This window comes from Bizionia sp. (genome assembly GCF_048259285.1).
Lineage (GTDB): Bacteria > Bacteroidota > Bacteroidia > Flavobacteriales > Flavobacteriaceae > Algorimicrobium > Algorimicrobium hallyeonense.
The window spans coordinates 1-57,450 of sequence record NZ_JBLXHU010000020.1 but is presented as its reverse complement, the minus strand read 5'-3'; the positions used below and the strand labels follow the sequence as shown (position 1 = coordinate 57,450).

Below are 57,450 nucleotides of genomic sequence, written 5' to 3'. Positions count from 1 at the left end.
ACGGAAAAGGTATCGCCTTGTTTGATGTCGCCTGTTTTAAATCCTTTCATAAACCAGAACATGCGTTGTTCTGAAGTTCCATGTGTAAAGGAATCTGGTGTAACATCGCCTTGGACTCTTCGTTGAATAGCATCATCTCCAACCGCATTGGCTGCGCTTAACGCTTCTTCGATATCGCCTTCCTCTAAATACTTTTTATTATGATGTGCCCAAACGCCTGCATAAAAATCGGCTTGTAATTCTTGAGCAACGGATAATTTATTGGCTTCCGTTTTATTTGTTTGTTGTTGTAACTGTCTTACCTTTTTTGAGGTTCCGAGTATGGTTTGAATATGGTGTCCAATTTCATGAGCGGTAACGTAGGCTGTAGCAAAATCACCTCCTTTGGCTCCAAAACGTGTTTTTAACTCATCAAAAAACACTAAATCCATATATAGTTTTTGATCCGCTGGACAATAAAAAGGTCCAGATGCTGAACTGGAATTTCCACAACCGCTAGTAACTGCATCTGTAAATAATACCATGGTAGGTTCTTGATAATTGCCAAGATTATTTTCTCTAAAAATTTGATTCCAGACATCTTCTGTATCTGCTAAAACGGTTGCAACAAAACTTCCGACTTCTTTTTCTTGAGCAGTTAATGCTCTTTGTTCCACTTGTTGTTTTGAACCACCTTGATTAATTTGCTCTAAAATAGGTGCAATTTGCTGTCCGGTTTCTCCTCCAAAAAGTTGTAAAAGAATAACTACAACAGCTACAATACCACCTCCAGCTACTAGTTTCCCTTTGGAACCCATACCTCTTCGATCTTCAACATTCCCGCTTTGTCTTCTACCTTTCCATTTCATATGGTTTTAGTTTTAGTGTTATTTTCTGTTTATTATTTTTACTCCCAATTTTTATTGGTGCGATATACAACGCCTTTAAAAAGTGCGACCAATTCTTCACCTCGTTTGACCTCAATTATATTAAAGCCTAGTTTGTTTTTAACACTCTCTATAACGGATTCTGCTACAATATAATCTCCTTCGTTTAAAGCTTCAATATGATTAATACTCGTTTCAATTGACACGGCATATTTTCCATGCGTGTTTGCTGAAAAACCAAAAGCAGTATCCGCTAAAGAATAACTGATTCCACCATGCGCTTTATTCATACTGTTGAGCATATCTTTTCTAATAGTCATACCCACTTTACAACGTCCAATTTCACATTCTAGAATTTCGATACCTAACCATTGGCTATAGGCATCTTGGGATAACATCTTTTTAGGTATGAGGTGGCCTTTAATCATAGTACAATTGTGGTGAGAGATGAGTGGTGAGTAAACAAATTATATTTTAAAACCATTATTTATTATTTAAATGTCTCCTTAAAGCTGATATCATTTTTGAAATTTCGGTAACCATTTTTCTGTTTTCTTCATCCTCCTCAAAAGTTATATAACCTCGCAATCTTGCTTTAGTAGATGCTGCTACACATTCGTGAGAACTATCCCAAGCCATCTTTAGATATCTATTAAAATTAGCATCCGTACTACCAGAACCTTCAGCTATATTAAAAGCTATTGAATCCGCAGCTCTAATAAATTGAGAAGATAATTTATAAACTTCATGTTTCGGAAACATTTCAATTTGTTTATTTACTAATTCCCCAAACACTATGGCTTTTTGGTAAACATGTAAATCCTCAAATTTAAAATAATAATTACTTTTCATTTTATTATAATAATTTCACTATATTCCTTTCTCAAAGTCTCATCTCTCATCTATCATCAATCATCTCTCATCTCTCATCTCTCATCTCGCCTAACGCCTCTATAATTAATTCTTATTTTCTTTTCTCAAAGCCTCACCTCTCACCTCTAATTTCTCCTCAAACTTAATTTACAAAAACCTCAAACCCTGAAGGTTCATTTTACGCAATAGCGGACTGCAGCGATAACGATCTTCATGATACTCATTGTATAATGCATCCATTTGATCCACACACCAATTTATTCCTTTTTCATCTGCCCAAGCCAATAACCCTTTTGGATAATTAACGCCTTTAGTCATCGCGTTGTCTATATCTTTTGCTGATGCAATATTTAAAAATAAGGCATCGGCCGCTTCGTTAATCAGCATAACAAGGATTCTGTTGAATATTTGTTGTTTAAGAGACGTTTCGACTGCGCTCAACGTGACATCCTCACTCTCGATTATTTTTCCGCTTTTATCATATTCATAATAACCAATACCTGATTTTCTTCCTAAATATCCAGCTTCTGCAAATCGTTTTTGAGTGAAAGAAGGCTTATATCTTGGATCGAAATAAAAGGCCGTAAACACGGTTTCCGTTACGGTATAATTAACATCATTTCCTATAAAATCCATAAGTTCAAATGGTCCCATTCGGAAACCTCCTATATCTTTCATGGCAGAATCGATGGTTGCAAAATTTGCAATCCCTTCTTCGTAAATCCGTAAAGCTTCACCATAAAATGGTCGTGCTACACGGTTAACAATAAATCCTGGTGTGTCTTTAGCAACGGCTGCGGTTTTATTCCAACTGGAAATGGTATCTATAGATTTTTCTAACGTTTCATAGGATGTTTGAATGGCAGGAATAACCTCAACCAATTTCATTAAAGGTGCTGGGTTAAAAAAATGAATTCCAACACAACGCTTTGGGTTTTTTAATGCGGATGCTATGGATGCAATGGATAAACTAGAGGTGTTAGATGCAATAATACAATCATTGGACACATAGCTTTCTAATTCTGAAAACACTTTTTTCTTAATGTCGATGTTTTCAATAATTGCTTCAATGGTTAGATTGGAATCTGCTAAATCTTTTAGATTATTAACGTAAGAAATATTGGATTGGATTCTGTTTTTTTCTTCGGAATCTATTCGTCCTTTTTCAATTAAACGGGATAGTATTTTTTCTAGAGCTAATTTGGCTTTATCTAAAACTGCTTGATTGGTATCGTATAATTTAACGGTGCAACCCGCAGTTGCAGCTACTTGTGCGATACCGCTTCCCATTGTTCCGCTTCCTATTACGCCTACAAATTTGATTGGAGATTGTGGATTAACGATTTTTGATTTTTGATTTTCACTCATATTTTTACATTGGAGATTGTGGATTAACGATTTTTGACGTGTCACTACTACTTCTGAAATGTCTTATTCATTATAAACAATCATTTATTCTTTGAGTTTAATTGAAGCTGTTTTAACACTAACTACAAAAATTGAAATTAACTCATTATTTTTCTTTAATAATTCTTCTAATGCATCTAAATCTAAAATAAGGTTTGCTCCCTTTTGAATTTTTAAATTGATATGGGATTCACGTAACTCTTTTAAACATATTTTCATTTTATGAAGAAAATCACGTGTCGATTCGCCACTTCTCGCTTCACCATAATTTAAAGCTGCTGATGTCGCTGATCTAATTAACTGTTTTGCTAAATGTTCAGAAGCAAAAGATTTATCAATTGTTTTACTAACTAAAATTATATCAATTGCAAATTGGATTAATCGATCTTCTAGTTGAATTGGTTTCATAGTTTATTTTTTGTTCTGAAATCAGCAATCGTTAATCCTCAATCGTTAATCTTTAATTATTTACCGTTAAAAACCGGTTTTCGCTTTTCCACAAATGCCGAAACACCTTCAGCATAATCGTCCGTGCTAGCTGCTTCTATTTGATATTTAGACTCTAAAGCTAATTGTTCTTCTAAATTATTTGTTAAGGATTGGTTTAAACTCTTCTTAATTAACCCTAAGGCTTTGGTCGGCATATTTGCCATTTTTAAAGCTAGCTTATCAACGTCTTTTTCAAACGTTTCTAATGGCAATACTTTATAAATCATTCCTAAACGTTCAGCTTCTTCAGCAGAAACTTTATCGCCCAACATAGCTAAAGCCGATGCTTTTTGAAATCCGATAAGTCGCGGTAAAAAGAAGGTTCCAGCACTATCTGGAATTAAACCTATTAAACTAAATGCTTGAATAAAACTCACTTTTTCGTGAGCAACAACCACATCACAAGCTAATGCAATATTAGCGCCCGCTCCTGCAGCAACACCATTGATAGCTCCTATAATTGGTTTCTCGATGTTTCTTATTTTTAGAATAATGGGATTATAATGTTCTTCCAGAATTTTTTTAAATCCAGGATTTAGCTCGGGGTTTGTAACTTCTTTTAAGTCCTGTCCTGCACAAAAAGCTTTTCCGTTTCCGGTTAAAACCATAGCGCGAACATCATTATTTTTTTCACAAGCATCTAATGTCTCTTGAAGTTGAAGCGCCATTTCGCGATTAAAACTATTAAACACTTCTGGTCTGTTTAGCGTGATGTACGCTATTTTATTTTCTATTTTAAGTTGTATGCTTTTGTTCATGTTTTTTCTTTTAATGAGATTGCCACGACCTTCGTCCTTGCAATGGCATCTATTTGAGACACTTGAAGTAATCAAACGGTTCTTGACAATCGTCACATTGAAATTGTGCTTTACATGCTGTTGAACCAAACTGACTAACCATTCGTGTATTTATGGATCCACATTGTGGACATGTTACTAAACGTTTCCCATGTAGCAAGACATCTTTATCTGCTTCCTCACTTAATGGCGCAGCAATACCGTAGTCTTCCAATGCTTTCCTACCTCTTGGTGTAATCCAATCGGTTGTCCAAGCTGGCGCTAAAATTAACTCTATTTCAGATTCGTATCCCGCAATTTTTAAGGCCGTTTTAATATCGTCTCCAATAACATCCATAGCAGGGCAACCACTATAGGTTGGTGTAATTTGAACTTTAACCATATTATTTTCTATGATTGCCATGCGAACGACGCCCATATCCATAATTGATAATACAGGTATTTCTGGATCGGAGACTTTTTCAAGAATCGGAACTAGTTTTTCATCTATATTTTGTTCTGTTGTTGTCATATTTTAATAAAATGAGATTCTTCGCTTTGCTCTGAATGACATTCGGTTTATTTAATGAGATTCCTTTTTCCAAGGAATTTGTTACCACTCCATATTAGGATACGCACGTTGCATATATTGTAATTCCGCTAAAATGTAGCCCATATGTTCCGAGTGAATACCCTGTTTTCCACCTTTTTGAAAATATTTAGATTCCGGAACCTCTAGCGTAGATTCTTCTAAAATATCGGATACATTTTTGTAATACGCTTCTTTTAATTTGGTTACGTCTACGCCAATTCCTTCTTTAACCATGGCTTTATCAGCTTCTGTTTGATGAAACAGCTCGTCTGTGTACGTCCATAAATCATTGATGGCCGTTTGCATACGCTTATGGCTTTCTTCGGTTCCATCACCTAAACGTTTAATCCAATCGGATGAAAAACGTTGATGATAACTCACTTCTTTAATTGATTTCTTGGCAATTGCTGACAAGGTTAAATCGGTACTTTTCTGTAATTCTGCTAAAAACAAAAAGTGATATACATCAAACAAAAATTGCCGTGCCATGGTGTAAGCGAAATCCGTATCTGGTTGTTCTACCAAAAGCACATTTAGGTATTCACGTTCTTGACGCAGCATAGCAATATCATCTTCCGTCCGTTTATCACCAGCTATTTTTGCTGCATATTGGTAATAACTACGTACTTGCCCGAATAAATCCAAAGAAATATTAGTACAAGCAATGTCGGTTTCCAAACTAGGACCATGACCTGTTAAGGCTCCCATTCTTTGGCCAAGAATTAAGGAGTTATCGGCTATGCCAAGGATGTATTTGTATAGGTTTTGTTTCATTAAATTGAAATTGAAATCGAAGTTGAAATCGAAATTGAATCCAAGTAACTTCAGTTAATGTTTTTTGATTCTTGTTACGATAATCCGAATTAAATAATCATTTAAAAAATGAATTTAGCTTCGAAATGGCATCTAGACTCCTTCCCGACAGCTATCGGGATTCACAGGAATGTTACATGTATTTCACCTCATCTGGTAATTCATAAAAAGTTGGATGACGATAGACTTTATCTTGAGCGGGCTCAAACATTTCACCATTATGCTCTGGATTGGATGCTGTGATATTTTTGGATTCTACAACCCAAATACTCACACCTTCATTGCGTCTTGTGTAGACATCGCGTGCATTTTCTAATGCCATTTCAGCATCTGCAGCGTGCAAACTTCCAAAATGACGATGTTCTAATCCGTTTTTACTTCTTACAAAGACTTCCCAAAGTGGCCAGTTTTTTTTATCAGACATAATTATTGTTGATTGTTGATTGTTGATTGTTGATTCTGAAATAAGAATTCCTCAATCATAAATTATTAAATTGCTTGTTTTTCTTTACGTTCCTGTTGTTTTTCTGCGTAAACCATAGCGGCATCACGAACCCATTCGCCTTTTTCCCAGGCTCCTACTCGTGCTTTCATGCGCTCCTTGTTCATTGGGCCATGCCCTTTAACAACTTGCCAAAATTCATCCCAATCAATTTCGCCAAAATCGTAAACTCCTTTTTCTTCATTCCATTTTAAATCGGGATCTGGAATGGTTAGCCCAATTAAATCCGCTTGAGGAACGGTTTGATCTATAAACTGCTGACGCAAATCGTCATTAGATTTTCGTTTTAATTTCCATTTCATGGATTGTTCGGTATGAATGGATTCAGCATCTGTTGGACCTAACATCATTAAACTTGGCCACCACCAACGATTTAGCGCATCTTGTGCCATTTCTTTTTGTTCTGGTGTTCCATTTGCCAGTTTAATCATGATTTCATAACCTTGACGCTGATGAAAACTTTCTTCTTTACAAACACGAACCATAGCACGCGCATAGGGCCCGAAAGACGTATTACATAAAGGCACTTGGTTAATTATAGCTGCTCCATCTACCAACCAACCAATGGCTCCCATATCTGCCCATGTAATGGTTGGGTAATTAAATATGGATGAATATTTGGCCTTTCCGGAGTGTAACTGCTCATATAATTCATCGCGTGAAACGCCTAAAGTTTCACAAGCGGAATACAAATACAATCCGTGACCAGCTTCATCTTGAACTTTGGCTAAAAGAGCTACTTTTCTGCGTAATGAAGGTGCTCTAGTAATCCAGTTTCCTTCCGGCAACATACCCACAATTTCAGAATGCGCGTGTTGAGACATTTGCCTAATATGCGTTTGTCTATACTTTTCTGGCATCCAATCTTTAGGCTCAATTTTTTCATCACGTGCAATCCGCGCTTCAAATTGTTTTTCTAAATTTTTGATTTGTTCTTCGCTCATAATTATTTGAGATTTTTGATTTGCGAAATCTAATTGTTAAAATTTATATTTTCACTCATGCAATCGCTAATCGTATTATTTTTTTAAACATCAAAATCAACTACCACTTTATCCGTAGTTGGAACTGCTTGGCAACTTAACACAAAGTTTTGTGCCACTTCTTTTTCTTCAAGTGCATAATTGACTTTCATTTTTACGGAACCTTCTACAACCTGACATTTACAGGTGCTACAAACGCCTCCTTTGCAAGCAAAGGGCAAATCAGCGCCAGCGGCTAATGCACCATCTAAAATATTATCGAAATCATCATCCATAACAAAATGAAATTCTTTTCCACCATCGATAATCGTAACTTGAGTACCATTAACTTTTTCATCTAGAACTTCTGCAATTTGTCTGCTTTCTTCTTCGGAACTTCCAGAGAAAAATAATTCAAAGTGAATATTCTCTTTCGGCATTCCAGCCGCTTGCAACTCATCGCGAATAAGGAAAATCATATCTTGAGGTCCGCAAATAAATGCATGATTGGTATCGGGAACATCAATAAACCGATTGGTTAAAATCGCTAATTTTTCTTTATCAAAACGACCATTTAAAAATGGAATATCCCGTTGTTCTTTTGTTAAGAAATAAAACACCTGAAAACGTCCAAAAAATTCATTTTTAAGTTGTTCAATTTCTTCTTTAAAGATAATGGATTTAACGGTTCTATTCAAATAAAACAATTTGAATGTGCTGTTAGGTTCCGACAGTAAATGTGTTTTAATAATGGACAACATAGGCGTTATACCACTTCCTGCAGCAAAAGCAATGTAATTTTTAGAACTTTCTGGTTCACAATCCACAAAAAACTCGCCATGAGGTGCCATAATTTGAAGTTCGTCACCTTTTTTTAGCGTATTAAAAGCGTAATTAGAAAAAACACCGCCTCTAATGGTTTTTACTGCTACCTTCCACTCATTGTCTAATGGACTTGAGCAAAGTGAGTAGTTCCGGCGTATGTCTTCGCCATTTATTTCCTTGCGCAACGTAAGATGTTGCCCTTGTTTAAATTGGAATTTGGTTTTTAAATCATCCGGAATATCAAAAGAAACAACAACCGTATCTTTTGTTTCTTTATATATATCTGCAACTTTTAAGTTGTAAAAATCTGCCATATTAAAATTCATATCATAAACTAACAACTGTTAGTTTGGGATACAAATTTACAAAATAAATTACTAACTATTTGTTAATTCCATTGATTAAGACCTGACTTAAACTTACTGCAAGTGTTTCTGGGGAAACATCTTCCTTTTTAGGAATCCAAAGGTAGAGTGAACGCAGTGTGGAGAGTATAGAAAACAACATAACTTCCACATTGGAATTTATAATTTCATTCTGTTTAATGCCTTCTAATAAAATACTTCTAAAATCAGCTTCATAACCATTTCTCAATGATAAGTAATAGTCTCTTTTTTCTTCTAAATGCATCCAGTCGTTATTTAAAGAAGCCATACCATAAGTATTTTGTGCTGTAATATCCACATGAAGTTTTACGACAGCCTGAACTTTCTGAATGGTTGAAATATCTGATGTTTTTATGTCTTGCATACCATTGGTAAACGCTTCCGCCAGCGAAATAATAATCACTTTTAGTAGTTCTTGTTTGGAACTAATATGATTGTACAAACTAGCCGCTTTCATTCCCATAGCGGTTGCAATATCTCTCATGGTCACAGCACTGTAGCCTTTTTCTTTAAATAGTTTGGCTGCTGTTTTTATAATTTCTTCTTTCCTGGTTTCTGACTTCAAATTGCGTTTGCATTTGATTTAACAATAAAAATTTCCTACCTTTTATGTGTAAATGTAAATAAAAAGATAGACTATGGGGGTTTTTGATTTTATATTTGGTGCTAAAAAACGCCAAGTTCAGATGTATTTAGATAATGGCGCAACGATATTAGATGTTAGGAATAAACATGAATGGGATCGTGGTCATATTGAACAAGCAGTACATATTCCATTAGATGAATTACGCAATAGAATAGCAGAAGTAAAACAATTAAAAAAACCTATTGTTGTTTGTTGTGAAAGTGGTGTTCGATCAGCGAAAGCAGCTAAATACTTAAACCTTCAGAATATTGATGCAACCAATGGTGGTGGTTGGGTAAGATTACAAAGCAGATTATAATTTTAAGGTGTTTAAAGCATCTTGATTTATAATTTCCACATTATTATATTCCAATGTCCAGCCTAATGAATTGGTTAGAATATAAAATTTTGCTAACTCACTTATTAATCTATTTTGTGCATTAGCTTTCATATCAGATTTCTCTAACTTTTTTAACAAGGATTTTTTTACCAACTCTTTAATGTTGTTATAATCTCTTGCCTCGAACGGATTGAAAAAATCGGCCTCTATATCATAATATTCCAAATCGGGACTTATTTTAATTTCCTCTTTAGGAATACTTAAGATGGTTAATGTTTTAGAGGATTCATCAATTTTATATTCAATTTTACTCAAATCATACGATATAAAAACATCCGCATTTACAACAACCAAGGCCTTTTTATTAGACGTGAAATAACTACCAAACAACTCTTTGGAATTGGTATAATTCAGTACCTGACTAAAATGTCCTTCGGTAACAATTAACTTCCCCACATTTTTAATTTGCTCTTGAATAAGCGCAGAGCTTTCTTTAAGTGTCGCTTGATTTTCTTTTTTATCGCCACAATACTTAAATGCAAAAAGCACGACTAGCGTAATAACAGCACCAAATAGAATTTTTCTCATACACGAATGTACGAAAAATCAATTTGCAAATATTTATTCCGATTAAAATGAATAGCTCTAAATCAAATTATTCTTCTTAGCCTTACTAACAGCTTCTAATTTGTTATGAACCTGTAATTTCTTGTAAATATTCTCGATGTGTTTTCTAACCGTTCCTGCAGAAAGGAATAAGTTTTCAGCAATTAAATTATAACTCAAGCCTTTACTTAACTGCTCTAACACCTCAACCTCACGCTGTGTTAATTTAATTACTTCTTGATCTTTTTTACTTTCAATATCAATGGGGTTCCGTAATAATTTGAGCGTTTTCATGGCAATGGACGGGTTCATGGCTGCGCCGCCATTCATGGTTTCCTGAATCCCATTGTATAATTCTTTGGCATTAATTTCTTTTAGCAAATAACCATCTGCACCCGCTTTAATAGCGTTGAAAATATTTTCATCATTATCAAAAACGGTAAGCATGATAATTTTTATATGAGGAAATTTTTGCTTGACAATTTCTGTAGATTCTATGCCATTTAAAATAGGCATTTCAATATCCATTAAAATTAAATCTAGATTGTGATTTTCACTTAATTTAAGCAATAAATCAGATCCATGACATGCTGTAAATTTTACATCTAAATCGTCAAAAAATGATAATTTTTCCTTGACCGCATTAATTAGAAATGAGTTATCATCTACAATCGCTATTTTAATATTCATGTTGGTTGGTTTTTATTAAAAATAGACATTTTATAAACTACGGACTATACGATGAATTACGTATTTTCAAATCTGTAAACATGAATCTTTGTTCCTTGATTTTCAGAGCTTATAATATCCAACTTTGCGTTTAAATCATGTGCACGTTTCTTAATATTTTGCAGGCCGTTTCCATCGGTTACATCCTTTATATTAAACCCCGTTCCGTTATCCGTAATGATTAATTCGAAGTCATCATTTTTAGAGAAAATTTGAACGTCAATAACCGTGGCATTGGCATATTTTAAGGCATTATTTACAGCTTCTTGGATTATTCTGTAAATATTCATGCCCTGAACAGAGGTGAATAATTTATTAGAATTGACCTCCTTATTTACTTGGAAATTGAAGTTAATTGCATCTGAAGAGGTATTCGCTTTTTCAATAAAATTTGAAATTCTAGATTGTAAATCTTCAATAGAAATTTCACTTTTATTCATAGCCCAAATCGTATCGCGCAGCTCGTAAATAGTGGATGTTGTAAATTGACTAATGGTTTCTAATTTAGCATTTAAATTATCTGGAAGTTTAAACCCATATTTTAAATTATCTAAAGAGGAAATTATAAACGTGAGTTGCGCACCAATGTTATCATGCAAGTCGCGACTTATGCGTAAGCGCTGTTCTTGCAAGTGATTTTGTGTTTCAATTTTAACCAAGGCTTCTTTGAGTTCGCCTTCTTTTTTAAGCTGTTTGTTTTTCAGTTTTTGCTGATTATAAACTAAAAAACCCAATAATGAAATTACCGCAGCCAAACCAGCCAAGCCTAAAATAAAACTATTTTTCTCACTAATATCGCGTTCTTTTTCCGCTAAATCAGCACGTTGAAGCAAGATTTCATTTTCTTTCTTTTCGGTTTCAAACTCTATTTTTAATTGCTCTACTTTATTGCTTGTTTCAGTATTGAGAACGCTATCTTTTAATGTTTGAAATTTTTTGCCAAATAAATATGCTTGTTTATAATCATTCATTTGCACATAAGCATTGGAAATAGATTCATAACAATACCTTTCCAACCCTTTATATTTCCCCTTTTTAGCTAAAGACGCACTTATTTGATAATTTTTTATAGCATCTGAAAATAAGTTTTGCTTAAGTAGCACATCGGCTAAATGGGTATAATTTACGGCAATGCCATAACTGTCCTTTATTTTAGTTCTTACTGCGCTTGAGCTATCAATATAAATTTTGGCTAGTTCCAGTTTATTGTCGTCAGCATAAACAGTGGCAACATTAGCATAGCCATAACCAAGTCCCACACTATCCTTTAATTTCTTCTTGAGATTTAAGGACTTTTTAGTATAAAATAAAGCGCTATCACGTTTTTTATTAATGGTAAGAACTATACCATAATTATCATAAAGCGGATCTATTTCTGTTGTGTTTTTCTCTTGTTCCAATAACTTAATACCTTTTCGCATGTAGCGTAAGGCATTTTCCATATCACTGTATTTTAAGTTATAACCAAGTTGCCCATAAGCAATTCCTGCTTTTACATGTTTGCCAAGCGACTCATAAATTTTTATTGATTTCAGAACGTATTCGGTTCGCTTTTCAAAATTTTCCTTGTACGCATAAATCTGTCCCAACTTTAAATAAATATCTCCTAAAGTTGTACTATCCTCCAACTTTATTGCTAAATCCACACCTTTAAAAAATAAATTTTCAGAGGTTCTAACATCACCCACAAATTTATCATAAGGAATCTTATTAATTGCCTGCAACTGATTAGCTTCTGAAAGCGAATGAAGCGTTTGACCCAAACTATCTAGATAGCGAACCTGTGTTTGTGAAAAACTATAGAAACCTAAAAGCAATGCTATTGGTACGAGTAGAATTTTCTTCATATAACTAATTAATATCGTTCTTCTAATATAGCTTTTTTTAACAAAAGTAACTCTTGCGTTATTTCAAATAATTTTTTAAACAAGTTGTTGTTAAACGTTTCAAGATAGTTGGTTTTTAATTCCATTTCCTTATACGTTTTAACGCCTAAAGCAAATTGCTTTTCAAGATCTATATACTGTTTAGCCGCTGATTTTATGAACGATCTGGTATCCAAGAGCACTTTTATTGCACGAACCATTAAAATAAAAATAAGACTATATAATAGAAGAAGTAAAATCATTGTTTCACTAGAAATTAGACACAAAAAAAACACCAATTAGGAAAAGCTTTTGACCGTTCGCAAAATTGATGTTTTATTATATAATAATTAATAGCATTTTAAAACTACAATTAAATATGTGACAACAATTATTTTTTCGACCAACTGCTTTTTAAAAAAGATTAAGCGTAATAACAGACTATCATTACGCTCAATCAACACATCTCAACAACAAGATATTCTTTGTTAAGATTTAAATGTCGTTTTTAGAAAATTTGCTTTGTCAAATTAAACGTTCCTTCCGTGATGTTTTTCACCGAATCGTCATTTGCGTTTTTACACTGAAAACGGAACGTTCCTTTAATATTGGTATCTGAATCTTCAGAAACTTTAATTTCTCCAACCACACCAGAGTCTTGATAAGGCGCATTCCATGTTTGCGTTGCTGACGGATTTGAAACATTAGGCTCTATGTAAGATGCCACGATAAAAACATTACTATCGGTTATTTCATAAGTTCCAACACCATCAAACGCATTAATAATTATACTAAATCCTTGGGTTGAAGAATTCCCCTGCAAAGTTACGGTTGTATTTGGACCTGCTGTAACTTGCGAAGCGGTTGATGTAATTTCTAAAGATTGAAAAGAATTTCCATCTATTTTAGCGGTTATAACACCAGAAGCGCCACCTGATGCTGCTGGATCGCCTCCATCGTCATCGCTTTTACAAGCTGTTATTGAAACGAATGATGCCATCATCATAAATACGGTAAATTGTTTTAAAGTTCTCATTGTTGAATATGTTTATGATTAATAATAATCCAAAATTGCAACAATAGAATACAGAAATCAATACGATGAATTACGTATATTTAGGAATAAGATATTAAAATTTTAAAATGACATAAAAGGAAAGCCTGCTTCTAATTTCTCCTTTTTTTCGGAAAGTTTTTTTAGAAATAATTGATGTGCTTCGGAATTTAGGTTAAAGGGTTTATGCTGCAACCCTCTTTGAATTTCATCAATAGCTCCCATTGTTTTTGATGCACTTTCAGAAACCCAAACCGTTTTAAAGGCATTCCAAATATAGTGTATAGCTGTTTGGTTTGGGTGAATCATATCATCAGCATAAAAACGATAATCGCGTAATTCATCCATCATAATTTCATAAGAAGGAAAATAATATAACTGCCCTTTATTAGGTGATGCTTTTTCATTTAATAGTGCGTGAATAGCAGTTATAAGATGCGCTTTACTTTGTGTATTCTCAATAAAACCGTCTTTCAAATGTCTAATGGGAGACACCGTAAATATAATGTTTGCGGATTGATTCACGCTTTTAATATGCTGTATAAAAACTTGCAAACTTTTTAATATATCGGTAACGGACAACAATTCTTTTGAGAATTTTTTCTGCGGAACTTTATGACAATTAGCAACAACTGTTGTACTTTCTATATCACGATATACCCAAGCCGTTCCTAATGTTATTATAATATGAGAAGCTGATTCAATTTGATTTTGCGTAAATTGAATCTGCGCATTCAGTTCATCCAATAAAGCAGTTTTACTCGTGTTGCTTAATACAGAATGTGCTTCGAAACTATGCCACTGTTCATTGTGAAAGAAAACATCCTCTTCTTTATAAACCTTTTTAGTAACAGCATTTGAAATGAGATTTTGAATAGCTAATGGGTGAAATAGAATTCCGAAAGGATTTTGAAGATTCCGAAACTTGAAATAATCTAATTTCTGACCTATATTCTCAACAAAACAAGATCCTAATAAAAGCACGTTAGCATGATAATCTATTTGATTATGCGTCTGTGGTTTTAATGGGATTTTTGTTTGGAGGTTCATAATCGATTATAGTGTTACACAAAGTTTCCCAGAGAGACACAAAGATTCACAGAGCTATTTTGAAATATTATTTTTACGCTGTGTATCTCTGTAATTTTTTCTCTGTGAACCTCTGTGTTATAATTATTAATCTAAATATTTTTTAGCCGCTTCAAGAGCTTCCTCTATACCACCTGGATTTTTACCGCCTGCTGTTGCAAAAAACGGTTGACCTCCACCTCCACCTTGGATATACTTGCCTAATTCTCTAACAATTTGTCCAGCGTTTAAACCTTTACTTGCTACAAGTTCTTTAGAAACATAGCAGGACAACAAGGCTTTTCCATCATTTTCAGCGGCAAATAATAAAAACAAATTATCAAACTGGCTACCCAAATCAAAACACAAATCTTTAATACCTCCTGCGTCTAAATCTATTTTTTTAGCTAAAAACTGAACACCATTTACCACTGTTAATTCTGATTTTAAATCGCCTTTTAAATTTTTGGCTTTGTCCTTTAACAACGCTTCTACTTGTTTTTTTAGACTACTATTTTCCTCCTGTAAATTTTGAAGTGCTTTAACGGGTTCGTTATTATTTAAAAGCACTTTCATATCATTAAATGCTCTATTTACATCAACAAAATAATCTTTTAAAGCATCGTTGGTAATGGCTTCAATACGTCGGATTCCAGCTGCAACAGCACCTTCTGACACAATTTTAAAGAACCAAATATCACCTGTATTCTTCACATGAGTTCCACCACATAATTCAACAGACTGTCCAAAACGAACCATACGAACGGTATCACCATATTTTTCGCCAAATAAGGCCATGGCTCCAGCTTCAATAGCTTTATCCATTGGCATGTTGCGTTGTTCTTGCAAAGGTAATTTTCCTGCAATACGTGCATTTACAAAATGCTCAACATCGCGTAATTCTTCAGCAGATAATTTAGAGAAATGCGAAAAATCAAATCGCAAATATTTAGAATGAACAGCACTTCCTTTTTGCTCCACATGAGGTCCTAAAATTTCGCGCAAAGCTTGGTGTAATAAATGAGTTGCTGTATGATTACATTCGGTTCTATAACGTTGTTTCGCATCTACAGTTGCTGTAAACGTATCTTCAATATTTTCTGGTAAATTTTTAGCAAAATGCATAACCACGTTATTCTCCTTCTTGGTATCTAGGATATACACAATATCGCCATTGGCATCTTCTAAATACCCTTTGTCACCAACTTGCCCACCACCTTCTGCATAAAATGGCGTTAAGTTAAAAACCAGTTGATACATATCACCATCTTTTTTAGAAGTCACTTTACGGTAACGTGTAATTTTAACTTTTGCTTCTAATGCATCATACCCTATAAATTCCTGAACCGCATCATCAATTAAGATGGTCCAATCGTCTGTGGACATTTCACTAGCTGCACGCGACCTTTTTTTCTGCTTTTCTAAATGTTCCTTAAATCCCTTTTCGTCTAATTTCAGTCCTTGTTCAGAAAGAATTAAAGCGGTTAAATCTATAGGAAAACCATAGGTATCATATAATTCAAAGGCTTTTTCACCTGAAACGGTATCGCCAGATGTGTTTTTCACAATACCATCTAAAAGCACCAATCCTTGATCTAACGTTCTTAAAAAAGAGGCTTCCTCTTCTTTAATTACATTTTCAATTAGTTGTTTTTGAGATTTCAATTCCGGGAAAGCTTCGCCCATTTTCTTACTTAAAACATCTACCAACCTATAAATAAATGGTTCTTTCTGATCTAAAAATGTAAAACTATAGCGAATGGCACGACGTAAAATTCTACGAATTACATAGCCCGCTCCAGTATTACTAGGTAATTGACCATCTGCAATGGAAAATGCTACAGCACGCACGTGATCTGAAATTACACGAATAGCAACATCAATCTTTTCTTCTTTTCCATAATCCTTATCTGTTATGGTTTCTATTTCACGAATAATCGGTGTAAAAACATCGGTATCATAATTGGATGTTACGCCTTGTAAAACCATACATAAACGCTCAAACCCCATACCTGTATCAATATGCTTATTTGGCAAAGACACTAATGAACCGTTGGCTTTACGATTATACTGCATAAACACCAAATTCCAGATTTCCACAACTTGTGGATGATCCATATTCACCAAATCTTTACCAGATACTTTAGCTTTTTCTTCAGCTGAACGAATATCAACATGAATTTCACTACAAGGCCCACATGGCCCTTGGTCTCCCATTTCCCAAAAGTTATCCTTTTTATTCCCCATAAGAATGCGATCTTCAGAAATCAATTCTTTCCAAAAATCATAGGCCTCTTGGTCCATTGGAATTCCGTCTGCGTCATCGCCTTCAAAAACGGTTACATATAATATATCTTTATCAATCCCGAACTCATCAACTAGTAATTCCCAAGCCCAAGCAATAGCTTCTTTTTTAAAATAATCGCCAAAACTCCAATTCCCTAACATTTCAAAAAGCGTATGGTGGTAGGTATCATAACCAACTTCCTCCAAATCATTATGTTTTCCAGAAACGCGCAAACATTTTTGCGAATCGGCAATTCGGTTATTTTTAGGCTCTGCATTTCCTAAAAAATACTCTTTAAAAGGTGCCATACCGGAATTAACAAACATTAAAGTGGGGTCGTTCTTTAAAACCATTGGCGCTGATGGCACAATGCTATGTTGCTTATCCTTAAAAAATTGTAGAAATTTTGAGCGTATATCTTGAGACTTCATAAATGAAAATGGGTTGTAAGCTTTTGTTAAAATTCCACCATGTGCTAAACAATTTATATATTTACTCTCCAAAATTTTAAAAAAAATAATAGAAAGAAATAACTTACATAAATTATCATCATGCTAATTCCAGCACTGTAATTATGTAATTTTAAATGTTTACCGAGCAGAATAATTAATTATTCTATTCTAATTAACTGCAAAAATAGTAAATTTAGCCAATGAGTAAGGTAAAATATTATTACGATTCTGAAACGCTCTCCTACAGAAAAATTGAGCGCAGGAAAAGACGCACCTTTAAATACATCGGGCTTTTTATTTTAGCCGCTGGATTATTTGGGTTTCTTACTATGTTTATTACCAGTCAATATATTGAATCGCCTCAAGAAAAGGCATTAAAACGCGAGCTGTCTAATATGCAATTGCAGTATCAATTGTTAAACAAAAAAATGGATCAAGCCCAATTGGTTTTAGAGGATGTAGCTAATCGTGATAACCATATCTATCGATTATATTTTGAAACCAACCCAATTCCTGATGAACAACGACGCGCTGGTTTTGGCGGTGTGAACCGTTACAAAAACCTGGAAGGTTTTGATAATTCTAAACTTATTATAGAAAGCAATAAGCGTATTGATATGCTACAAAAACAAATTGTAGTGCAGTCCAAATCATTAGATGAAATTGCTAAACTAGCTGAAGAAAAAGAAAAATTGTTGGAAGCTATTCCAGCCATTCAACCTGTAAGCAATGAAGATTTAACACGCATGGCATCTGGTTATGGCTATAGAACAGATCCCTTTACAAAGGTTCGAAAATTCCATTACGGCATGGATTTTACGGCGCCGCGAGGCACTCCTGTTTACGCTTCTGGTGATGGCGTTGTAACGCGTGCTGATAGCCAATCGTCAGGATATGGCAAACATATTCGGATTGATCATGGCTTTGGCTATGTTAGTTTATATGGGCACCTTTATAAATATAACGTCAAGAAAAACCAGAAAGTAAAACGTGGTGATTTAATTGGTTTTGTTGGAAATACAGGCCGTTCTTCAGGAGCACATTTACATTACGAGATTTTTAAAGATGATGAACGCATCAATCCGTTAAATTTCTATTATGGCAATCTTTCAGCCGAAGAATTTGACGAGCTTTTAAAACATGCAACGCTTGAAAACCAATCTTTAGACTAATGCATATCAACTTACCCGAAAAACGTTATTATGGAATTGGTGAAGTAGCCAAGGCTTTTGGTGTAAACACCTCTTTAATCCGTTTTTGGGAAAAAGAGTTTGATGTATTACAACCGAAAAAGAATGCTAAAGGCAATCGGAAATTTACACCTGATGATATTCAGAATTTGAAACTCATTTTTCATTTGGTTAAAGAGCGTGGGTTCACGCTTGATGGTGCTAAAATTCACTTAAAAGAAGAGAAACAGCAAACACTTAATAATTTTGAAATTATTAGCAAGTTAGAAGATGTCAAAGCACAACTTATTAAAATTAAAGAACAGTTGTAACATTTTAATAAAAACCGCAACTAATACATACAAACTTTATACTAAACACTAAAAACAACTTATTATGAAAAAATGGTTAATTCCTGTTATAATTATTGGCGTTCTTGCAGTAGCAATTTATTCTTGGGCTGTTGGATTCAATAATACAGCAGTAGAATATGAAGCAGACGCTAAAACAGCTTGGGCAGATGTAGAAAGCTCCTACCAACGTCGTAACGACTTAATTGGAAACTTGGTAAAAACAGTTCAAGGTGCTGCCGATTTTGAACGTACAACCTTAAGAGAAGTTATAGAAGCACGCGCTAAAGCAACGTCCACGACTATTGATGCCAGCAATTTAACTGCAGATAATATGGCGCAATTTCAACAAGCACAATCGGGCTTAAGTGGCGCATTATCTAAATTATTAGTATCCGTAGAGCGCTACCCTGAATTGAAAGCAAATCAAAACTTCTTGGAGTTACAATCACAATTAGAAGGCACTGAAAACCGTATTAATGTAGCAAGAGATCGTTATAACGAATCGGTAAATATTTATGACAAGCATATTAAAAAATTCCCAGGAAGCTTTTTAGCAGGAATTTTCGGATTTGAAGAAATGCCTAGATATAAAGCCGATCCAGGAAGTGAAAATGCACCTGATGTTGATTTTGAATTTTAAGAGCTATGTCTAAAATTGAAGAATTTTTAACTGCAGACGAAGAGCAAGCTATTATTGCGGCTATTCGCGAAGCTGAAAAAAACACCTCTGGTGAAATTCGTGTTCATTTAGAAAAGACATCCAAGATTGATGTCTTTGATCGTGCGATGGAAGTTTTCCATTATTTAAAAATGGATAATACCAAGCAGCAAAATGGTGTATTAATTTATGTGGCTGTAGAAGATAGAAACTTTGTAATTTTTGGCGACAAAGGCATTAACGATGTGGTTTCAGATGATTTCTGGGATACAACCCGTAATGCCATTCAAACTCAATTTAAACAAGGAAACTTTAAACAAGGTTTAGTAGATGGAATTTTAAAAGCTGGCAAGGCTTTAGAACAACATTTCCCTTGGGAGCACAATGATAAGAATGAGTTACCTGATACCATTTCAAAAGGATAAAAACCAAACATGCCAAACTTAAAAAATTACATTTTCACACCTTTATCTATTAAACAGTTTAGCCTTATTTGTGTTATGCTGTTTGTAGGTATGCAATCTAGTTTGGCACAGTTTACTATTCCTGAAATCCCGAAAGAACAGACCAGTGTTTATGATTATATAGGTTTATTATCGGCTCCAGAAAAAAGGGCTTTAGAAAATAAATTAGTCAAATATTCGGATACCACATCCACGCAGATTGTAGTTGCTATTATTTCATCAACTAATGGTGAAAACATAAACTATTTAGGGGCACAATGGGGGCAGAAATGGGGAATTGGTCAAGCAAAAGAAGATAATGGTGTATTAATTTTATTAGCGCGTGATGACAAGAAAATTGCCATCAATACCGGTTATGGTGTGGAGCATTTGCTTACAGACGCCATGAGCAAACGTATAATACAAAATGATATCATCCCTTTCTTTAAACAAAATAATTATCCTGGTGGTCTAAACCGGGGTGCAGATGCTATTTTTGAAGTAATGACTGGCGAGTACCAAGGTTCACGACAAGGTGATTCCAGTGGCTCTCCCATAGGTTTTTTCTTCTTCCTCTTTATAGTATTTATTTTTATCATTATTGCTATTTCTAAAAGCCGACGTGGTGGCGGAAACAATGGTTCTGGAAACAATAAATCTGGAGGGTTTAGTATTTTAGACGCTATTATTTTAAGTAATCTAGGACGTGGTGGCTATGGTGGTTCATCAGGTGGTTTCGGAGGATCGTCTGGAGGCAGCTTTGGAGGCGGCGGATTTGGCGGTGGCTTCGGAGGCGGTGGCTTTGGAGGTGGAGGCGCATCTGGAGGATGGTAGTAGTGAGTAGTGCGTAGTGAGTAGTGCGTAGTGAGAAATAGAAAAGCGATTTTAGTTTGAACTAAAATCGCTTTTTCATTTAAGTCGTTGTCAGGTCTAGTGCGGTTGATACCTCCTTTTACTAAAAAAAAGAAGAAGTTCTCTACTGGACTCCAACGGACATGAATCTCTTTATTGCTTAATTAGGCTTTGCTTAATCCCAATAGAAGTTATCGTCCTTGGTTTCACCTTTACTCCCTAAGCTATTAAATTTCCAGCTAAAGCTTAACATGAAATATTGTTCTAAAACGGTACTTTGCGAATCCTGAATGTAGTTTTGGGTTGCCGTTCGTCTGGCGTTCGTATTTTGGTCTAACAAGTCATAAACTTTTAACGTAACAGTTCCTGCGTCCTTTAAAACTGAATATGCTAAAGTAGAATTCCAAAACCATGCGCTTTTTTGAAACCCGACACCAATATTTGGATTGTAGTTAAAATCAATATCATTTCGCCATTCAAACTTTTTAGGCAGGAATAATGCTGTTGAAAAATTTAAATTATGTTCTAAAAATTCGCGATCTTCAAACTCATCCAAATCGTATTTGTTTTTTGTAAAAGAAACGGAGTAACGTGGTCTGAATTCCATAACATCTTTCCATGTAAAACGAAGCCCAACTTCTGGCGATAATTCTCGCACTTTACTTGCATATTGAACCTCGTTATTAAAGTTGATGTTTCGTCTTAAATTTCCGTTAACACCAACGCTTACTTTTACCGTTCGCAAACTATCAATTTTAACATCCTTGCTATAATCCATATTGGCATAAAACTGGTAGTTACCATCTACGTTAGCAAAGGTTGTTGTTCTTACAAAATTATCATCAACTGTGGTTTTAGAAACTACTTGGTTATTTGTAAAAGTACCACCAACATAGGAATAGAATCCGGTACGTTTCTGCCAATCGAACGCATTAAAACCTAAATTTATACGATGACTGTTGGATGGTTCCAAATTAGGATTACCAACAATAGTATTCAATGGATCTGACACATTTTGAAACGCCTGTAGTTGCGATAATCTAGGTGGCTCATTGTTTAAACGGTAGCTAGACCAAAAGGATGATTTTTGATTAAACTTATAGCGTAAATAGCCATTTAATTCCAGCGCTTCAAAACGTTTTTCAATACTCAACTCTGGACGTAATAAATCCGTGTTTCCTAATGTTCTATACACATAATTAAATCCAATTCTTGACGACCATATTTTATTACGAAAACTTAAACCCATACCAGGCGTCATACTTTCATCTAAATATTCAAAATCTGTACTTAAATCTTCATTAAAAACCGTAAAATCACCTTGCGTATCTTTATCAAAAGTACTTTTGGTGTCGGTACTTTTATCGCGTGCATAAGCATAATCAAAATCTAAAAACAACTTCTCTGCAATTAATGGTAAACGGTAATTTATACTGGATTTAAAATTTGTAACATCACCTTCTCCATTTGTAAATTGATCACGTTCGGTTTGATCTATTAAAACGTAATCTGGGTTATTAGGATTGTTTACATCTTCCCCATAAACATTGGTTACCGATGTTAAAAAATCTTCAGATTCTCGTGTATTAATTTCATTGGTTAAATTTACCCTTACAAATGCACCTTTTTTACCAAACTTTTTAGTTATATTAATATTGTTTCTAAAATTTTTACCTGTATTCTCCACATAGGAATTGGATGTTGAATTGTTGGTTAAAAGGTTGTCATTATTTAAAGATTCTTCCGCTGCATTATAGGTATTGGTACTTTTAGAATATCGGAATGAGGGATCAACGTTAATTAAAAATGTAGAATCTACTTCAATATCAAACCCCACATTAGCCGAATGACTATCACTATCATTATAGCTACTAGAAACGGAATTGGTATAATATCGAGAATCTGGTAAAATATTTTCACGTTGGGAAGCCGTTTTGTTTTCAGAACTACTTCCAGAGAAGAAATAATCGGCTGATACATCTGTTTTTTCACCAATTTTGTCCGCATAATTTAAACCTGCGTTTTGTGATTTGGTAATCCCTTCTCCACCACCAAAAGACCGACCATCAATAGTAAAAGCCCCATTACTTGACATGGACATACTATAACCGCCACCAAACATTTTACGGATTTCTCCAAAACTAAATCCTGGCGAATTAATATTATTTCCACCAGCCAACACGCTTAAACGACGGTCGTTATCAAAATAATTTAGCATTCCTGCGCCTTCATAACGCTCGTTTGTTCCAGCTCCTGCCGCTACACGACCAAAAACCCCTTTGTTATTTTCCTCTTTAATAGTTAAGTTAATAGTTTTATTTTCACCATCTACTTCTTCGCCTGAAAAAGCTTCTGCTTTGGTTTTGGTATCCACCACTTGAATTTTTTCAATCAATTCTTTTGTTAAGTTTTTTGTGGTAATGGTCGGATCATCTCCAAAAAAGGGTTTACCATTAACAAGAATTTTATTCACCTCTTTACCGTTAATTTTTATTTTACCATCTTCATCAACTTCAACACCTGGTAATTCTTTTAAAAGATCTTCAACAGTTGCGTCTTTTTTCGTTTTAAACGAACTCACATTAAATTCTAAAGTATCTTTTTTAATAGTAATTGGCGCTGATGATTTGATTAAAACTTCATCCAATTCATTACTCACATCTAAATTTATGGTTTCTAAATTAACCACTGGATTGCTTAACGAAATGGTTTTAGAATAGGTTCTATACCCTACATAGGAGACGTGCAGTTTTACTGATTTATCTGAAATACGATCTTCTAAACTAAATTTACCGTCTTTATCTGAAATAGTATAGGTAATAACGGTACTATCCGACAAACGCTCCAAGTGAACGGTTGCAGATTCCAACGGTAATTGTTCATCTACAGAAATAATTTTACCTGAAATTTGAATAGGTCTAGATTGCGAAAACGCTACTGATATAGCAAAAAAGAAGACTACAAAGAATAAATTCTTCATGATTGATTGATGATTTTGGTTGGGTTTTTAAGGAAACGAATATAAATTGTTTAAAGTATGAAGGGTCTTAAAAAAAGCATAAACTTCTGTTATAAAATCTTACAAATGAAAGCTTAAAGGCAAACAAAAACCCACTTGCAATTGAGTGGGTTTGTTTATTAAATAAGGGTTTAATCTACTTTTTACGCATATAAACGCTCACAGGAACACCATGAAAATCAAAGTGCTCACGTAGTTTATTTTCTAAAAATCGCTTATAACCATCTCTTACGTATTGTGGTAAATTACAGAAAAAAGCAAACTGCGGTTGTGGTGTTGGCAACTGCATAATGTATTTTATCTTCACAAACTTACCTTTGTAAGCTGGTGGTGGATAGTTTTCAATAATAGGCAACATAATTTCGTTTAGCTTACTCGTCTTGATCTTTTTGTTTCGATTATTATAAACCTCAACAGCCGTTTCGATAGCCTTATAAATACGTTGTTTATTTAATACGGAGATAAAAACAATGGGCACATCCGTAAAGGGTTCCATTTGCTCTCTAATATGTTTCTCAAATTCTTTGGTTGTTTTGGTATCTTTTTCAACCAAATCCCATTTGTTAACCAAAATAACAATCCCTTTACGGTTTCGTTCGGCTAACCAGAATATGTTTTGAACTTGCCCATCAAATCCACGCGTGGCATCTAATACCACCAAACAAACGTCCGAATGTTCAATAGCACGCACACTACGCATAACTGAATAAAATTCTAAATCCTCTTTAACCTTGGATTTTTTACGAATTCCTGCGGTATCCACCAGATTAAATTCGAAACCAAAACGGTTGTATTTCGTGTCAATAGAATCTCTAGTGGTTCCAGCAACATCCGTTACAATGTATCTATCTTCTCCAATTAAGGCATTTATAAATGATGATTTTCCAGCATTTGGACGACCAACCACTGCAAAACGAGGCAATTCCGTTTCTTCTTCAATTTCTTTTTCTGGCAAGGCGTCCACTAGGGCATCTAGCAAATCGCCAGTTCCACTACCATTTATACTAGCAATGGTAAAGTAATCGCCTAAACCTAATGAATAGAATTCCACAGCATTTTCTGCGCGCTTGGCATTATCCACTTTATTGACAACTAAAAAAACAGGTTTGGACACCTTACGAAGCAATTTAGCAACATCTTCATCCATACCTGTTACGCCAGACTCTACATCTACCATAAAAATTATAGCATCGGCTTCATAAATAGCAATTTCAACTTGCTTATCAATTTCAGCTTCAAAAACATCATCACTTCCTTTTACGTAACCGCCAGTATCTATGACTGAAAACTCACGGCCATTCCAGTCACTTTTTCCATAATGGCGGTCTCTGGTTACACCACTTGTGGCATCCACAATAGCTTCTCTACGTTGAATTAAACGGTTAAAGAAGGTGGACTTTCCAACATTTGGACGACCAACTATGGCAACTATATTACTCATGTTATTACAAAATTTGGTGCAAATATAATGATAAGCTAATGATTTCGTTATATTTAGTGCATGTTTAAAATATGTATTTTAAAAAAAGAAATCGTATTCAGGTAATTAAAAACTTAATAGTCAGACAATAATGAGTTTACATACAGATGAAATTGTATTACGTCCACGCTTTAAAAAGGAGCTTCCCCAAAGCAATACCGACGTTATCCAGCTATTTGCTGATGCTAAAAAGCAACAATCTGAATATATAATTTCCATTATTGACGATCATATTTTTTTAAAACTCCCAAAAAGCAAACAGCATTTTTGGTCGCCGCAACTGCATTTAGAAGTCAATGAGGTAAACCACGAAACGGCTATGCTCCATGGCTTATTTGGACCCAATCCAACGGTATGGACCATGTTTATGTTTTTTCACTTTATTGTGGGTGGTTTATTTATTGGGTTTGGCGTTTGGGCCTATTCCAATTGGACGCTGGATAACGAATTTGCCATTCAAATTGGTGTCATGGTTCTCATGGTTATTATCTGGATAGGCATGTATTTTGCGGGACGTATTGGTCGTGATTCTAGTAAAGACCAAATGCATGAACTCCATGAATTTATGGAAAAAATTATTAACGCATAAGCTTAATTAGTGTCAAATAAAAACCAAATTCAAGCAAACTGACCCATGCTCACCACAGACTCAAAATGCATAATTCAACTATTGATTATAGCCAAAACGCTTTAATTGACGTTGATTACTTCGCCAATTTTTATTCACTTTAACATACAATTCCAAGTGAACTTGTTTACCGAAAAACTTTTCCAAATCTTTTCTTGCTTCCACACCTACGCGCTTTAAAGCCGAACCTTTATGGCCAATAATAATGCCTTTTTGGGTTTCACGCTCTACCATAATAACGGAACGCATACGGATAATGTCATCTTCTTCAAAAAACTCTTCGGTATCAATTTCTACCGCATAAGGAATTTCTTTTTTGTAATGCATTAATATTTTCTCGCGAATAATCTCATTTACAAAAAACCGCTCTGGTTTATCGGTTAATTGATCTTTTGGATAAAAAGGTGGTGATTCTGGAAGTAATTCAATAATTCTATCAAATACTTCGCGAACGCCAAAACCTTCTAAAGCAGAAACGGCCATAATCTCGGCATTTGGCACTTTAGCGGCCCACAATTGAACTTGCGCTTCTAATTGATCTTGATCTGATTTATCAATTTTATTTAAGAGTAATAAAACCGGAATTGTTGAATTGGTTATGCGGTTGAAAAACGCCTCGTCTTTCAGTTCCTTTTCGCCTATTTCAACCATATAAATCAAAACGTCCGCATCGTCAAAAGCCGATTTTACAAAATCCATCATGGATTCCTGCATTTCGTAAGCAGGCTTGATTATTCCTGGTGTATCAGATAAGACCATCTGAAAATCATCACCATTAACAATACCCAAAATCCGATGACGCGTGGTTTGTGCCTTGGAGGTTATAATGGATAGTTTTTCGCCAATAAAGGCATTCATTAATGTAGACTTCCCAACATTTGGGTTTCCAATAATATTTACAAATCCAGCTTTATGATTCATGTGCGTGCGGTTTTATAGTGGCAAAGTTACGACCTTGGTTTATTTATTCCCCTATCATACATAACAATACTTCCAGCCACGGATACGTTAAGGCTTAATTCCGACTTGAATTTAACTAAAAAATGGCTCTTTTCAATAGCTTGATTGGATAAACCATGATCTTCCGCACCCAATAAATAGACACAGCGTCTGGGATGGTGAAAGGTTTCTAAACTTTCGGCTTCATCGGTTAATTCCACACCAACAATTCGGGCGCCTTTAGGTAGGTTTTTTAAAAAATCATCAAAAGTTTCATAATGAAAATACGGCATGGCTTTTACAGCATTATGCGTATCGCAAGCTTGTTTGGCATAGCGATTTCCAATAGTAAATATAAAACTAGCACCTAAATTTTGAGCCGAACGCCAAAGTACACCCAAATTTTCTGGTGTTTTACCATTTTGAATCCCGATACCGAAAAACTCATTTTCAAAGTTATTGCTCATGGCTGCAATTTACTAAAAATTGAAAAAATGGAAATATAAATATGTAGAAATGGATTAGATTTGCGAACATATTTAAAAGTTGGATCTGGTTGACTACCTAGATCCAATAATTGCTAACAAGTTGACAAGAAGACGCATGAAAAGGGCATTATTAGGATTAATTATAGTGTGTAGTATTATAAATAAAACATTTGGACAAAACCTACAAGAGGGACAAAAAAGATGGAGTGCAGAACATCCGTTAGCCGTTGACGATTTTAAAATAAAAATTAGCGATGAGAATAACGAGGCTGTTTATAGTCAATTTATGATACTTCATGCCATTGGTGGTTTTGATTTTATGCAACGGAATTTGAACCAAAAAATAGAAAATATTTTCCTTGGAAACGCCTCGTGGATTGATACGACAAAGGTTGGCGAAATTGATAAGCAAATAGAATTTCAACAATTGCAATTTGACTTGGCAGAAATTCACGCAAGAAAATTTAGAAAGCGCGCATTAGAGAATAAGAAAAAAATTGCTAAAGGTTTTGATATTATAAAGCAAATTAACAATGATATTTTGAGTGAATTTTCAGAAAGCCGTCTGGAATTAGTAAAGGAAACTGAAAGTGGCAGAAATAATGAAAAAATTGAAGAATGGAAAGCGAAAACTGCTGCTGAACTAAAAGAGTTGAACGATTTTAGATACGAGAATAAAAAGAAAATTAAACTGGATAAATAATACCCGTTAATCAAAAAATACGGCCGCGTAAGTACGTAACATCTACCATGAGTCTATTCACAGAAATACAAACGAAACGCTTACGACTCCGAAAACTAACACATTCCGATTGGGAAGCTATTTCCTTTTTACGTTCGGATCCAGATGTCAATAAATTTGTAAAAAGAGCACCTGCGGAAACCCAAGAGAAAGCCCTAGCGTTTATAGCTAAAATTTGCCAAGCTATTGAAACAAATAGCTCTTTATATTGGGTGATTACAGAACAAGGCCATAACCAAATGATAGGCAGCATTTGTTTATGGAATTTTTCAGAAGACAGAAAAAAAGCAGAAGTGGGTTACGATTTACACCCAAACTCCCAAGGCAAAGGCATTATGAATGAAGCGCTAAAAGCGATTATTAATTTTGGGTTTAATTCTATAAACTTGAAATCTATTGAAGCCTACACACAGAAAAACAATACCGCTTCCATTAATTTATTAGAATGCCATGGTTTTAAACTAGTCGTTGGTAAACAAGATGCAGATAATTTAAAAAATGCTATTTATGCGTTAAGGCAACCGTAACCAGTAGATTAAATTTAGATTTACGTTTTTACTGCACATTATAGCTATCCAAACGGCGCTCAACCGTATGATAGGATGTACTAACAAAGGACGTTGTATCATAAATAAGTCCGATTCCATCCGCATAATAATAACGGTCTAAACCCGGAAATTGTTCACCTTCTGGTGATTTGGCATAACGCTCTGAATAGTTGCAAGTGAATGCACCAGCTTCAACTGTCATTTGCGCTTCATTTGCAGTTAAGGTTTCAAAAATAGTTCCCCAAGATTGAATCGTAATTGTTCGTTCACTTAAATCGGAATGCGTAAATTTTATGCTGCCATCATCATAAATAAGATTTCCCAAGGAATCTCTTACATGCTCAAAATACTCACCATTAAGGCTTAAAAGTGGTGCATTACTAGTATTACCAGTTGTTAATCTTCTAAATTTAAAATAAGTATTTCCGTTTATTTCTTCTGTACCAACAATACTTATAGAATCTACGACGCCTGTATTATCATAGGTTTCTGTGCTTGAATTCCATTGATAGCTTTTATAAACCCATGAATTACCAACTTGCAAACCATAAAAACCAGGATCGCTAATCTCATTGACTGGGTGGGTTCCAGAATCATCATCAGAGGAACAGGAAAAAGCACATACTAAAACAAGGATAATTAATAAATTACGTATCATATTTTAAAAAATTAAGGTGGTTAAAAAACGTAATTCTGCTTCGAATAAAGGATAGGTTGGTTGGTTCTGTATAGTGTAACGGCCTTTATTTTAGTTTATTGTTTTGTAGTTTTAATAGTTATTAATCATAGTCTATCTTTTCTGTAACCCTAAATGGAAATTCATCATATAAACGTGCTTGGTCTTTAGCAAACTGCTTTTTATTTTTGAAGGTAAAGTTTTCATCATTCCATTCCAATTCTACTCTTCTATTCTTATCTCTAACAGTTTTCAAGGCGTTTAAATGCGAAGAAAGCAATGTTATGTAATTTTGATATTTTGCATTTCCAGGATAACTATATTCAAATATGGTTTTTTGATTTATGTATTTCGCTATTTCTTTCATTAACATATCAGTTGGAATTTGCCTTCCGTTCAAAATGAAACCATTTGCTATTCGGATTTTAATGGTGTCTTTAGGTTTATAGTTTTTTTCTAAATCTAAAGAATCCAGATTTAATCTAATTGGGCTAAATGTTTTAGCTTCAAAAACCTGTTGGTCATATATTTTAACTTTTAAACCAGGGAATATAAACCTTTTAGAATGCTGGTCTTTATTCAAAGTAGCATAAATAATATTGTTAATGCTCCCTTTCAAGACTTGTTTTCTAACCGCAACTATTTGTTTCATTTCTGTATCGGCATCTGCCAGTAATCTAGCAGACAAGTATTGAAATCTATAACTTCTTGATAGTTTAAAGTCTAAAAAATCCAAATATGCTTGGTCTAATTTGTTTTCATAAGAATTAAATAGGATTACATTCGGATTATCTCTTACTAAAGTTGCGTTTACAAAGCGATCATAATTTGATGTATTAGAAAAATTAGAATTCGGAAAATCAATTTGAGGATTATATTTCAATTGAATGGCATCCAATTCTTTATAATTGACAAAATGAACTTTAGACAATGCGAATGAAAGTATAAACAACAATAAAAAATGAAGCAACATCCATTTAAATTTGCCTTTACCAAGATATAAGCTTTGTGTTTTCCATGTCTCCAAATATAAAACAAGAACTAAGAGAATAAGAGGAATACTGATTTCTGGGAGAAAATTTAAATCTGCCATACCCATAGACACAAAAGCTATTACGTAACTAACTTTAGCAAACCAATACGCAAACACACTATTTAAAGCCGTTTGATTATTGATAATTCTTCTCTTTTTGTAGTTCCTTTTTCCAAAACCATACGTATGTCCACTAAAAATAATACTCATGGTAATCGAATTACCAAAAACAAATGCCAATGCTGCGAAAAACCAATTAAAGGTATTTCTTTCAAACTCGCTTAAAATATTTGGTAAGTACCCAAAACTAAAAGTTAATAAACGAAACGTATCTCTCAAAAGATACATGAAACCATATAAAGCGAATGCTGTTGACAAACCAATTAAAATACCAAGTATAATGCGTTTGTCTGATAACTTTATGGACTCAAATGATGAATCAAAAAAAAGTCTTTTAAATCGCATGATATTTCCTTTTCATTTCCGTTAAATATAAAAAAGAAACTCGTAGTTAACATATTAACTTTGTCATTATTTCTACAATCCTTTTAAGGCATCAAAACATTCGTAATTTTAAGAGCTCATAATTAATTACGGTTTTAGTAAAATATACGTAGAACTACTTATTGCTGTTTTGAAAACATATGACGAATTTCGTTTACATATAATCTACATCATTGAAACGGATTTATATTATATCGTTACCAACTATAAAAACCCAACCTTCTGAAATTTAGCTAATTGGATTAAAATGTTTTGTAAATATATTTTTTTGGTGTAAATTTACATCAAAAACGAATCTAATGGCACGACAAAGCATTTCATTGACACAACCAAATGACGAATGGTTAAAAACCCAAGTGGAGACTAATGAGTATTCCAGTAAAAGTGAACTTGTAAATGACCTAATAAGACAGGCAAGAAATCAACAACGCCAAATTGATTGGATAAGCTCTAAATTAGAAATAGCTGAAAATAGCGGTTTTACGAATGATAGTAAAGAGCAAATTTTAGCAAAATCAAAGTCTTCATTGAATGGCTAAATACAAGTTAAGTAACGTAGCTAAAGATGACTTAATTAGAATTCATCATTACGGCGTAAAGAAATTTGGCATAACAGAAGCTGACAAATATTTTAACTCATTTTTTGAATATTTTGACATTATTGCTCAACGGCCTTTCTCGTTTGAATCGGTTGACGTTATAAAATACGGATATAAACGCTGTGTCTGCGGATCTGACAGCATTTATTTTAAAGTGAATAATGACATTGTAGAGATAATGGCTATTGTTGGAAGACAAGATTTAAATAACATATTATAAAATCACAGGTGGAAACACCGTGTATAATTAATGGCTAGTTCTCGCCTACTTACGAAAATCCTCGCGGATTTTCTATCTGTGATTTATTTACCAAGCAATAACCTAAAAAACCTACAGTGAGATTCCTGCCTTCCCAGGAATGACAAACTACCTCAACAACCCCTTAACCGCATCAAAATCCAATCCGCCATAATTCCCTGAACTCATGAGCAACAAGGCTTTGTTATTAAAATCTTGAGAAAACAAGAAGGTTTTAAATTCTTCGGAATTGGTATAAATAATTAAATCGTTACGTTCAAACGCATGGGCAATTTGTTCATGAGAAACAGCATCTAGTTTCTTAATTTCAACCGCATCTGGCGAATAGAAAACAACAGCCACATCAGCAGCATCTAAAGCACCTTTGTATTCCTTTAAGAATTCGGCATTCAAACTACTATAGGTATGCAATTCCAAACAGGCAATTAGTGTTTTGTCTTCGTATTGGGCTTTTACCGCTTGGGTAGTAGCAGACACTTTACTGGGCGAATGTGCAAAATCTTTATAGGCAACGCTGGTTTTACTATCGGCAATTTTTTCTAATCGCTTGCTAGCGCCTTTAAAGGTGGCAATGGCTTCGTAGAAATCATCTTCGTCAATACCCATGTGCTGGCAAATCCACTTGGCGCCCGCTAAATTATTCAGATTGTGTTTACCGAAAATTTCAATGGGCAACGGTCCTTCAGGGGTTTCTAAAAGCGTTTCACCATGTTCAACCGTATATTCTGGTGTGTTATACGGTAATTTACGAATGGTGTTTTCAGACGCTTCTACAACGCGCGCGACTTCAGCATCTTCGGCATTGTAAGTTATACTGCCACCATTAACAATACTATCTACAAATATTTTAAACTGTTCTACATAATTGTCATAGGTTGGAAACACATTAATATGGTCCCAAGCAATACCACTCAACAACGCAATATTGGGTTTGTATAAATGAAATTTTGGTCGCCTATCAATAGGTGAGCTTAAATATTCATCGCCTTCCAAAACTATAAAATCATTGTCTTCGGTGAGTTTCACCATGACATCAAAACCTTCCAATTGCGCACCAACCATATAATCCACATCCCGATCATGGTAGTGCATAACGTGTAAAATCATAGAGGTTATAGTGGTTTTCCCATGACTCCCGCCAATTACCACACGGGTTTTATTTTTAGATTGTTCGTACAGAAATTCCGGATAACTATATATTTTTAAACCGAGTTCTTGCGCCTTTAGCAATTCCGGATTATCAGATTTGGCGTGCATCCCTAAAACAATAGCATCCAAACTGGAACTTATTTTTTCTGGAAACCACCCAAATGATTCTGGCAATAAACCTTTGGTTTCCAAACGGGATTTAGACGGATTGAAAATAGTATCATCACTACCAGTTACCTGATATCCTTTATTGTGTAAAGCAATGGCAAGATTGTGCATAGCAGCACCACCAATGGCTATAAAATGTACGTTCATAATTAAATTTTGTAGAATTCAAATATACACATTGCAAACGGAAGTAGAAATGTGAACACCTGTAAATTATTAAGTTTCTAAAGGTTTAAAATAGCCGCTTTTTCAACCGAAAAAACATCAATTTCAGGCAATTCGGCCAAAGCTAAATTTATATGTTTGAGCGCCTCTTTTTTATGATTCTGATGTTTGTAAATTTGTGCTAATCGGTAATTTGCCCAAGCTTTTGGCACACCATCTTCCACGGAATAATTCTCGATATAGGTTTTCAGGCAATTTTCACCTTTTTCCAACTGCAAATTATACTCGGCGGCTACTTCTCCTATTTGGTAATGAACGGCATTGCGTTCGTGCTTCTTTTGCGAGGCTTCAATAGTCGCAATTGCTTTTTCCGGTTGCTGTTGCTTTTCATAAAAGCTAGATAATTTATCAAAACAAGTAATAGAACCACCAGTGGTAATGGCGCGTTTATAATAGGTTTCGGCTAGTTCGGGTTCGTCATCATACTCATAAATATAGCCTTTAGCCAAATACCCATCCACTTTAGAAAGTGCTTCCAACTCATTGGCGTACTTCAAGGATTTCTTAACGCTTCCGCCAACAATAACTGGTAGTTGCATATACAATTCCACCAAAGCCCAACGTGTACTAATATGCTTGCTATCCAATTCGGCAGCCTTTAAAAACGCCTCTTCTATATCGTCGATTAACATGAAAGCGCTTACTTTATTGACTTCCAGCGCTTTCATTCCCATAGCACCACCATATTTATAATGGAAATTGGCTTTATTAGGGTCCATAACAACCAAGGTTTCATATTGACTAATAGCGGCATCCCATTTGGCTTGATATCCATAAGCATCGCCTAACAATTCCACAGCTCGTTGGTTGGTTGGATTGGCATTTACAAACGGTTTCACTAGAGTTTCGGCTTGCTTATAATATTTCTGTTCCAGCAATAACGCCACATCATCCAAGGTCTGCTGGGCCATAGTAAAAACGGGAAATAAGAAACATAAAAGCAGCTTTTTCATATTAAAGTCATCCATTATTCAAAGATAACTATTCAAAATGATTTTAGTATTGATCGTTTTAACTTCTACCCGCAAGGAAGTTGAAGAAATTTCCCTTACTCAAAATAGCGTCTCACGAATTCAAATCATGCGTATACCCAAATTCCTTTTTTTGGAACAACTTTTGAATGTATTATTGAAAGAATAAAACATTCTGAAATAGCATAGACGAAAACATGGAAATCGATTTTGAAATGCTTATTTTTAAAGAATTGTTATAAGAACAAACACATGAAACAGATTACCATACTCGCAATGATAGTATTATTTGCCAATTTCACCGCAGCACAAACCAGCGATTACGATGCGCTATGGAAAACGGTTGAAAAACTTGAAAATAAAGGCTTACCCAAATCGGCTTTAGATATTGTTTTGCAAATTTCAAATAAGGCGAAACAGGAAAATAATCAACCACAAACGATTAAAGCTTTGCTATACAAAAGCAAGTATGCCTTAACCTTGGAAGAAGAGGCACAACTACAAATTATTGCAGATTTTAAACATGAAATAGCACAAAGCGAAACACCTACTAAAAACATCTTACAAAATATGTTAGCCACCATGTATTGGCAGTATTTTCAACAAAACAGATGGCAATTTTATAACCGAACAAAAACAGCAGAAAAAGTAGACGAAACCGATTTTAGAGCTTGGGATTTAGAAACGTTATTTGCGGAAATTCAAACGCAATACAACCAGTCTTTAGAAAATGAATTGACGCTTCAACAAACACCAATTTCCGATTTTGATGCTATTATTTATTCGCAATCAAACTCCAAACAATTCAGACCCACGCTTTACGATTTATTAGCAAACACAGCGCTCAATTTTTATAAAACAGATGAAAACAGCATCAGCCAACCTGCCTATAAATTTGAAATTAATGATCCTAAATTTTTATGTCCAGCCATAGAATTTTTACAAACAGAAATCGCCTCTAAAGACAGTAAATCCTTGAAGCTTCAGGCATTAAAAATCTATCAGAAGCTGACTCAATTTCACCTAAAAAACAAGACTACTAAAGCGTTAGTGGATATTGATATTGCGCGTTTAAAATTTGTAAAAAATTATGCCACTTTCAGCAATAAAGAAATGGTGTTTTTAGAAACGTTGAAAGAATCCCGTGCTGATTATACGTCTGAAGAATCGGGCTTATATGCCTTTGAAATCGCTCAATTATATTACGAACAAGGCGAACGTTATGAACCAAAAACAGCACCCGAATTTCAATGGAAAATTAAAGAAGCCTATGACCTTTGCGAAACCGTAATTAAGAACTTTCCAAACACTACGGCTGCCAAAAAATGTGCTGTTTTACAAAAACAAATAAAACTCCAAAGCTTACAAGTACAAACCGAAAGGCATATACCTATTCAGCAAGATGCCAGAATGTTGGTGACCTACAAAAACTTAAATACGTTAGATTTTAAAGCCTATAAACTCACCGAAAAGGAATTTGAAGCCTTCGGCAAAATTTATAGAGAGGACGAACAGTTAACCTTTGTAAAAAAATTGACGGTTTCAAAATCTTGGCAAGCCACCATAAAAAATGAAGGCGATTACCAACAACATCAAACCGAAGTAATAATTCCGGCCTTGGAAAATGGTCGCTTTCTGATTGTAGCTTCAGCGAAAAACGAAGCGAACACATTTGCTATTCAAACACTTCAAATTACCAATATTGCTTTGGTGGATAAAGCGGAAAACGACAGACAGATCTACCAGTTTATTAATCGGAATAATGGGCAGCCCATACCGAATCTCACTGTTAAAATAAGTTACAAAGAAAATTACAATGGTGATTTTAAACATAAAACGTTCACATCTGACTCCAATGGCAACGTTGAAATATCAAAAACACAAAGCCGTTGGACCCAAGTGAAAATTGTAGCGAACTCTAAAACGGAAAAAGCTTATTTTGGTGATTATTACGTGAATCCTGAATACAAACAGAATGAAGATCCGGTTAGCTATAAAGGTTTCCTTTTTACGGATAGAAGTATTTACAGACCTGGGCAAACGGTTTATTTTAAAGGGATTGCTATGAAAACTACACATGGTAAATCCACCGTTTTAGTGGATGAAGAAACCGACGCCGTTTTATATAATGTAAACGGCGAAGAGGTTAATCGGTTGACTTTAAGAACAAACGAATTCGGTTCTGTTACTGGCGAATTTATATTGCCGAATACTGGATTAACTGGTGGTTTTAGAATCCAATTATCAGGAACATCGCATCATTTAGGAAATGAAAACACCTATTTTTCAGTAGAAGAATACAAACGTCCAAAGTTTGAAACCACCTTTAAACCCATTTCAGAAACTTTTAAAATTAACGACTCCATAACAGTAAAAGGAACTGCATTGGCTTTTGCTGGTAGTAATATTACCAATGCTAAAGTGGTGTATCGCGTGCACAGAAAAGTCCAATATCCAGATTGGTATTATTGGTATCGTCCGCGTTTTAATTCGGAAGCTCAAGAAATTACCCATGGCGAAGGTACCACCAACGATAAAGGCGAATTCGAAATTACCTTTAAAGCCATTCCAGATAGCAGTGTTGACAAAAGCACCTTACCAATATTTAATTATGAAGTGTCAGCCGATGTCACTGATATCAATGGCGAAACACGAAGTAGTTCCATTATAGTAAATGTCGGTTATCATGCCATGACGGCTTCTATTGCTGTTGAAAATAGGTTAGACAAAACCACTAAAAATCATAGTATTGAAATTGATACGAGAAATTTAAATGGCGAATTTACACCAGCCACTGGAACGCTTAAAATATATAAACTGCAAGCACCAGAACAGGCTTTACGCAGTAGACCTTGGGAAGCACCAGAATATAAAATGCTTTCAGAAACGGAATTTAAAGCGAAATTTCCACACGATGCGTATGCGAATGAAGATAACCCCAACAATTGGAAAAAAGGCGATATAGTTTTTGAAACCGATTTTAACACGGAAAAATCGAAAACCATCACATTAAGAAACATCAAAAAATGGGATTCCGGTATGTATGTGATTGTTCTAGAAAGTACCGATAAATTTGGTCAAGCAGTTACAGCAGAGGCCAAAACAAATTTGTATAGTGATACCGATAAAACCGTTGCCGACAATCAATTATTTATAATTACAACTAATAAAAACACCTATCAACCAAATGATACTGTTTTGCTAACCATAGGCTCAGCAGCCGAAAATATCACAGTTACGATTGATATTGAGAAAGACAAAAAAACAATAAAAAGTTATGTACTAAACCTAAACAACAATAAAAAAACCATTGAAATCCCTGTTACAGAAGCAGATTTTGGTGGATTTGCCATGCATTACAGTTTTGCTTTTGCCAATAGTTTTCAATCGGGAACAGAAATCATTTCAGTGCCATACCCTAAAACCGATTTAAAAATTGAAACCACCACATTCCGAGATAAATTGCAACCAGGAACCGATGAAACTTGGGCATTTAAAATAAAAGGACCTCAAGGCGAAAAAGTGTCTGCTGAAATTTTAGCGAGTATGTATGACGCATCTTTAGACCAATTTAAACCTCATAATTGGACATTCAATCCGTTAGAAAAGCCCACTTATTATTCCAACGCAACCAGACAAGCGCATTACAGTTTTGGAATTCAAAACTTCAGAACACAAAATGCGCCACGTTTAAATATGGGGTTTCCACACCAAGGTTATGACCAATTGAACTGGTTTGGATTTTATTTTGGGGATGATAATTATTTTTATGAAGAAGATTTGGAACATGAAGAAGTTATTGTGTCTGCGATGGGAATAAAAAGAGAAAAACGTGACATAGCTTACGAAACAGAAATGGCTCCTGAAGCTAATCAAGCGTTAGGAAGTCCAGAAGAAAGTGTCGATAATCTAGAAAGTTCTGAATCTAAAAAATCAGACTTTTCAGGCATCACCATCCGCAAAAACCTCCAAGAAACCGCATTCTTCTTTCCACAATTACAAACAGATGAAGCAGGCAATGTAAGTTTTAATTTCACCACACCAGAAGCTTTAACCAAATGGAAATTACAGTTGTTGGCACATACCAAAACGTTAGAAAGTCAAGTCACCAGTTTAGAAACGGTTACCCAAAAAGAATTGATGGTCATTCCCAACGCACCACGATTTTTACGTCATGGTGATGCCATAACCATCAGTACTAAAATTGCGAATCTAACCGATAACACCTTATCAGGACAAGCGCAATTACAACTAACAGATGCTATAACTGGAAAAGCTATTGATACTATTTTAGGAAACACCAACAACACAAAAAGTTTTGAAGTGGATGCCAAAGGCAACACCCAAATATCTTGGTTATTAACCATTCCTGAAACAGTTAATGCGGTTCAATATAAAGTAGTTGCCAAAGCTGGCGCATTTAGTGATGGCGAACAAAATGCCATGCCTGTTTTATCTAACCGATTATTGGTAACCGAAACCTTACCGATGTGGATTAAGAGCAACGAAACCAAAACATTCACGTTGGATAAACTAAAAACGAATACCTCATCTAGTTTAAAACATCACAAACTGACTTTGGAAATGACCTCCAATCCAGCTTGGTATGCGGTTCAGGCACTTCCCTATTTAATGGAATATCCGTATGACTGTAATGAGCAAACTTTTAGTCGCTATTACGCAAACGCCTTGGCAAGTCACATATCCAATAGCAATCCACGGATTCAAGAGGTGTTTAATCAGTGGCGAAATTCGGATGCATCAGTTTCGAATTTGGAGAAAAACCCCGAACTAAAAAACATATTAATTCAAGAAACACCTTGGTTACGTGATGCTCAAAGTGAAACGGAACAGAAAAAACGGATTGCTTTGTTATTCGATTTGAATAAAATGACCAACGAATTGCAAAACGCATTGGGTAAATTAGAACAAAATCAAATGACATCTGGTGCATGGCCTTGGTTTAAAGGTGGACGCGAAAACCGTTTTATAACCCAACATATTATAACCGGTTTTGGACATTTGGATAAATTGAATGTCATTCAAAGCGCTAGCGAAGTAGCTATGATTTCAAACGCTATTGCTTATTTAGATAATGAATTCATAAAAGAATATAAAAACATCACCAAATACAATAAGGATACCGACTTAAGCAAAGACCATTTAAGTTATACGCAATTACATTATTTATATATGCGAAGCTTCTTTCCAGAGATAAAACGTAGTAAAGAAGTTCAAGATATTTCGGAATATTATTTAGGGCAAATAGACAGCTATTGGTTGTCGCGTTCTATCTATACAAAAGGGTTAATGACGCTTATTTCACATAGAATGAATAAGACTAAAACTGCTGGCAAAATCTTAAAATCTTTAAAAGAAACCAGTATCACGAATGACGAATTAGGCATGTATTGGAAAAACAATACCGCATCTTGGCACTGGTATCAAGCGCCTATTGAAACCCAAGCGTTGCTGATTGAGGCATTTCAGGAAGTTGGCTCAACCATATATAGCGAAGCCAATAATATGCAGGATATTGATAATTTGAAAATGTGGTTATTAAAAAACAAGCAAACGAATAAGTGGGAAAGCACCAAAGCAACTACCGAAGCTGTTTACGCTTTATTGCTACAAGGAAGCGATTGGTTATCGGTAACCGAAGCCGTTACCGTTTTAGTTGGCAATAAAAAAATTGACCCTACAAAATTAGAAGCTGTAAAAGTGGAGGCTGGAACTGGTTACTATAAAACATCTTGGAATGCTTCAGAAATAAAACCAGAAATGGCAGATGTTACCTTAACAAAAACTGGCAAAGGTATTGCTTGGGGAAGTTTATATTGGCAATATTTTGAAGATTTAGATAAAATCACCACAGCCAAAACACCGTTACAATTGAAGAAAAAACTCTTCAAAAAAACCAATACAGATTCTGGTGAAGTTATTTCAGAAATCACATCAGAAACCGCTTTACAAGTTGGCGATTTAGTACGTGTGCGTATTGAATTACGGAGCGATCGTGATATGGAATTCATTCACATGAAAGATATGCGTGCCGCTGGATTAGAGCCTATCAATGTCTTATCGTCCTACAAATGGCAAGACGGTTTGGGTTATTATGAAAGCACGAAAGATGCGAGTACAAATTTCTTTTTCGACTATCTACCTAAAGGAATTTATGTGTTTGAATACGATTTACGCGTGAACAATGCAGGAAATATGAGTAATGGTATTACCACAATACAAAGTATGTATGCGCCTGAATTCTCAAGTCATAGCGAAGGTGTTCGGATTTCTGTCAATTAATTTTAAATGAAAATCACAAATAAGCTAATAACTTAATTACTAATTCCCTAACTTTACAAATTAATACAATCCGTATTTATTTATGAAACATACGCTTCTCATATTGCTATCCGTTTTTACTTTTGGAACAACTGTGTTCGCACAGAATAGTTCCGCAAAGCAAGACATTAAAAAAGTAGCGGACAGCATGATTTTTTTAACCTATCATATTAAAAAATCAACAGATGCAACACCAACAATAAGTCATTTAAAAGCGGTATTAGCGAAAGGACGCATTAAAGGATTTCATAAAAAAAAGGAACTCATGAAAACGGGGAATTTAACCTGCAATTTATTGGATAAAGAATTAAAGGTGATTGAAACACTTTATATAGAAAATCCGCTTGAAAAAGTGGTTGAATTTGTAAATGACTCTGGTGATTTAGAAAAACGCCTTATTGCATTGGAAAGTACCGATTTTGCTTTCAGAATGCCTTACCATGAAACCGCTAAATATGCTCGGATGTATGTTATAACCAATTCGGACACCACCAATTACATAATAACCAAGCTATAATTATTATGACAAAACAACTACTTCCACTATTATTACTTCTTTTTGTAACGAGCGCTTTCGCACAGACTTTTGATGTAGAAACCATTAAAAATGCTGGCGATAATGACAAACGCATCAATATGGTTATTCTTGGTGATGGTTACACGGCAAGTGAATTGACAGATTTTGAAACTGACGCTGCAAATTTTGTGAGTGCTATTTTTGGTCAATCTCCTTTTTCAGAATATTCCGATTATTTTAATGTGCATATTATCAAGGTTATTTCCAACGAAAGTGGTGCAAATCATCCTGGAACGGCTACCGATGAAGGCAGTTATAACGTGCCAGTTTCCACGGTAGACAATTATTTTGGAAGCACCTACGATGGTTTTGGTTCACATCGTTTGCTATACGCACCAAATTATAGTTTAATCATCTCTGTTTTGGCTGATAATTTCCCCGAATATGATCAGGCCCTTATTTTAGTAAACTCGCCGTATTATGGTGGTAGTGGTGGCGAATTCCCAGTAACTTCCACAGGAACGAGCGCCAATGAAATTGCAATTCATGAAATTGGACATTCATTAGTAGATTTAAAAGATGAGTATTATCCTGGCGATTATTACGCTGAAGAAGGTATTAATATGACCCAAGAAACGGACCCAAGTCTTGTAAAATGGACCAATTGGATTGGATCCAATGGGGTTGATATTTATCAATATTGTACAACTGGATCTTGTGCTTCCTGGTATAGACCTCATCAAACCTGTAAAATGCGTTATTTAGGCTATCCGTTTTGTGCGGTTTGTAAAGAAGGGATTATTGAAAAAATTCATGATTTAGTGTCACCTGTTGATAGCTTTTCTCCTACTAATTTATCCATTGAAACCTCAACGTTTCCGGTTTCTTTTAATGTATCACTTATTAACCCAAGTACGAATACGTTGGAAACAATTTGGACCTTAAATGGCACCACGCATTCAACGGATGTTGATATGATTTCCATATTGGAAGCCGATGTTAATAATGGTTTAAATAGTCTGTCTGTTGCAATTACAGACAACACCAGTTTGCAACGTATTGACAGTCATGAAACCATTCATGTTACTACTGTTACGTGGAGTATTGACAATACCACATTAGGTATTACTGATATTACAGCAGAAGAAAATCAATTTTCCATCTCCCTATATCCCAATCCAACAAACAATGCTTTTTATGTGAAGTTTGACAGTTTTAATTCCTCAAATGTACGTTTAGAATTAACGAGTATGGATGGTAAACAGGTTTTATCAACCCGTTTAGAATCTGGCATAACAAATACTATAAATTTAAATCAACAAGCGGCAGGACTTTATATTGCTAACATTTACAGTGATTCTGTATTGTTAGCGCGTAAAAAAATTATTAAAAAGTAAGCTTATTTTTTAGGAGGATACTTTTCTAATAGTTTTAATACCACTGTTTTAAATTGAGCGGTTCGTGCTTCTGGTGAATTTTCCGGAGCAGCCGGTTCCTGACTAACACCTTGCCAAAATAGCTGTTGTGTTTCACCATCAACAAAGTCTAAAATAATTTGTCTGGAAACAGAACCTTGACCAATTGGAATACCGACAGATACACCGCCACCACCACTACCAACTCCCATTCCAACGGAACTGGATTGCTGATTTTGATATGTTACACTCTTTACATCAATAATAAAATCCGGAGTTTCTGATAATATAAATCCTTTGCTTTGAAGTTCCGCATCTAACTCCGTAAAAAAACGTTTGGAATCTAACTGACTGAAACCCGTTTGCATATTATCAAAATAATGGTAGGTTTTGTATTGGGTAAAGTCTGTTCCTTTGTCGTAATCGTAACTTACAGTAACACCACAAGACGTTAGCAAAAAGGCAAGAATTAGGGCTTGAAATCTTTTCATTTTTTATTTTAAATATACGAAAATTATTCTGCGTTTTTATCAACAGATTTTGTTAAAGCTGATGAGATGATACCTGTTGGAATCGCAACAATCCCTAAACCGATAAGCAAAATAAAGAACGTAAACACCTTTCCGCCTACTGTTATTGGGTATACATCGCCATATCCTACTGTAGTTAGGGTTACTATTGCCCACCATAAACTATCAAATATGGAAGAGAAGTGTTCAGGTTGAGCTGCATTTTCAAAATAGTAGATACCAACAGCTGCGAAATAAATTAAAATTAATGTAATAAATAGAAATAGGAGAATTTCTTCTTTTGCAGATTTAATAGCCGTAGTAAAATGATTCATGGCTCTATTATAGCGAACTAATTTCAAAATTCTAAAAAGTCTTAAAAAACGTAACGCACGAAGTGAACGTAAATCAATTCCAAACGATAAGTAGAATGGTAAAATGGCCAGCAAATCTATGATGCCAAAAAAGCTAAAAATGAATTTACGCTTGTGATCGGCAACATAAATTCTCAAAATATATTCAAAGGTAAAAATTATAACGCTAAACGCTTCAATGACACGAAGAATTGTTCGCGTATTTGGTTCTAAATCCGGATCCGTTTCTAACGTAAAAGTGACAACTGAAATTAAAATTAATACTTGAATAGCAATTGCAAAAATCTTGCTTGCCCGATTATCATGAATTTCAATTATGTTTTTTAAACGTTGTTTCATTCAAATTTAATCATTCAACGATTTCCACAATTTATCTTTCAGTTCCTGAAGTCCTTGTTGCGCCACAGAAGAAATAAATAAATAATCTACTGGAAGTTCACCATCCAAAATTTCTTTTAATTCTGCTTTAAGCTCATCATCCAACATGTCACTTTTTGAAATGGCAACAATGCGTTCTTTATCTAAAATTTCAGGATTATATCGTCTCAATTCATCTAATAGAATATCATATTGTTTTCTAATATCATCCGCATCAGCAGGAATTAAAAATAGCAACACGGAATTACGTTCAATATGACGAAGAAAATAATGACCAAGGCCACGACCTTCTGCCGCGCCTTCAATAATTCCAGGAATGTCTGCAATAACAAATGATTGGTGGTCGCGATACTCCACGATTCCTAAATTGGGTTTTAGAGTTGTAAACTCATAATCCGCAATTTTAGGTTTTGCAGCCGTAACAACCGATAATAATGTGGATTTTCCAGCATTAGGAAAACCAACTAACCCAACATCTGCAAGAACTTTTAGTTCTAAAACAATTTCAATTTCTTCACCAGGAATTCCCGGTTGTGCATAACGTGGTGTTTGGTTTGTAGAAGTTTTAAAATGCCAGTTTCCACGGCCACCCATACCACCTTTAGCAATTATACGTTCTTCACCATGATCGGTAATTTCAAAAAGAACTTCGTTTGTTTCTTTATCGCGAACAACAGTTCCTAATGGCACATCCATATAAACATCAGAACCATCGGCTCCTGTGCTTCTACTCTTGCTACCATGCATACCATGCTCGGCCTTAAAATGTCTTTTGAATTTATAGATATATAATGTCCAAAGATTCTGATTTCCACGAATAATTACATGACCACCACGACCACCATCTCCACCATCGGGACCGCCTTTTTCAATATACTTTTCTCTATGTAAATGCGCAGAACCTTTTCCACCATTTCCGGAAGACACATATAATTTTACGTAATCCACGAAATTTCCTTCAGTCATAATTATCTATTAATTTGTAAACTTAAATTTGATGATCCTAGGCATCAATTTGCACCAATCATTATCAAATTATTCGTTAAATCTTTTTCCCAAAACGGGACACTTGTTTTATTTCAGTTTTCGAACTTAAAATTAATCATTTTTTAAAACGCTAATAAAGTTCCAAAAAACCAATTATAGTTTGTCAATTACCTGACTTAACCGAACTGTTATATCTTGAATACTTCCCACACCATCTACTCCAAAATACTTGTTTTGAGCTGAATAATAATTTTTTAATATGGCTGTTTTTTTGTAATATTCTTTAATTCGATTTCTAATAATAGTTTCATCAGCATCATCTGGTCTACCACTTGTTTTTCCACGTTCTAATAAACGTTTTACTAAAACTTCATCATCTACTTCCAACGCAATCATGGCATCAATTTGTGAATCCTTTTCATCCATAAATTTATCTAAAGCATCTGCCTGTGCATTGGTTCGTGGAAACCCATCAAAAATAAAACCTTTAGCATCGGCATTTTTTTCAACTTCGGCATTCAACATATCTATAGTTACTTCATCTGGTACCAACTCACCTTTATCCATAAACGATTTAGCTAACATACCCAAAGCTGTTTCGTTTTTAATGTTAAATCGGAACACATCACCAGTGGAAATATGCACTAAATTATATTTTTCTTTTAAGTATTCTGCTTGTGTTCCTTTTCCTGCTCCAGGAGGTCCAAATAGTACAATATTGGTCATATGTTGTGTTGTTTTTAGTTGATATATTTCAGGTAAATCACGTCCTAATCCATCATAGTCTAAACCGTAGCCAACTATAAATTTATTAGGAATTTCCATACCTACATAGTGTAATTTATAATCTTTTTTATACGCTTCTGGTTTATAAAATAAGGTAGCTATAATGAGTTTCTTCACGTTTTCATTTTCGAAAATTCTATGAACTTCGGTTAGCGTATTTCCAGAATCGATAATATCCTCTAAAATAACAACAGTGCGTCCCGTTAAATCTTGTGTTAAACCTATAAGGCGCTGAATATCTTCTGTAGACTTTACGCCTTCATAAGATGCTAATTTTATAAAAGTAACCTCGCAAGGCTTTGGATATTTTTTTACAAAATCACTTACAAACATGAACGAGCCATTCAAGATACCAATAAACACAGGGATTTCATCACCTAATTCATCAGCAATTTCATGAACCATGCGTTCTACAGTGGCTGCAATCTCTTTTTCAGAAATAAACGGCTTAAAATATAAATCGTGGAGCTTTATCACTTGTTCTTAATTTTAGAAATGCAAAGATAATCATTTGATTAACGTTTTGCGAATTCTGATATATATAGTTGGGAAATAAGTTTTTTGGGAAACCAAGGATTTGTATTTTTGTTGGGTAATTATTTACCAGTCGCCAATAGGCTTAAATGTAAAAAGACCATGAATTACTTTTCTTCCAACTTTAAATTAGGCATTTTAGGTGGTGGCCAATTAGGTAAAATGCTTCTAAATGATACCCGAAAATTTGACATTTACACCAGTGTCATGGACGCAAGCCCAGAAGCACCTTGCAAAATTGCCTGTAACGAATTTCATTTAGGCAATTTAATGGATTATGATGCCGTTTATAACTTCGGAAAAGATTTAGACGTCGTTACCTTTGAAATTGAAAACGTAAACACCGATGCGCTTGAAGATTTAGAAAAAAAAGGTGTGAAAGTATATCCATCATCCAAGACCTTACGTATTATTCAAAATAAAGCCACGCAAAAATTATTTTATCTAGATCATAGTATTCCAACAGCCGAATTTTCACGCTTTGCATACACCAGTCAAATTGAAGATGCACTTGAAAACGAAGTTTTAAAACTGCCTTTTGTTTGGAAATGTGCCCAATTTGGATACGACGGAAACGGCGTAAAAGTTGTGCGAAAGGTAGAGGATTTAATTGGGCTTCCCAACGTGGAATGTATTGCAGAAACCATGATTCCATTTAAAAATGAATTAGCGGTTATTGTAGCCAGAAATCCTAATGGTGATGTGGCAACGTATCCCGTTGTAGAAATGGAATTTCACCCAGAAGCCAATCAAGTAGAGTATGTAATTTGTCCTGCCCGAATTGATGAGGAAGTGGCAAAAAAAGCAACCGATATTGCCTTAAAAGTTTCAAAAGCCTTTAACCATGTCGGCCTTCTGGCAGTTGAAATGTTCCAAACTCAAGATGACAAAATTCTCGTTAATGAAGTGGCTCCAAGACCACATAATTCGGGACATCAGACTATTGAAGCTAGTTATACATCGCAATTTGAGCAACACCTTCGTGCCATTTTAAACTTACCTTTAGGTAAAACAGAAAACAAAGTTGCTGGTGTTATGGTAAATTTAGTTGGAGCTGAAGATCATACGGGAAATGTTGTTTATAAAAATATGGAGACCATTATGGCAATGGATGGCGTTACACCACATATATACGGTAAAAAACAAACACGTCCTTTCAGAAAAATGGGACATGTAACCATTGTGAGTGACTCTATTTCCGAAGCACGAAAAATTGCAGAAGACGTCAAGAAAACGATTCAGGTTATTAGTAAATAAAAAACAGATATTAATATATAAAGTATGAGCAAAGTAGGAATTATAATGGGAAGCAAGAGTGATTTGCCAGTTATGCAAGACGCTATTGATATTTTAACGGAATTTGGAATATCTATTGAAGTTGATATTGTTTCAGCGCACCGAACACCTGAAAAGCTTTTCGATTACAGTAAACATGCACATACACGTGGTATAAAAGTTATTATTGCAGGCGCTGGAGGTGCTGCGCATTTACCAGGCATGGTGGCCTCATTGTCGCCTTTACCAATTATTGGCGTTCCTGTAAAAAGCAGTAATTCTATTGATGGTTGGGATTCCGTATTATCTATTTTGCAAATGCCAGGTGGTGTTCCGGTAGCAACAGTTGCATTAAATGGCGCCAAAAATGCAGGTATTTTAGCAGCTCAGATTTTAGGAAGTTCAGATCCTGATATTTTAAATAAAATAGTGACCTACAAAGAAGGATTAAAAGCAAAAGTTATTGAATCTGCTAAAGATTTAAAAAAGTCTTAAAACAAATAAACCTCGGCCAGAAGCCGAGGTTTAACGCTATTAATCAATAATTTTTAAGTGAGCATGAAACTCTCATGAAAAAATCTGGTACAAAAGTACTGCATAAAAGTAAATTACAACCACCTTATTGTCTTAAATTTTAGTTAATAATCCCGTTATTACTGACTTGGTAGGAAAAGTATCACAATGATTTAAATGTTTTTTAACAAATGAAATTAAATAAATTACTAACCTTTATCATCTAATAAGGCGGAATCATGTTTCCTGTTGAAAACACAGAAGCAAACATCTTAATAACAACATTTTAAGCCTAAAAGATTTTAAAGAAAAATAAATTGAAAAAATAGTCATGAGTATACTTAATAAACCATTCGACACACCTTATAATTCAGCTCCATTTTCAAAAATTTCGGATGCAGATTATTTACCGGCTTTTAAAATAGCCATTGATAAAGCCAGAACTGAAATTGATGCAATTACTAAAAATTCTGAAGCGCCTTCGTTTGAAAACACGATAGAAGCTTTAGATTTTTCAGGTGAAGAATTGGATCGCCTATCGAGTATATTTTTTAATATGAATTCGGCTGAAACAAATGACACTATTCAAAAAATAGCCCAAGACGTTTCGCCATTATTATCAGAATTCAGTAACGATATTACCTTAAATCAAGCTTTATTTGAACGGGTTAAAACTGTTTATAATTCCAAAGACACACTTCAATTAAGCAAAGAGCAAGAAACCTTACTCGATAAAAAATATAAAGGATTTTCCAGAAATGGGGCGAATCTTCCAGAAGATAAAAAGCAAGAACTTCGTGATATTGACAAAAATCTAAGCAAACTAAAATTAACCTTTGGCGAGAACGTTTTAGCCGAAACCAATAATTTTGAGTTACATATTACTAACGAAGAAGATTTAGCCGGTTTGCCAGAAGGCGCTAAAGAAGCTGCAAGTAATTTAGCCGAAAGCAAAAATAAAGACGGTTGGTTAATTACTTTAGATTACCCAAGTTACATTCCGTTTATGACCTATGCTGACAATCGGGAACTCCGTAAAAAACTGGCTATTGCTTCTGGAGCTAAAGCATTTCAAAATAACAAATATGATAACCAAGAAAACGTATTGCAGATAGCTAAGCTTCGTTTTAAGCGCGCTAACTTATTAGGTTACAAAACGCATGCACACTTTGTGTTGGAAGAACGTATGGCTAAAAATCCACAAACAGTTGAAACATTTTTAAATGAACTTCTGGAAAAGGCGAAACCAGCAGCTGAAAATGAATTTAAAAATCTAGAGAAATTTGCTAAAGATTTAGATGGTATTGATCAACTTCAAAAATGGGATGGTGCCTATTATGGTGAAAAACTGAAACAGAAGTTATTTGATTTAGATGATGAAAAATTAAAACCGTATTTCAAGTTAGAGAATGTCATTAATGGTGCTTTTACCATTGCTAAAAAATTGTTTGGCTTGCAGTTTGAAGAAATTAATAACATTGACAAATATCATGAAGATGTTCTTACTTATAAAGTAACCGATACAAAAGGCAATTTAGTATCCATTTTTTATGCTGACTTTTTTCCAAGACCAGGAAAAAGAAATGGTGCTTGGATGACGGTTTATAAACCGCAATACATAAAAAACGGTGAAAATAGCCGTCCACATATTTCAAATGTTTGCAATTTCACCAAACCAACAAAAACAAAACCATCGTTATTAACGTTCAACGAAGTTACGACGTTATTTCACGAGTTTGGGCACGCACTTCACGGCATGCTTGCCAATACAACCTATCCAAGTTTATCTGGCACAAGTGTATTTTGGGATTTTGTAGAACTACCAAGTCAAGTACTAGAAAACTGGTGTTATGAGCAAGAGGCACTTGAAATTTTTGCGACACATTATGAAACTGGCGAAGTAATTCCAATGGATTTAATTCAGAAAATTAAAGCATCTTCCACGTTCCATGAAGGCATGCAAACCATGCGTCAAATTAGTTTTGGTTTGTTAGATATGAGCTGGCATGGTCAAGATCCAACGACTATAACTAACGTAAAAGCGCAAGAACTGCAAGCATTTAAAAACACCAAACTTTATCCAGATGTCGCAGAAAATTGTATGAGCACGTCATTCTCTCATATTTTTCAAGGTGGTTACAGCTCAGGATATTACAGTTATAAATGGGCTGAAGTTTTAGATGCCGATGCATTTGAATATTTCCAAGAGCAAGGTATTTTTAATGTAGACGTCGCTAAAAAATTTAAAGATAACGTCTTATCTCAAGGCGGAACAGATGACCCTATGGTTTTATACAAACGCTTTCGTGGCAAAGAACCACAACCTGATGCTTTACTAAAACGCGCTGGATTAATTGAGAAATAGAAATTTTACCCTATTTTTGATAAAAATTGCTGAAAGACTTTTATGCCTAAACACCTAATAAATCCAGATCAATGGATTGATCGTTATTCGGATTACTTGTTTAATTTTACCATATCACGTGTTAGTGATCGTGAAATTTCCAAGGATTTGGTACAAGACACATTTTTTGCAGGCTTAAAATCCATGAAAAATTTTAAAGGTGAAGCTAGCGAGCGTACGTGGCTTATCTCTATTTTGAAACGGAAAATTATTGATCACTATCGGAAAATAAATTCTAAAAAAGGACAAGCAGAAGTTCGCATGTCTTATAATAGTAATGAAGAAGAAGGTGATTGGTTAGAGGAACGCGTTGCAGATCCGTTTGATAAAACAGCCGAAGACACGCTAGAAAATGATGAATTGGGCGATGCCATTTATAGTTGTCTAGAAAAGCTACCTGAAAAACAAGCTACTGTTTTTAAAATGAAAACAATTGAAGGACTCGAAACAGAAACCATTTGTAATGAACTAAATATTACACCGTCTAACCTATGGGTTATTGTACATAGAGCACGAACAGCTATGGCAGAATGCATGGAAAACACTTGGTATAATTAGCAGCATGAAAAAAAGTTTTTTATTTATTACCTGCGATGAGGCACAACATATTTGTGACAAGGCGCAATACAATGAAGCGACAGGTTGGGAGAAATTCAAATTGACGTTACGTTACTTTATGTGCAAAATAACACGGTCCTACGTTAAACGAAATACAAAACTTTCTGAATCTGTAAAAAGCTCAAAAGTCCATTGTTTAAAAACCATTGAACGCGAACAAATAAAAGCGCAGTTTAATGAAGAATTATCCAAACAAAAGCGTTAGTACTAACCACAATATAGGGATACTTTCTACCCAAAACCCACTGTAATATTTTCCTTGATTCTTTCTAGAAAAGAGTATACTTAAAATTACTAAACCAGTAATTCCGAACTGAATAATTAATTTACCCAGTGCTTTTTCTGGCATAAAAAACTCCATTCCAAAAAATAAACACGCTAAAATAACACCCATAATCTTGGTGTTTTTAATGCCAATTTTTTGAGGTATAGTTGCCAATTTAATACTGTCAAACTGCATATCACGAATTTCAAAAGGAAGCATCATAGCTAAAACAAATAAAAATCGTTGCGCAAAAGCCCAAATCACCGTTGAATCTAGCAGTCTATCATTATTAATTAAAGGAATAATCACAGTAACGCCTGACCAAACTACAGCTATAACATAAACTTTAAGCCCACTAACATTTCGTAAATTTTGCTGTTTATTTAGATAGAACTTTTTCGGAAGAAACGGAATGGCATACAAAAATGTAATCAGCGCAAAAAAGCCTAAATAAAATAGAGTTTTAGTTTGCAATTGCACTGCAAAATAGGCCATGTTTAGCACACATATAAAGGAGAAAATCTGAATTATTTTCAACCAACTGGATAAGCTTCGATGATGAAATTTTGCCAAGCCAAAAAACTTCACAAAATTATATCCGGCAATGCTTGCAAAAAATATAAATAAAAGTACGTGGGTATCAAAAGGAATTTGGTACTCTATTAGCGTTAACCAACTTAAAGCAAACGCAGATAAAGCCACGTGAATACTGCTGTTTATATAAAAATCGAAAAAGTGTTTTTCAAAACGCATAAAACAAAAATACACAAAGTGTTAATAACAAAATCAATTGGTTAAAAACTTTCATTTTCATTAACATTTAAACGTGAATAATTCCGTAAATTTGCAGCCTAAATTCAACACAACTTTTAATGAATACAACTGCTTTCGCACAACGTCACATTGGTCCAAGAGAAGAAGACCAAAATCGCATGTTACAAACCATTGGTGTGGACTCCTTAGATCAACTAATTTACGAGACTGTTCCAGATGATATCCGATTAAAAAAGGACTTAAATCTTGATGAAGCCATGAGTGAGCAAGAATACTTGACACATATTCATGAATTATCTAAACGTAATAAAACATACAAAACCTATATTGGCTTGGGTTACCACCCAACCATTTTGCCAGCGGTTATTCAACGTAATATTCTGGAAAATCCAGGGTGGTATACAGCATACACTCCTTACCAAGCAGAAATTGCTCAAGGAAGGTTGGAAGCGCTTTTAAACTTCCAAACCATGATTACAGATTTAACGGGTATGGAATTAGCAAACGCTTCGCTATTAGACGAAAGTACGGCTGCAGCAGAAGCTATGGGCTTGTTATTTGCTGTTAGATCACGCGATCAGAAAAAAGCAAATGTGAATAAATTTTTTGTTTCAGAACATATTTTGCCACAAACCTTATCACTTTTAGAAACTCGTTCTAACCCTATTGGTATTGAATTAGTTGTTGGAAGTGAAGATACATTTGATTTTTCTTCGGAATTCTATGGTGCATTATTACAATATCCAGGTAAGGACGGACAAATTACAGATATAAAAACATTCATTGCGAAAGCAAATGACAAGGATATTAAAGTGGCCGTTGCTGCGGATATTTTAAGTTTAGTAAAATTAGAGGCTCCAGGGAAATTTGGCGCTGATGTGGTTGTTGGAACCACACAACGTTTTGGTGTTCCTATGGGATATGGTGGACCTCACGCAGCTTATTTTGCAACAAAAGAAATGTATAAGCGTGATATTCCTGGCCGTATTATTGGTGTAACCAAAGATATGAATGGAAATCGTGCTTTACGTATGGCATTACAAACACGAGAGCAACATATTAAACGTGATAAAGCAACATCAAATATTTGTACAGCTCAAGTACTTTTAGCCGTTATGGCTGGAATGTATGCCGTTTATCATGGACCAAAAGGTTTAGAGTTTATTGCTAATCGTGTTCATAATACTGCTGTTTCTGTTGCTAATGCTTTAGATAAACTAGGCTTTAGCCAGTTAAACACAGCCTATTTCGATACGATTAAAGTTAAAGCAAACGCTAATAATATTAAAGTAGCAGCTGAAAAAGTAGGAGTTAATTTTTATTATCCAGATGCCGATACAGTCACAATATCAATAAATGAAACAACAACACTTAAAGATGCGAATCAAATCGTTTCAATTTTTGCAGGTGTTGCTAATAAAGAAACCATAAAAATTGAAGCGCTTTCTGAAACCAATATGGTGATGGAATCGTTACAAAGATCGTCTGAATTTTTAACGCATGACATTTTTAATTCGCACCATTCGGAAACAGAATTAATGCGCTACATCAAAAAATTAGAACGTAAGGATTTATCGCTAAATCACTCGATGATTTCATTAGGCTCCTGTACCATGAAATTAAATGCAGCCGCTGAAATGTTACCATTAAGTTCACCAAATTGGGGAACTATTCACCCATTTGTTCCAGCAGATCAGGCTGAAGGTTATTTAACAGTTTTAAAAGAATTGGAAGATCAACTTACAGAAATCACTGGTTTCGCAGCAACATCATTACAGCCAAATTCGGGTGCTCAAGGTGAGTTTGCTGGGTTAATGGTTATAAAAGCATACCATGAATCTCGTGGTGATCATCATAGAAATATTTGTTTAATCCCATCATCGGCTCACGGAACCAATCCGGCGAGTGCTGTTATGGCAGGTATGAAAGTAGTGGTAACAAAATCTACTGAAAAAGGAAATATTGATGTAGAAGATTTACGCGAAAAAGCGGAATTACACAAAGACAACTTATCCTGTATCATGGTAACCTATCCATCAACACACGGTGTTTATGAGTCGGCTATTAAAGAAATCACTAAAATTATTCATGATAATGGTGGTCAAGTTTATATGGATGGTGCCAATATGAATGCGCAAGTAGGATTAACAAATCCTGGAAATATTGGTGCAGATGTTTGTCACTTAAACCTTCATAAAACATTTGCTATACCTCATGGTGGTGGTGGACCTGGTGTTGGACCAATTTGTGTTGCTAAACAATTAGCGCCATTTTTACCAAGCAACCCAATTATTAAAACGGGAGGAACTAATGCTATTTCAGCAATTTCTGGAGCGCCATTTGGCTCATCATTGGTTTGTTTAATTTCCTACGGTTATATAAAAATGTTAGGAGCAAAAGGTTTAACGGAAGCTACTAAAATTGCTATTTTAAATGCCAATTACATCAAGCAACGTTTACAAGGTCAGTTTGACACATTGTATTCTGGTGAACGCGGTAGAGCAGCTCATGAAATGATTGTAGATTGTCGTGCCTTTAAAGAAAATGGTATTGAAGTATCAGATATTGCAAAACGTTTAATGGATTATGGGTTCCATGCACCAACAGTTTCATTCCCTGTTGCTGGAACGTTAATGATTGAGCCAACCGAAAGTGAAAGTAAAGCAGAAATGGATCGTTTTTGTGATGCTATGATTTCCATTAGAAAAGAAATTGAAGCAACATCTAAAGATGACACCAATAATGTGCTTAAAAATGCACCTCATACTTTAGATATGGTAACTGCTGATGAATGGCTTATGCCGTACACACGAGAACAAGCTGCATTTCCATTAGAATATGTGCGGGATAATAAATTTTGGCCAACTGTAAGACGTGTTGATGACGCTTATGGTGATCGTAATTTAATTTGTACATGTGCACCTATTGAAGATTACATGGACGCATAAAACATACAAATTAAAATAAGGCCTTCCGTTAAGAAGGCCTTGTTTTTTTTATTATATATAGGTTTATTGTCGATTTTTTTATCATTTTCGTAAAAAATGGAACAAATACAATAGCGAGTAGTTAAAACAATAATTTATTAACTAATTTAGTGCATGCCCAACTAAATTGAATGCAAAAATATGGCAATAAAAATTACAGGAACTGGTAGTTATATACCGAGTAGTATTGAACGTAACTCGGACTTCAATCGGCATGAATTTCTCAACACAGACGGATCGTCATTAATGCAGAACAATGAAGTTATCATTGAAAAGTTTAAAGCAATAACTGGAATTAATGAACGTCGTTATGCAGACAAAAATTTAACCACATCCGATTTGGCCTTTTATGCGGCGAAAGATGCTATTAAAGACGCACAAATAAATCCAGAAGAACTAGATTATATTATTGTTGGCCATAATTATGGTGATGTAAAGCACAACACAGAACAAAGTGATACAGTGCCAAGTTTAGGATCTCGAGTCAAACACCTATTAGGAATAAAAAACCCGAAGTGTGTAGCTTACGATTTACTTTTTGGCTGTCCTGGTTGGATTGAAGGTGTCATTCAAGCCAATGCTTTTATCAGGGCAGGAATGGCAAAAAAATGTTTGGTTATAGGAGCCGAAGCCTTATCACGTGTGGTGGATAAACACGATCGCGATTCCATGATTTATAGCGATGGTGCTGGAGCAGTAATTGTTGAGGAAACGGATGGTTCAGGCGGAATAATTGCGCACGAAAGCGCCACGTATGCGCTAGATGAAGCTCATTTTATATATTTTGGAGAAACTAATAATTCGGCCATTACGGATCAACGTAGATATATTAAAATGTACGGCCGCAAAATTTACGAATTTGCCTTAAAAAATGTGCCAACTGCCATGAAAGCCTGTTTAGATAAAAGTGGTTATCAAATAACAGATTTAAAGAAGATTCTCATTCATCAAGCCAATGAAAAAATGGATGAAGCTATAGTTCAACGGTTTTATAAGCTCTATAATATGGAAATGCCACAAGGTATTATGCCCATGACCATTAATAATCTTGGGAATTCTAGTGTGGCCACCATTCCTACTTTATTCGATTTAATTTTGAAAGATGAATTAACAGGACATACTATTAACCAAGGCGATATTATTATGTTTGCCAGCGTAGGTGCCGGAATGAACATTAATGCCATTGTTTACAAGTATTAACGGAGGTTTCAATTTAAATTCACACATAATATTCCCCTTTTTGAAGGACAAATAATGTACGAAAAAAGTTATCCAAATAAACGGTTTAAACATACTGCTGAATTTCTTCAAAAGCACATTTCAACCAATTCTAGTATTTTAGATTTAGGGGTTGAAAATCCGTTTACGCCTATCATGAAAAACCTTGGTTATCCAGTTGAAAATACCACTGGTGAAGATTTGGATGTGAATACGCGAGCTATTGAAAATTCAAAAGCGGAAGTCGTAACTGCTTTTGAAATATTCGAACATTTACTATCCCCTTTTACCGTATTACAGAGTATTAAAGCCGATAAATTAGTCGCTAGTATTCCCTTGCGTTTATGGTTTTCTCCTGCTTATAGAAGTAAAACGGACATGTGGGACAGACATTACCATGAATTTGAAGATTGGCAGTTTGATTGGCTTTTAGAAAAAGCTGGCTGGAAGATAATAGCGCGTGAAAAATGGACCAATCCAACTAAAAAAGTAGGCATCAGACCCATTTTACGTTGGTTTACACCAAGATATTATATTGTCTATGCGGAAAGAATAAACAAATAATAATTATTCCATTTAAAATTTCACATTTTGAGAATAAGTTTATAGTTCCCAAATTTGAATTCCTGTAACTTTAAACCTTAAATCATAACTTTTGAATTTTTATATCATCATTCCAGCCCACAACGAAGAGATATATATTAAACAAACTTTGGTATCTCTAGCAACCCAAACCCTTTTACCAAAACAGGTGGTTGTTGTGAATGATAATTCTACCGATAAAACTCAGCAACTTGTTGAAGGTTTTACTTCAAAATACAACTGGATTTCATTAGTAAACACAATATCTTCTAACAAACATTTACCAGGCAGCAAAATCATCCATGCGTTTTATAAAGGCTATGAAACGCTGGATGAAGATTATGATGTGATTTGTAAATTTGATGCCGATTTAATATTTCCAGAGAATTACTTGGAAGAATTGGCCAAACATTTTCAAGGGAATGACAAGCTGGGAATGGCTTCTGGATTCTGTTTTATTGAAGAAAACAATGAATGGATTCTTGAAAACCTAACGCGAAAAGATCATATACGTGGCGCACTAAAAGCCTATAGAAAAAACTGCTTTTTAGA

55 protein-coding genes are annotated in these 57,450 nt (G+C 34.7%); 23 read left to right on the top strand and 32 right to left on the bottom strand.

The window, feature by feature from the left end; translation table 11 throughout:
• From ACN0QX_RS10720 to ACN0QX_RS10665, 12 genes are all read right to left on the bottom strand, one after another.
• Positions 1-848, bottom strand: an 848-nt coding sequence (locus ACN0QX_RS10720; protein ID WP_417196931.1) for a neutral zinc metallopeptidase, incomplete at its 3' end; no start/stop codon positions are given.
• A 38-nt stretch (positions 849-886) separates the two neighbouring features.
• Positions 887-1,294 (bottom strand): PaaI family thioesterase, encoded by a 408-nt coding sequence (locus ACN0QX_RS10715; protein WP_248395396.1) that lies wholly within the window; start codon positions 1,292-1,294, stop codon positions 887-889.
• A 55-nt stretch (positions 1,295-1,349) separates the two neighbouring features.
• A complete protein-coding gene (locus ACN0QX_RS10710) occupies positions 1,350-1,718 on the bottom strand; it encodes a four helix bundle protein (protein WP_417196929.1) in 369 nt (122 codons plus the stop codon).
• Positions 1,719-1,886: 168 nt separating this feature from the next.
• Positions 1,887-3,107 (bottom strand): 3-hydroxyacyl-CoA dehydrogenase NAD-binding domain-containing protein, encoded by a 1,221-nt coding sequence (locus ACN0QX_RS10705; protein ID WP_248395398.1) that lies wholly within the window; start codon positions 3,105-3,107, stop codon positions 1,887-1,889.
• A gap of 84 nt (positions 3,108-3,191) precedes the next feature.
• The gene (locus tag ACN0QX_RS10700) at positions 3,192-3,554 is read right to left on the bottom strand and encodes a four helix bundle protein (protein WP_248395400.1); all 363 of its coding nucleotides are present in this window, start codon (positions 3,552-3,554) and stop codon (positions 3,192-3,194) included.
• A gap of 56 nt (positions 3,555-3,610) precedes the next feature.
• Positions 3,611-4,393 carry an enoyl-CoA hydratase-related protein gene (locus ACN0QX_RS10695; protein WP_417196926.1) on the bottom strand — a complete coding sequence of 261 codons (783 nt, stop codon included), beginning with the start codon at positions 4,391-4,393 and terminating at the stop codon, positions 3,611-3,613.
• A 49-nt stretch (positions 4,394-4,442) separates the two neighbouring features.
• Positions 4,443-4,943 (bottom strand): 1,2-phenylacetyl-CoA epoxidase subunit PaaD, encoded by a 501-nt coding sequence (gene paaD / locus ACN0QX_RS10690; protein WP_248395404.1) that lies wholly within the window; start codon positions 4,941-4,943, stop codon positions 4,443-4,445.
• A gap of 81 nt (positions 4,944-5,024) precedes the next feature.
• Positions 5,025-5,777: a 1,2-phenylacetyl-CoA epoxidase subunit PaaC gene (gene paaC, locus ACN0QX_RS10685; protein ID WP_417196923.1), complete on the bottom strand. Its 753-nt coding sequence runs from the start codon at positions 5,775-5,777 to the stop codon at positions 5,025-5,027.
• A 172-nt stretch (positions 5,778-5,949) separates the two neighbouring features.
• Positions 5,950-6,240 (bottom strand): 1,2-phenylacetyl-CoA epoxidase subunit PaaB, encoded by a 291-nt coding sequence (paaB, locus tag ACN0QX_RS10680; protein WP_248395408.1) that lies wholly within the window; start codon positions 6,238-6,240, stop codon positions 5,950-5,952.
• A gap of 65 nt (positions 6,241-6,305) precedes the next feature.
• The gene (gene paaA / locus ACN0QX_RS10675; RefSeq protein ID WP_248395410.1) at positions 6,306-7,262 is read right to left on the bottom strand and encodes a 1,2-phenylacetyl-CoA epoxidase subunit PaaA; all 957 of its coding nucleotides are present in this window, start codon (positions 7,260-7,262) and stop codon (positions 6,306-6,308) included.
• Positions 7,263-7,345: 83 nt separating this feature from the next.
• The gene (gene paaE, locus ACN0QX_RS10670) at positions 7,346-8,419 is read right to left on the bottom strand and encodes a 1,2-phenylacetyl-CoA epoxidase subunit PaaE (RefSeq protein WP_417196920.1); all 1,074 of its coding nucleotides are present in this window, start codon (positions 8,417-8,419) and stop codon (positions 7,346-7,348) included.
• Positions 8,420-8,486: 67 nt separating this feature from the next.
• Positions 8,487-9,056: a TetR/AcrR family transcriptional regulator gene (locus tag ACN0QX_RS10665; RefSeq protein ID WP_376861706.1), complete on the bottom strand. Its 570-nt coding sequence runs from the start codon at positions 9,054-9,056 to the stop codon at positions 8,487-8,489.
• A gap of 73 nt (positions 9,057-9,129) precedes the next feature.
• Here ACN0QX_RS10665 and ACN0QX_RS10660 point away from each other — a divergent pair, with 73 nt between their 5' ends.
• Entirely contained in the window at positions 9,130-9,435 is a 306-nt protein-coding gene (locus ACN0QX_RS10660; RefSeq protein WP_248395417.1) for a rhodanese-like domain-containing protein, read from the top strand.
• Here the strand turns inward: ACN0QX_RS10660 and ACN0QX_RS10655 are convergent.
• From ACN0QX_RS10655 to alaS, 7 genes are all read right to left on the bottom strand, one after another.
• On the bottom strand, positions 9,430-10,044 hold the full coding sequence (locus ACN0QX_RS10655; RefSeq protein WP_376861708.1) for a DUF4230 domain-containing protein: 615 nt from the start codon (positions 10,042-10,044) through the stop codon (positions 9,430-9,432). The genes ACN0QX_RS10660 and ACN0QX_RS10655 overlap by 6 nt on opposite strands.
• A gap of 57 nt (positions 10,045-10,101) precedes the next feature.
• Positions 10,102-10,752: a response regulator gene (locus tag ACN0QX_RS10650; RefSeq protein WP_417196917.1), complete on the bottom strand. Its 651-nt coding sequence runs from the start codon at positions 10,750-10,752 to the stop codon at positions 10,102-10,104.
• A gap of 56 nt (positions 10,753-10,808) precedes the next feature.
• Complete coding sequence (locus ACN0QX_RS10645) at positions 10,809-12,638, bottom strand: sensor histidine kinase (RefSeq protein WP_417196915.1); 1,830 nt, start codon at positions 12,636-12,638, stop codon at positions 10,809-10,811.
• Between the two features lie 8 nt (positions 12,639-12,646).
• Entirely contained in the window at positions 12,647-12,919 is a 273-nt protein-coding gene (locus ACN0QX_RS10640; protein WP_417196914.1) for a hypothetical protein, read from the bottom strand.
• 245 nt (positions 12,920-13,164) lie between these two features.
• A complete protein-coding gene (locus tag ACN0QX_RS10635) occupies positions 13,165-13,692 on the bottom strand; it encodes a DUF6252 family protein (protein WP_417196912.1) in 528 nt (175 codons plus the stop codon).
• A gap of 102 nt (positions 13,693-13,794) precedes the next feature.
• The gene (locus ACN0QX_RS10630) at positions 13,795-14,760 is read right to left on the bottom strand and encodes a GSCFA domain-containing protein (protein ID WP_417196910.1); all 966 of its coding nucleotides are present in this window, start codon (positions 14,758-14,760) and stop codon (positions 13,795-13,797) included.
• Positions 14,761-14,886: 126 nt separating this feature from the next.
• On the bottom strand, positions 14,887-17,496 hold the full coding sequence (gene alaS, locus ACN0QX_RS10625; protein ID WP_417196908.1) for an alanine--tRNA ligase: 2,610 nt from the start codon (positions 17,494-17,496) through the stop codon (positions 14,887-14,889).
• 221 nt (positions 17,497-17,717) lie between these two features.
• Between alaS and ACN0QX_RS10620 the strand changes: the two genes are divergently transcribed.
• The 5 genes from ACN0QX_RS10620 to ACN0QX_RS10600 all read left to right on the top strand — a co-directional run bounded on the left by ACN0QX_RS10620 (position 17,718) and on the right by ACN0QX_RS10600 (position 20,974).
• Positions 17,718-18,689: a M23 family metallopeptidase gene (locus ACN0QX_RS10620; protein ID WP_248395433.1), complete on the top strand. Its 972-nt coding sequence runs from the start codon at positions 17,718-17,720 to the stop codon at positions 18,687-18,689.
• Positions 18,689-19,018 carry a MerR family transcriptional regulator gene (locus ACN0QX_RS10615; protein WP_248395434.1) on the top strand — a complete coding sequence of 110 codons (330 nt, stop codon included), beginning with the start codon at positions 18,689-18,691 and terminating at the stop codon, positions 19,016-19,018. The genes ACN0QX_RS10620 and ACN0QX_RS10615 overlap by 1 nt, the downstream gene beginning before the upstream one ends.
• Positions 19,019-19,082: 64 nt before the next feature.
• A complete protein-coding gene (locus ACN0QX_RS10610) occupies positions 19,083-19,679 on the top strand; it encodes a LemA family protein (RefSeq protein WP_248395436.1) in 597 nt (198 codons plus the stop codon).
• A gap of 5 nt (positions 19,680-19,684) precedes the next feature.
• A complete protein-coding gene (locus ACN0QX_RS10605) occupies positions 19,685-20,122 on the top strand; it encodes a TPM domain-containing protein (protein ID WP_248395438.1) in 438 nt (145 codons plus the stop codon).
• Positions 20,123-20,131: 9 nt separating this feature from the next.
• A complete protein-coding gene (locus tag ACN0QX_RS10600; RefSeq protein ID WP_248395440.1) occupies positions 20,132-20,974 on the top strand; it encodes a TPM domain-containing protein in 843 nt (280 codons plus the stop codon).
• Positions 20,975-21,167: 193 nt separating this feature from the next.
• Here ACN0QX_RS10600 and ACN0QX_RS10595 read toward each other — a convergent pair whose 3' ends face one another.
• Both ACN0QX_RS10595 and der read right to left on the bottom strand, forming a co-directional pair.
• Positions 21,168-23,972 (bottom strand): outer membrane beta-barrel protein, encoded by a 2,805-nt coding sequence (locus tag ACN0QX_RS10595; protein WP_417196904.1) that lies wholly within the window; start codon positions 23,970-23,972, stop codon positions 21,168-21,170.
• Between the two features lie 175 nt (positions 23,973-24,147).
• The gene (der, locus tag ACN0QX_RS10590; protein ID WP_417196902.1) at positions 24,148-25,452 is read right to left on the bottom strand and encodes a ribosome biogenesis GTPase Der; all 1,305 of its coding nucleotides are present in this window, start codon (positions 25,450-25,452) and stop codon (positions 24,148-24,150) included.
• Positions 25,453-25,582: 130 nt separating this feature from the next.
• Between der and ACN0QX_RS10585 the strand changes: the two genes are divergently transcribed.
• Complete coding sequence (locus ACN0QX_RS10585) at positions 25,583-26,080, top strand: GTP-binding protein (RefSeq protein ID WP_248395447.1); 498 nt, start codon at positions 25,583-25,585, stop codon at positions 26,078-26,080.
• Between the two features lie 78 nt (positions 26,081-26,158).
• Here ACN0QX_RS10585 and era read toward each other — a convergent pair whose 3' ends face one another.
• Together era and ACN0QX_RS10575 are read right to left on the bottom strand one after the other, a co-directional pair.
• Positions 26,159-27,040 (bottom strand): GTPase Era, encoded by an 882-nt coding sequence (era, locus tag ACN0QX_RS10580; protein WP_417196900.1) that lies wholly within the window; start codon positions 27,038-27,040, stop codon positions 26,159-26,161.
• 26 nt (positions 27,041-27,066) lie between these two features.
• On the bottom strand, positions 27,067-27,525 hold the full coding sequence (locus ACN0QX_RS10575) for an RNA methyltransferase (RefSeq protein ID WP_248395449.1): 459 nt from the start codon (positions 27,523-27,525) through the stop codon (positions 27,067-27,069).
• Between the two features lie 136 nt (positions 27,526-27,661).
• Between ACN0QX_RS10575 and ACN0QX_RS10570 the strand changes: the two genes are divergently transcribed.
• The gene (locus tag ACN0QX_RS10570; protein WP_417196898.1) at positions 27,662-28,249 is read left to right on the top strand and encodes a hypothetical protein; all 588 of its coding nucleotides are present in this window, start codon (positions 27,662-27,664) and stop codon (positions 28,247-28,249) included.
• Between the two features lie 47 nt (positions 28,250-28,296).
• Positions 28,297-28,815, top strand: a complete 519-nt coding sequence (locus ACN0QX_RS10565; protein ID WP_417196896.1) for a GNAT family N-acetyltransferase — start codon at positions 28,297-28,299, stop codon at positions 28,813-28,815.
• Between the two features lie 28 nt (positions 28,816-28,843).
• Here ACN0QX_RS10565 and ACN0QX_RS10560 read toward each other — a convergent pair whose 3' ends face one another.
• The gene (locus ACN0QX_RS10560) at positions 28,844-29,494 is read right to left on the bottom strand and encodes a hypothetical protein (protein ID WP_417196894.1); all 651 of its coding nucleotides are present in this window, start codon (positions 29,492-29,494) and stop codon (positions 28,844-28,846) included.
• Between the two features lie 121 nt (positions 29,495-29,615).
• On the bottom strand, positions 29,616-31,010 hold the full coding sequence (locus ACN0QX_RS10555) for a hypothetical protein (protein ID WP_417196892.1): 1,395 nt from the start codon (positions 31,008-31,010) through the stop codon (positions 29,616-29,618).
• Between the two features lie 338 nt (positions 31,011-31,348).
• Here ACN0QX_RS10555 and ACN0QX_RS10550 point away from each other — a divergent pair, with 338 nt between their 5' ends.
• Positions 31,349-31,588, top strand: coding sequence for a ribbon-helix-helix domain-containing protein (locus ACN0QX_RS10550; RefSeq protein WP_417196890.1), 240 nt, complete (start codon positions 31,349-31,351; stop codon positions 31,586-31,588).
• Entirely contained in the window at positions 31,581-31,868 is a 288-nt protein-coding gene (locus ACN0QX_RS10545; RefSeq protein ID WP_417196888.1) for a type II toxin-antitoxin system RelE/ParE family toxin, read from the top strand. The genes ACN0QX_RS10550 and ACN0QX_RS10545 overlap by 8 nt, the downstream gene beginning before the upstream one ends.
• Positions 31,869-32,015: 147 nt before the next feature.
• On the opposite strand, the gene ACN0QX_RS10540 is transcribed toward ACN0QX_RS10545, so the two are convergent.
• Positions 32,016-33,371: a UDP-N-acetylmuramate--L-alanine ligase gene (locus tag ACN0QX_RS10540; protein WP_417196886.1), complete on the bottom strand. Its 1,356-nt coding sequence runs from the start codon at positions 33,369-33,371 to the stop codon at positions 32,016-32,018.
• Positions 33,372-33,448: 77 nt separating this feature from the next.
• The gene (locus tag ACN0QX_RS10535) at positions 33,449-34,402 is read right to left on the bottom strand and encodes a tetratricopeptide repeat protein (RefSeq protein WP_417196885.1); all 954 of its coding nucleotides are present in this window, start codon (positions 34,400-34,402) and stop codon (positions 33,449-33,451) included.
• Between the two features lie 270 nt (positions 34,403-34,672).
• Here ACN0QX_RS10535 and ACN0QX_RS10530 point away from each other — a divergent pair, with 270 nt between their 5' ends.
• From ACN0QX_RS10530 to ACN0QX_RS10520, 3 genes are all read left to right on the top strand, one after another.
• A complete protein-coding gene (locus ACN0QX_RS10530) occupies positions 34,673-40,723 on the top strand; it encodes an alpha-2-macroglobulin family protein (protein WP_417196884.1) in 6,051 nt (2,016 codons plus the stop codon).
• A gap of 82 nt (positions 40,724-40,805) precedes the next feature.
• Positions 40,806-41,279, top strand: a complete 474-nt coding sequence (locus tag ACN0QX_RS10525) for a hypothetical protein (RefSeq protein ID WP_417196882.1) — start codon at positions 40,806-40,808, stop codon at positions 41,277-41,279.
• Positions 41,280-41,284: 5 nt separating this feature from the next.
• A complete protein-coding gene (locus tag ACN0QX_RS10520; protein WP_417196880.1) occupies positions 41,285-42,676 on the top strand; it encodes a M64 family metallopeptidase in 1,392 nt (463 codons plus the stop codon).
• A gap of 2 nt (positions 42,677-42,678) precedes the next feature.
• Here the strand turns inward: ACN0QX_RS10520 and ACN0QX_RS10515 are convergent, their stop codons facing one another.
• From ACN0QX_RS10515 to ACN0QX_RS10500, 4 genes are all read right to left on the bottom strand, one after another.
• On the bottom strand, positions 42,679-43,185 hold the full coding sequence (locus ACN0QX_RS10515; RefSeq protein WP_248395469.1) for a DUF4136 domain-containing protein: 507 nt from the start codon (positions 43,183-43,185) through the stop codon (positions 42,679-42,681).
• 23 nt (positions 43,186-43,208) lie between these two features.
• Positions 43,209-43,916 carry an ion transporter gene (locus ACN0QX_RS10510; RefSeq protein ID WP_417196878.1) on the bottom strand — a complete coding sequence of 236 codons (708 nt, stop codon included), beginning with the start codon at positions 43,914-43,916 and terminating at the stop codon, positions 43,209-43,211.
• 6 nt (positions 43,917-43,922) lie between these two features.
• Complete coding sequence (gene obgE, locus ACN0QX_RS10505) at positions 43,923-44,921, bottom strand: GTPase ObgE (RefSeq protein WP_248395474.1); 999 nt, start codon at positions 44,919-44,921, stop codon at positions 43,923-43,925.
• A gap of 174 nt (positions 44,922-45,095) precedes the next feature.
• The gene (locus tag ACN0QX_RS10500; protein WP_248395476.1) at positions 45,096-46,205 is read right to left on the bottom strand and encodes an adenylate kinase; all 1,110 of its coding nucleotides are present in this window, start codon (positions 46,203-46,205) and stop codon (positions 45,096-45,098) included.
• A 159-nt stretch (positions 46,206-46,364) separates the two neighbouring features.
• Here ACN0QX_RS10500 and ACN0QX_RS10495 point away from each other — a divergent pair, with 159 nt between their 5' ends.
• The 5 genes from ACN0QX_RS10495 (at position 46,365) to ACN0QX_RS10475 (ending at position 51,277) form a co-directional block, all read left to right on the top strand.
• Positions 46,365-47,519 carry a 5-(carboxyamino)imidazole ribonucleotide synthase gene (locus ACN0QX_RS10495; RefSeq protein ID WP_248395478.1) on the top strand — a complete coding sequence of 385 codons (1,155 nt, stop codon included), beginning with the start codon at positions 46,365-46,367 and terminating at the stop codon, positions 47,517-47,519.
• Between the two features lie 24 nt (positions 47,520-47,543).
• Positions 47,544-48,032 carry a 5-(carboxyamino)imidazole ribonucleotide mutase gene (gene purE, locus ACN0QX_RS10490; protein WP_248395481.1) on the top strand — a complete coding sequence of 163 codons (489 nt, stop codon included), beginning with the start codon at positions 47,544-47,546 and terminating at the stop codon, positions 48,030-48,032.
• Positions 48,033-48,381: 349 nt separating this feature from the next.
• Positions 48,382-50,415 carry a M3 family metallopeptidase gene (locus tag ACN0QX_RS10485; RefSeq protein WP_417196874.1) on the top strand — a complete coding sequence of 678 codons (2,034 nt, stop codon included), beginning with the start codon at positions 48,382-48,384 and terminating at the stop codon, positions 50,413-50,415.
• Positions 50,416-50,457: 42 nt separating this feature from the next.
• Positions 50,458-51,012 carry a sigma-70 family RNA polymerase sigma factor gene (locus ACN0QX_RS10480; protein WP_248395485.1) on the top strand — a complete coding sequence of 185 codons (555 nt, stop codon included), beginning with the start codon at positions 50,458-50,460 and terminating at the stop codon, positions 51,010-51,012.
• A gap of 4 nt (positions 51,013-51,016) precedes the next feature.
• The gene (locus tag ACN0QX_RS10475) at positions 51,017-51,277 is read left to right on the top strand and encodes a hypothetical protein (protein ID WP_376861765.1); all 261 of its coding nucleotides are present in this window, start codon (positions 51,017-51,019) and stop codon (positions 51,275-51,277) included.
• Here ACN0QX_RS10475 and ACN0QX_RS10470 read toward each other — a convergent pair.
• Entirely contained in the window at positions 51,257-52,090 is an 834-nt protein-coding gene (locus ACN0QX_RS10470) for a hypothetical protein (protein ID WP_417196872.1), read from the bottom strand. The two genes, ACN0QX_RS10475 and ACN0QX_RS10470, sit on opposite strands and share 21 nt — an antisense overlap.
• A gap of 119 nt (positions 52,091-52,209) precedes the next feature.
• Here ACN0QX_RS10470 and gcvP point away from each other — a divergent pair, with 119 nt between their 5' ends.
• From gcvP to ACN0QX_RS10450, 4 genes are all read left to right on the top strand, one after another.
• Positions 52,210-55,059 carry an aminomethyl-transferring glycine dehydrogenase gene (gcvP, locus tag ACN0QX_RS10465; protein ID WP_417196870.1) on the top strand — a complete coding sequence of 950 codons (2,850 nt, stop codon included), beginning with the start codon at positions 52,210-52,212 and terminating at the stop codon, positions 55,057-55,059.
• Positions 55,060-55,239: 180 nt separating this feature from the next.
• Positions 55,240-56,298 carry a 3-oxoacyl-ACP synthase III family protein gene (locus tag ACN0QX_RS10460; RefSeq protein WP_417196868.1) on the top strand — a complete coding sequence of 353 codons (1,059 nt, stop codon included), beginning with the start codon at positions 55,240-55,242 and terminating at the stop codon, positions 56,296-56,298.
• A gap of 54 nt (positions 56,299-56,352) precedes the next feature.
• Positions 56,353-56,880 (top strand): methyltransferase, encoded by a 528-nt coding sequence (locus ACN0QX_RS10455; RefSeq protein ID WP_248395495.1) that lies wholly within the window; start codon positions 56,353-56,355, stop codon positions 56,878-56,880.
• Between the two features lie 91 nt (positions 56,881-56,971).
• Positions 56,972-57,450, top strand: a 479-nt coding sequence (locus ACN0QX_RS10450; protein WP_417196866.1) for a glycosyltransferase, incomplete at its 3' end; no start/stop codon positions are given.

Bases quoted from the DNA above. Each gene is read 5' to 3' on its own strand.
- ACN0QX_RS10715 (WP_248395396.1), bottom strand. From the start codon at position 1,294: ATGATTAAAGGCCACCTCATACCTAAAAAGATGTTATCCCAAGATGCC.
- ACN0QX_RS10710 (WP_417196929.1), bottom strand. From the start codon at position 1,718: ATGAAAAGTAATTATTATTTTAAATTTGAGGATTTACATGTTTACCAA.
- ACN0QX_RS10705 (WP_248395398.1), bottom strand. From the start codon at position 3,107: ATGAGTGAAAATCAAAAATCAAAAATCGTTAATCCACAATCTCCAATC.
- ACN0QX_RS10700 (WP_248395400.1), bottom strand. From the start codon at position 3,554: ATGAAACCAATTCAACTAGAAGATCGATTAATCCAATTTGCAATTGAT.
- ACN0QX_RS10695 (WP_417196926.1), bottom strand. From the start codon at position 4,393: ATGAACAAAAGCATACAACTTAAAATAGAAAATAAAATAGCGTACATC.
- paaD (WP_248395404.1), bottom strand. From the start codon at position 4,943: ATGACAACAACAGAACAAAATATAGATGAAAAACTAGTTCCGATTCTT.
- paaC (WP_417196923.1), bottom strand. From the start codon at position 5,777: ATGAAACAAAACCTATACAAATACATCCTTGGCATAGCCGATAACTCC.
- paaB (WP_248395408.1), bottom strand. From the start codon at position 6,240: ATGTCTGATAAAAAAAACTGGCCACTTTGGGAAGTCTTTGTAAGAAGT.
- paaA (WP_248395410.1), bottom strand. From the start codon at position 7,262: ATGAGCGAAGAACAAATCAAAAATTTAGAAAAACAATTTGAAGCGCGG.
- paaE (WP_417196920.1), bottom strand. From the start codon at position 8,419: ATGGCAGATTTTTACAACTTAAAAGTTGCAGATATATATAAAGAAACA.
- ACN0QX_RS10660 (WP_248395417.1), top strand. From the start codon at position 9,130: ATGGGGGTTTTTGATTTTATATTTGGTGCTAAAAAACGCCAAGTTCAG.
- ACN0QX_RS10655 (WP_376861708.1), bottom strand. From the start codon at position 10,044: ATGAGAAAAATTCTATTTGGTGCTGTTATTACGCTAGTCGTGCTTTTT.
- ACN0QX_RS10650 (WP_417196917.1), bottom strand. From the start codon at position 10,752: ATGAATATTAAAATAGCGATTGTAGATGATAACTCATTTCTAATTAAT.
- ACN0QX_RS10645 (WP_417196915.1), bottom strand. From the start codon at position 12,638: ATGAAGAAAATTCTACTCGTACCAATAGCATTGCTTTTAGGTTTCTAT.
- ACN0QX_RS10640 (WP_417196914.1), bottom strand. From the start codon at position 12,919: ATGATTTTACTTCTTCTATTATATAGTCTTATTTTTATTTTAATGGTT.
- ACN0QX_RS10635 (WP_417196912.1), bottom strand. From the start codon at position 13,692: ATGAGAACTTTAAAACAATTTACCGTATTTATGATGATGGCATCATTC.
- ACN0QX_RS10630 (WP_417196910.1), bottom strand. From the start codon at position 14,760: ATGAACCTCCAAACAAAAATCCCATTAAAACCACAGACGCATAATCAA.
- alaS (WP_417196908.1), bottom strand. From the start codon at position 17,496: ATGAAGTCTCAAGATATACGCTCAAAATTTCTACAATTTTTTAAGGAT.
- ACN0QX_RS10620 (WP_248395433.1), top strand. From the start codon at position 17,718: ATGAGTAAGGTAAAATATTATTACGATTCTGAAACGCTCTCCTACAGA.
- ACN0QX_RS10615 (WP_248395434.1), top strand. From the start codon at position 18,689: ATGCATATCAACTTACCCGAAAAACGTTATTATGGAATTGGTGAAGTA.
- ACN0QX_RS10610 (WP_248395436.1), top strand. From the start codon at position 19,083: ATGAAAAAATGGTTAATTCCTGTTATAATTATTGGCGTTCTTGCAGTA.
- ACN0QX_RS10605 (WP_248395438.1), top strand. From the start codon at position 19,685: ATGTCTAAAATTGAAGAATTTTTAACTGCAGACGAAGAGCAAGCTATT.
- ACN0QX_RS10600 (WP_248395440.1), top strand. From the start codon at position 20,132: ATGCCAAACTTAAAAAATTACATTTTCACACCTTTATCTATTAAACAG.
- ACN0QX_RS10595 (WP_417196904.1), bottom strand. From the start codon at position 23,972: ATGAAGAATTTATTCTTTGTAGTCTTCTTTTTTGCTATATCAGTAGCG.
- der (WP_417196902.1), bottom strand. From the start codon at position 25,452: ATGAGTAATATAGTTGCCATAGTTGGTCGTCCAAATGTTGGAAAGTCC.
- ACN0QX_RS10585 (WP_248395447.1), top strand. From the start codon at position 25,583: ATGAGTTTACATACAGATGAAATTGTATTACGTCCACGCTTTAAAAAG.
- era (WP_417196900.1), bottom strand. From the start codon at position 27,040: ATGAATCATAAAGCTGGATTTGTAAATATTATTGGAAACCCAAATGTT.
- ACN0QX_RS10575 (WP_248395449.1), bottom strand. From the start codon at position 27,525: ATGAGCAATAACTTTGAAAATGAGTTTTTCGGTATCGGGATTCAAAAT.
- ACN0QX_RS10570 (WP_417196898.1), top strand. From the start codon at position 27,662: ATGAAAAGGGCATTATTAGGATTAATTATAGTGTGTAGTATTATAAAT.
- ACN0QX_RS10565 (WP_417196896.1), top strand. From the start codon at position 28,297: ATGAGTCTATTCACAGAAATACAAACGAAACGCTTACGACTCCGAAAA.
- ACN0QX_RS10560 (WP_417196894.1), bottom strand. From the start codon at position 29,494: ATGATACGTAATTTATTAATTATCCTTGTTTTAGTATGTGCTTTTTCC.
- ACN0QX_RS10555 (WP_417196892.1), bottom strand. From the start codon at position 31,010: ATGCGATTTAAAAGACTTTTTTTTGATTCATCATTTGAGTCCATAAAG.
- ACN0QX_RS10550 (WP_417196890.1), top strand. From the start codon at position 31,349: ATGGCACGACAAAGCATTTCATTGACACAACCAAATGACGAATGGTTA.
- ACN0QX_RS10545 (WP_417196888.1), top strand. From the start codon at position 31,581: ATGGCTAAATACAAGTTAAGTAACGTAGCTAAAGATGACTTAATTAGA.
- ACN0QX_RS10540 (WP_417196886.1), bottom strand. From the start codon at position 33,371: ATGAACGTACATTTTATAGCCATTGGTGGTGCTGCTATGCACAATCTT.
- ACN0QX_RS10535 (WP_417196885.1), bottom strand. From the start codon at position 34,402: ATGAAAAAGCTGCTTTTATGTTTCTTATTTCCCGTTTTTACTATGGCC.
- ACN0QX_RS10530 (WP_417196884.1), top strand. From the start codon at position 34,673: ATGAAACAGATTACCATACTCGCAATGATAGTATTATTTGCCAATTTC.
- ACN0QX_RS10525 (WP_417196882.1), top strand. From the start codon at position 40,806: ATGAAACATACGCTTCTCATATTGCTATCCGTTTTTACTTTTGGAACA.
- ACN0QX_RS10520 (WP_417196880.1), top strand. From the start codon at position 41,285: ATGACAAAACAACTACTTCCACTATTATTACTTCTTTTTGTAACGAGC.
- ACN0QX_RS10515 (WP_248395469.1), bottom strand. From the start codon at position 43,185: ATGAAAAGATTTCAAGCCCTAATTCTTGCCTTTTTGCTAACGTCTTGT.
- ACN0QX_RS10510 (WP_417196878.1), bottom strand. From the start codon at position 43,916: ATGAAACAACGTTTAAAAAACATAATTGAAATTCATGATAATCGGGCA.
- obgE (WP_248395474.1), bottom strand. From the start codon at position 44,921: ATGACTGAAGGAAATTTCGTGGATTACGTAAAATTATATGTGTCTTCC.
- ACN0QX_RS10495 (WP_248395478.1), top strand. From the start codon at position 46,365: ATGAATTACTTTTCTTCCAACTTTAAATTAGGCATTTTAGGTGGTGGC.
- purE (WP_248395481.1), top strand. From the start codon at position 47,544: ATGAGCAAAGTAGGAATTATAATGGGAAGCAAGAGTGATTTGCCAGTT.
- ACN0QX_RS10485 (WP_417196874.1), top strand. From the start codon at position 48,382: ATGAGTATACTTAATAAACCATTCGACACACCTTATAATTCAGCTCCA.
- ACN0QX_RS10480 (WP_248395485.1), top strand. From the start codon at position 50,458: ATGCCTAAACACCTAATAAATCCAGATCAATGGATTGATCGTTATTCG.
- ACN0QX_RS10475 (WP_376861765.1), top strand. From the start codon at position 51,017: ATGAAAAAAAGTTTTTTATTTATTACCTGCGATGAGGCACAACATATT.
- ACN0QX_RS10470 (WP_417196872.1), bottom strand. From the start codon at position 52,090: ATGCGTTTTGAAAAACACTTTTTCGATTTTTATATAAACAGCAGTATT.
- gcvP (WP_417196870.1), top strand. From the start codon at position 52,210: ATGAATACAACTGCTTTCGCACAACGTCACATTGGTCCAAGAGAAGAA.
- ACN0QX_RS10460 (WP_417196868.1), top strand. From the start codon at position 55,240: ATGGCAATAAAAATTACAGGAACTGGTAGTTATATACCGAGTAGTATT.
- ACN0QX_RS10455 (WP_248395495.1), top strand. From the start codon at position 56,353: ATGTACGAAAAAAGTTATCCAAATAAACGGTTTAAACATACTGCTGAA.